Raw genomic sequence first — 57,085 nt, forward strand, 5'->3', positions numbered from 1 at the left:
CCGAGTTCCTCGGCTACATCGCGCAGCACCATCGGCTTGAGCGCGATTTCACCGTACTGGAAGAAGGCTCGTTGATGCGCGACGATGCACTCGGCCACGCGTTGAATCGTATCGAAGCGCTGCTGCGCATTGCGGATCAGCCAGCGCGCTTCCTGCAATTGCTGCGCGAGCGGCGAGCGGCTGGCACCGGCCGACTGCGCGAACAGCTCGGCATACATGCGATGGATGCGGGCGCGCGGCTGCACGGCCGGGTTGATCGTCACCGCCCATTTGTTGCGCACCTGACGCACGATCACGTCCGGCACCACGTAGTTGTCTTCGGTACGGCCGTAGTTGTTGCCCGGCTTCGGATCGAGCTTGCGCACCAGCGCGCAGGCCACCCGCAGTTCCTCGGCGCTGCAGCCGATCTGCTTTTGCAGTTCAGCCTGTTCGCGACGCGCGAGGCGCTCCAGGTGATGGTCGACGATTTGCCGCGCCACATCGCGTCCCGGCGTGTCAGCGGGCAACGCGTTGACCTGCAGCGACAGACATTCGGATAACGAGCGGGCGCCAAGACCGGGACGATCGAGCGATTGCACGAGGCGCAGCGCCACCAGCAATTCTTCTTCAGTCAGTTCGGGTTCGAGGTCGACGCTGTCGGCGAGCTCGGAGAGTTCCTGACGCAGATAGCCGTCGTCATCGAGCGCCTCGATGATAAAACGGGCCACCGCGCGGTCACGGTCGTCGAGTCGATAGAGACGCAGCGAGTCGTGCAACTGCTCGCGCAAGGTCGGTTGGGAACGCGCCCATTCAGCGGGATCGCTACTGTCGGAGTCGCCGTTCTGGCGCGTCGAACTACGGGTGCTGTAGTCGCCCGAAAAGTCGCCGGGTACGTCGTCCTGCCCTGCGCTTTCCATTGTGTCGCCAGCGCTGTTGTCGACCGGTGACGATTCAGGTTCGGCCGCGGCGACCGTGTCCGTGGCGGGCGTCCCACCGACGTCATCGCCTGGCGTTGCAGTGGCGAGCGCGACGTCTTCCGTGTCGGTCGAGTCGTACTCGAGGAACGGATTGGTGTCGAGCGCGGTGCGCAACTCCTGCTGGAACTCGAGAGACGACAACTGCAACAGACGCACCGATTGCTGCAGACGCGGCGTGAGTGCGAGGGACTGCCTTGCGCGTAGTTCGATTGACGGCATTGTAGTGAGGTCCCGTTAATAGCTTGGAAAAGGTATCTGGCCTCAGTAGAGCAACTGTCATACCAGCTCGCCCAACACACTGTTTTTTCTAAGTTTTGCCTTTTCAGGCCCGCCAATTGCGCAGTGGGCGCGCGCCCTTTTTACAAGGACCCGGCAATTTCCGGTCGCCGGCCTTACGGACCGTCGAACAGCCCGCCGCACGTGGCCGCCCCTCTATTCCTCAGCCTAAACGCATGTGCAGCACCGGCTTGTCCCGGCATCGGGCATTCGTGCGGTGTACCGGGCACACAGCTTGCGAATCAACACGGTGTGGACGGACGTGGGTCTTTGCACGCGAGTCGATCGCGAGGTAGCGCAAGCAGCAACGTAGCCACGCAAACGAAACACATGCATAGACCGTCGTCCGGTGTCGATAACGGGCCCTGACGGAACCGTAGCGGCAACGACCCCACGCGAGTCATCAACGGTTTCGGCCGCGATCGACCGCAGGTAACAAGACCGCATTTTTTATCAACACCCGAAGGAGAAACCATGAAGACCATCCAACTTCTGAAGACCGCAGGCAGCATCGCTTGTGTCGCATTCGCTCTGAACGCTACGGCGCAAACCAGCGGCTCGGCCCCGTCGGCAGCATCCGAAACTATCGGTCAGCACGTCGACGACGGCACCATCACCACCAAGGCCAAGGCCGAACTGCTCAGCGCGAAGAACGTCAAATCGACTCACATCCACGTGAAGACCCGCAAGGGCGTGGTGTGGCTCACGGGTTCAGTGCCTTCGTCTGACGACAAGGCCGCAGCAGGGGAAGTCGTGAAGGGCGTAGATGGCGTCTCGAGCGTGAGGAACCATCTGAAGGTCGTAGCGGAATAACTGCGCGGAACAACAGCAGCGTCTTCGCTGCTGTTGTTGTCCAGCTTCAAAAAACCGGCGTTCTTGTGAGCGCCGGTTTCCTTTTCTACCTGCAGTTTTCTATCTGCAATTACGGCCTGGCCGCAGCGTACTGATCGCGTAAGTCACGCACGCGATCATGGTTTTGCAGTACGCCCTGGTACTGACGCTCAACCAGCGCCCGGACGTCCAGCGGCAACTCCTTTTCAAGCGCGTCGTGATAGCGCTTTTTCGCAACGTCTTCGCCCTTTTCGCATTCGGCGAGGATCTCGTGATCACTGCGATCCGACACAGCCGACTTCACGTCGACCCAGCCGCGATGCAGCGCACCGCTCATACTGCCGCCTGTTTCGGGCTTGCCGCCCAGCGCCTGAACCGCATCCTGCAATTCACGCGCACCACGCGTGCAGTCTTCGGCGCGCGACAGAAACAGCGATTTCAGCTGCGCGTCATGCGCGTCTTCTGCCGCCTTGCGAAAGCCCTTCTCGCCATCCTTCGACGTTTCGACCAGATCGTTCAGCACGGAGACAACGTTCGTAGCCATTCAATACCTCCAGGGGTTTCGTTAATCGAGGAATCCGCCGCTACGCACTTCCATGTAGCCGCGGGGTTCGCATGTCTATGCGCATGAGGCGTGCCCGGCTCGCGAATACCCCGGCATGAATGCAAAACGGCCCGACATTTGCCGGGCCGTTCTGTGGGTTGCAGCGTCTCCACTCAAGCGAAAGCGATCGCCTTACTCATTGCCTCATTTATTGCCTCATTTATTGCTTCACTCAGGCATGCCGTTCGCTGAATTCGCCGAACTCGTTGAGTGGTTCGGGCGTTTTGAGCGGATCGAAGTCGGCCCAGCGCCCTTGCTGCCAGCGCCCGCTCGCGCGTTCGATCGCGAGGCCCCCTGCTTCGCGCAATACCTTAGCCGCGTCGAACTGATTGTCGGGCGATACATGCACGGCAACCAGCACGCCGGAGTCGCGCAATTCCTGATGGAAGCGCAAATGGTGGTGGCCGGCCTCGCCGCCTTCGCGCGTGCGCGCCATCGCCCCGGCGAGGGAGCCTATGTATGCGCCGACGCCGGCCGCGATCAGCGAGACGAGAATCGGCGCCGAAAACGCCGCGAAGATCCCGACGCCGACCACAGCGCCCACTACCGCGCCGATCGTCACGCCCATGCCGGCGCCCTTCGGGGCTTCTCTCGCGCCCGGATCGGTGCCGGTATCGCCGCCGATCGGATAGCGCGCGTGCTGGCCACGCGGATTGACAAAAAACAGCGTGACGTCTTCTTCGACGAAACCTGCGTTGAAGAGCTTTTGCGCCGCATCTTCGGCGGCGGGGAAAGTCGTAAACCGTGCTGCGACGATGAGTGACATAAGGCCTCCTTACATCGTTGAAACGCGTTTTGCGGACCCTGCCGCCACACGGCATCGCGCTGCGCTGCAAAAATCCACGCGGGAGGCAGGCGTGTGCCCGGACTACGCGGCGGTGCCGCGATCGGGCTCCATGCCTTCCACTCTGAACAGTCCACTATGCAACACTACGCCTTCACCGGCGTTCTGGTCGAGTGCTTCTGCGCAAACCGAGCGGATGCGATTGCGCCCCTTGTCAAAAGCAGCCATCAGGGCGGATTCGAGCGCGGAATCGGCGCCGAAATGATCTTCCAGCGCCTCGGCCGTAATCGCGCACACAACCGCTTCGCCGTCGACGCGCGCCATGAAGCGCACAGTCAGATTCGCTCCGTCGAAGAGCGGCTTGTCGTCGGGAAAAGTGATCTGCATAAGGGAGTCCTCATAGGCCGGCCGGGGCAGGATCGCGTTCATGACGAACCCTTCATTGAACCGGCCAGTTGCTGCGCCATCGCGAGGTGATGTTTGATCGTCGGCAGCGCGTGCGCGGCGGCCGCCTTCAGTTGTGAGTCGGTGCCGCTCTGGCTCTCCTGCTGGAACAGGTCGACCGCTCGCTGATGCGCTTCCACACCGATCTGCTCGACGTAGGCCTGATCGAATTCGTTGCCCTTGAGCGTCTGCAGTTTTCCGACCAGCGCCGAATCGGCGGACGGCGTCGTGGCAAGCCCCTTCTTCGCGACGATTGCGGCCATGCCGTGCGAGAGTTTCGTATGGTCGGCGATCATTTGCTGCGCGAATTTCTTGACGTGCGGATCGCTCGAATTCTTGAGTGCGATTCTGCTTGCCGCGATTTCGGTGGCGTCGGCCTGTGAGGCATCCTGCACGAACTGCTGGTCTGCAGGCGAGAGCTTTGTGCCGCTCACCGGCGCAGCGCTAGCGGGGGCGTCACTGGCTTGTGCGTATGCAGGCCCGATCGACGCTGCGCCAAGCCCCAGCGCAACAGCCATCACTTGTACGGAATATCGGAATTTCATACGTTTTCTCCCTGGTCGATCTGTCTTCCGAAGCGGGCTGAGCTATGAGCTCGCGGTATTTCAGAACCGCTTCTGCGTCCCTTGTCTCTGTCCGTTCGTTACGTCCCTAGTCAGCAAAAGACGTGCCCATGCCTGACCGCCGCCTTCAGCACCGGTAGCAAGGTGCGTAAGGACTGTTCCGTCCAAGCGCGCCACCATGCGCAAAGCGCGCTGCGGGCATCGCTTTTGCTCGCGGCCAGTCATCGGCGCATTCGCGCTTCATGCTTGAAACTTCTACCTGCAACCATGGCTGCCACGACCCAACCGATGCAACGCCGCACGGAGCGCGCTGGACGCGCGGACGAAACCGCCGCGCAACGAGCCACTCCTGCCGACCTGCCGCCGGGCCTGCGCCATGCCGACGACAGCAAGCCCGGCTACACACGCAAGCGTGAAAAAGACGGCTTCATCTACATCGACCTGAGCGGCAAGCGCATCGACGACGAAGAGGAAATCAAACGCATCAATGCCCTCGCCATTCCGCCCGCTTACGAAGACGTCTGGATCTGCCCCGACGCGCGCGGCCATATCCAGGCGACGGGCCGAGACGCACGCGGCCGCAAGCAATACCGGTATCACCCACGCTGGCGCGAGACACGCGACGCCGACAAGTACGAACGCATGGCCGAGTTCGGCCGCGCGTTACCGAAAATCCGCGCACGCGTCGCTCGCGACCTGAAGCTGCCGGGCATGCCGTGCGACAAAGTCTTCGCGGCGATCGTGCAGTTGCTCGACACGACGCTGATCCGCATCGGCAGTGTGGAATACGCGCGCGAGAACCAGTCGTACGGTTTGACGACGCTGCGCAAGAAGCATGTGAAGATCGAAGCGGGCCAATTGCGCTTCAAATTTCGCGGCAAAAGCGGCATCGAGCATGACGTGACGGTGGACAATCCGCGCATCAAACGCATCGTGCGCCGCTGCGCCGAACTGCCGGGCCACGACCTGTTTCAGTACCTCGACGAAGACGGCACGCGCCGCACGATAGGGTCGGCCGACATCAACGACTACCTGCGCCGCGCGAGCGATGCCGACTTCACCGCGAAGGACTATCGAACGTGGGCCGGCAGCGTCTATGCCTTGGCCGCGCTACGGCGGCTGGTGTGCAGCAGCGCTACGGAGGCGCGCCGCCATATCGTTGCGACGGTCAAGGATGTGGCGGCGCTATTGCGCAATACGCCCGCGGTTTGCCGGCGCTGCTACATCCATCCGGCGGTAATCAGTGCGTTCGAGGCGGCCGAGTTGCAGAGCTTGCCACCTGGCCAGGCACGCCGTGGATTGAGAGCGGACGAAGTGGCATTTGCCACGCTGCTTGCCCATGCGGAGAAACGTGCGGCAAAGCTGGCACGCACGGCCGGCGCCAAGGGCCGCAAGATGCGGGAGACGGCGGTGACGGACAGCATCAACGGCTCCTTGACCACTCTGTTGAAAAAATCTCGCGTGGTGGCGCGCAAAAACGCTGCGGCGAAGACCGGCACGCAAACCGCACGGCGGTCGGCCGCGTCGCGCGAGGTCACGGCATCGCGTGACGCCAAGCAGGCGGCTCGCTGAGCAAAACTGAGGTTCGGATCTCCGACCAACCTCTTATTGACTGGCGCCGGAGGCCGCTGAGGCTGCGCCAGACCTACTCGCCGCTTCGGTTGCGGCAGCCGCCGCCGCGCCGCTGCTCGTATCTGCAGTACTGCCGGTGGCCGCGTTGCCGTTCATCACGCCGCTGCTGGCCAGCGCGGAACTGGCGGCAGTAGACGTATCCGCGCTGCCGTTATCGGACCGTTTGCAGCCTGCGGCCGCGGTCAATAACACCACCGCTGCCACGATCAGCACCTGCATGCCCGCGCATTGTCTGGATAGCTGTTTCATCTTTCTCCTCCGTCATCGGTCAGGTGAATCCGCAACTGCATGACGCGAGCGCGGATTCGCCTGCCATCATTGATGTTCATCGCCTGCGTTATTGGCCGTTCGTGCCGCTGCCCGCGTCCGCACCCGGTGTACTGGTCGAATCGCTCATCGGCTTCTTGGTCTTCGCCTTCGACTTCGACATGTGATGCGTTTTCGAGCCGCTGGCACTCATTGCCCCCGAAGTCGACCCTGCGGATGCCGCATCATGTGCGGCGTTGTTGCTCGAGCCAGCGGATCCGCCTCCGCCCGCGCCGCCGTTACCGTTGCCGCCCGCTTGCGCGAAAGCGACGCTCGACATCGCGACCAATGCCGACACCAGCAATGCTTTTGAATAGTTCATCGAAGTCTCCCTAAGTGAATGGACGGCGTTTGCCGCTTGCAGCGCGAGCTTGTCCAATCCGTGCTTCTGCCGCTCGAGCTGGGCACTGGCACTCATGCTGTTGGCCAAAGCCGCAGCAAGGGCTATGCCGCGCTGCTGCGAATCGAAGGAACGCCGATTGCTCAGTTCTCTCCACACATCGAACCGGTAAGGAGAAACATCATGCTCAACCAGACACAGACCCAAGGCGGCACGCGGCAGGGCCAAGGCGCACGTATCGTCGGCAAAGGCAGCGCGACTGCAGACGGTCCCGGCCCGGAAGTCATGGCCGCGGCCACCCTGGATGGCAACAAGGTGATTAGCAGCGATGGCGAAGACATCGGCAAGGTCAAGGACATCATGCTCGACGTCGGCTCGGGTCGTATCGCCTATGCAGTGCTATCAAGCGGCGGCTTTCTCGGCATCGGCGACAAACTGCTGGCGATTCCCTGGCGTGCCCTCACGCTCGATACACAAGAGAAGTGCTTCGTCCTCGACATGACCGCCGAGCGCGTGAAAAACGCACCGGGGTTCGACAAGGACCACTGGCCGGCCATGGCGGACCAGACATGGGCCACGTCGGTACATCAGTACTACGGCAGCGAGCCCTACTGGGGACGCGACCCGTATGACCGGCGCGACGATCTGGGTGCCGGGGACATTCCGGCGGGGTCGTCTGATGCACCGGAGGCCGGCGGGTTGAAGCTGTAGATCCCGTTGTAAATCCTGTCGTTCGCACACAGGTTGCGGGCAGGTGCGGCTCGTTGCTTCGAGCCGCACCTGCCTTGATGTGCCGGCCGCGCATGCGTCACCTGCATGCCGGCCCCAACCGGATCCTCATGCACGAAACACTGTGGTTTCTCATCGTCGGCGCCGTGCTCGTGTTTATGGGCGTGGCAGCGACGACGCTGCGGCGCCTGCCCGTTAGCGCCGCCATGTTCTACCTCGCGATCGGCTACGCCCTCGGGCCGTCCGGCATCGACCTGTTGCGCCTCGATATCGTCGCCGATGCACATTTGCTACGAGCCGTCACCGAAGTCGCGCTGCTGGTGTCGCTGTTCGCCATCGGGCTGCGTTTGCGGCTCGGCGTATTCGAGAAGCTCTGGACCATACCGCTGCGCCTCGGCTTCCTCGCCATGCTGGCGACTATTCCTCTACTCACGCTGTTCGGCGTCTACGTATTGCATCTTGGCTGGGGCCCGTCCCTGCTGCTCGCGGCGATCCTCGCCCCGACCGATCCGGTACTCGCTCATGACGTCCAGGTGCACAATCCCGGCGACCACGACCTGCTGCGCTTCGCGCTCTCCGGCGAAGGTGGCCTGAACGACGGCGTCGCGCTCCCCTTCGTCATGCTCGGCCTCGCGATATGCGCGGCGCCTGCCACTCCAGTCACCGACGTGCTGAGTTTCCGGCTCGCCGGCAGCATCGTATGGGGCGTGGCCGGCGCAATCGCGATCGGCGGCCTGCTCGGCTGGGTGACAACACATGCGGTCACCTGGCTGCGTACGCGCCATGCGCAGGCCCTCGGTCTCGAGGGCTTCTTCGCGTTGGGCCTGATCGAACTCTCGTTTGGCGCCGCGCAACTCGCGCATACGTATGGCTTTCTGGCGGTGTTTGCCGCGGGCGTCGCGATGCGCCGCGCCGAGCATCGCGCGAGCGGCGGCGCTTCACCTCGCGAGGCGATCGGTACGGTCGATTCCGAAGACGTCGAAGCAACCGCGGCAAATCCGAGCAAAGCCCATGCGTATATGACGGAGTCGGTGATGGGCTTCACGATCGAACTAGAACGCATCGCGGAGGTGGCGGTGATGGCGATGGTGGGCAATGTGCTCGCCACGCTGCAAGCACCGCTTCTCACCTGGCAGACGGTCGCGCTCACGGTTGCTCTGTTCGTGCTCGTACGGCCGGCGTCGGTGGAATTGTCGCTGCTGGGGTCGAGCGCGACGCTAGCGCAGCGGCGTTTGATGAGCTGGTTCGGCATCCGCGGAATCGGTTCGTTTTACTACCTGGCGTATGCACTCGAACACAGCGTGGCATCCGACGTCGTGCCCCTGGTGCCGCTCACGCTGGCGGTCGTTGCGGCTTCGGTCGTGATTCACGGCGTCTCGGCTACGCCTCTGATGAGCTGGTACCACAGCCTGCGCAGCAGCGAAAACCACGATGTCCGCCGTGGACCTCGCTAGAATACGAGTCCCTCGTGCTGCAACAAGCTCCTCCCCATTCGATGACCGCTCCCGACGAATCAAGACGTGAAGCGCGGACGAACGCCGCCAATTCGCTGTTCGCTTTTCTCAAGGCGCTGCCGCTGGGCGACCGGCTGGCCGAAGGCAGTGTGATGGCCGCGCAGGCGGTGGCCGGCGGCAGCCTCGCCTTCGTAATCGGCCGTTGGCTGCACACAGAGCAAGCCTTCTGGGCCGCGATTACGGCGATTGCGGTCAGCCAGCACAGTTATATCGACACGCGCAATCTGTCGCGCGATCAGTTCATCGGCGCGATGGTCGGGGCCGTCTGCGGGCTCATCGGCGCAACCCTCGGCGGTGGCTATCTCGCCGCTTACGCGGCCACCGTTGGCGCGGCGATTCTGATTTGCTGGGTCGTGAACGTGGGCAGCGCCGCGCGTCTGGGTGGCATTACGGCGACGATCATGCTGCTGGTGCCGGGCGTCGGTTCGCCGTGGGACAGGGCCTTGCTGCGCCTCGGCGAGGTCACGTTAGGCACCGTCTGCGCACTGCTCGTGACCTTGATCATGTCAAGGATAGAGAAGCACTGGTTCGGCCGACCCGACAAAGCCTAGCCGGACTTCTGATCGTTCTCTTGCGGCTGACGCCGGTAACGTCCCGGCGTCGCGCCGACGCTCTGCTGAAACGCCTTGCCGAAGGCGGCTTCCGATTGATACCCCACGGCCTCACCGATCTCCGCGGCGCTGCGCTGCGTGCGCAGCAGCAGATCGCACGCGATCGTCATACGAATCTGCGTGAGGAAATCCATCACCGTCATACCCGCACGCTCGTTGAAATGGCGTGCGTAAGTCGCGCGGGACATCGCCGCGCGTTCGCCCAGTTCGGCAATCGTCCAGGCCCGTTCGGGGGCGCTCAACATGCTCTGTACGGACGCGCCCAGACGCGCATCGGCCAACAGTGCCAACACGCCTGCAGTCGATGCATTCTGTTCGCCGTGCACGCGCAAGGCCATTGCGAATAGCGCGTGGCTCAATGCGGTGACGATCGCGAGCGCGCCGGGCTGACGTTGCTCCGCTTCGGTTCGCATCAATGCAATCACCGTCTGCAACGCGCCGAGCGTTTGCACGCTGCCGAGCGACACATGAAATGGGTCGGGCAACGCGTTGAGCAGCAACGCCGAGGAACCGGGCGCGTAGACGAACCGGCCGCATAGCAGATCGAGATCGGCGCCGCCCTCGTGCTCGTCATTGCGGCGCAACGGCAGCATGCCGTCATGACTCAACGTCAGCGGCGCGGTGGCAACTGTCCGCCCGATATCACGCACCCGATGCGCGGCGCCACGCGGGAACAGCATGAAATCGCCCGCCTGCAGCACAACCTGCGCGCCACCCGCAGTCTCGACGACGCATTCGCCGTCCAGCACCAGATGAAACGGTGCAATGCCCGCCTCCATTGGCGTGTGATCGATGTCGAAGCCCCCCGTGAGCAGGCAACGCAGATCGAGGCTGGCTTGCGGCCGGGCGAGGTCGATCAGTCGGCTGAGCGTATCCATGAGACGGTCGCGCTAAAAGTTGAGCGAATCGAGTATTCAGGATATCGCGGCACAGCGCAATACTTTGCCTAACGACACCGGCACCCGCCGGAGCCTGGCAAACAAAGGAGCACTGTCATGTTGAACTGGATCGATTACCGCAAGGAACTGTTCGGCCGCATCGGCGAGATCGCCAAACTGTCGCCGGATACGGTGAAGGCCTATCAAACGATGTCGAGCGCGGGCCAGAAGGCCGATCTTCTCGGCGCGAAGACGCGCGAGCTGATTTCGCTCGCGGTGGCCGTGAGCTTGCGATGCGACGGCTGTATCACCGTGCATACCGCCGAAGCGCTGAAACACGGCGCGACACGTGAAGAGATCGCCGAAGCGCTCGGCGTGGCGGTCGCGATGAACGCGGGCGCCACCATGGTGTACTCGGCACGCACGATGGACGCCGTCGCCGCTTATCAGGCGGATAGCAAGCCGGCAGCGTGAGGCAGGCGGTGTAGCGACGTGATGGCACGCCGCTGCACCGCTCACCCACGACCTATCCGCCGTGCAACGCGAGCCGCGCACGCCGCGGCTTGCAGCTGGCGCTACGCCGGATGACGCGCCTCTTCAAGCTGCTTGCGGCGCACCTCGCCCTGGCGTTCCAGCATCCAGCCCGGGTACTCAGCGGGCAGCGTGCTGACCTTATCGAGTTTCGCAAGGTCATCGGCGGTCAGCGTGACCCCCGTGGCAGCGATGTTGTCGTCGAGTTGCTCGATTTTCTTCGCGCCGACGATCACCGAGCTCACCACGCGTTGATGCAGCAGCCACGCAAGCGCGATCTGCGCCACCGACACTTTCTTCGTCTCCGCGATATCGCGCATCACGTCGATACAGTCATAAGCGCGCTCGCGATTGACCGGCGGGAAATCGAATGTCGTGCGACGGCTGCCCGCCTCGCCCTGCTGTTCGCGCCCATATTTGCCGCTCAGCAAGCCGCCCGCGAGTGGACTCCACACCATCAGTCCAAGCCCTTCGCTGTGCAGCATCGGCACGAGTTCGCGTTCGAGGTCGCGGCCCGCCAGCGTGTAATACGCCTGTAGCGATTCAAAGCGCGCGAGGCCGAGGCGCTCCGCGATGCCCAGCGCCTTCACGATCTGCCATGCGGCCCAATTCGACACCCCGACATAGCGCACATGGCCATGCTGAACCAGCGTATCGAGCGCGCGCACGGTTTCTTCGATCGGCGTGGCCGGATCGAAACCGTGGATCTGATACAGGTCGACGTGATCGAGTTGCAGGCGTTTCAGGCTCGCCTTGATCCCGTCGATGATGTGATAACGAGAGGCGCCACGCGCGTTCGGAAACTCTGCCGTCTGACCGAAGACTTTGGTTGCGACCACAACCTTGTCGCGCGGCACTTTCAGGTTCTTCAACGCCTGACCGGTGATCTCTTCGGATAGGCCATCAGCATAAACGTCGGCCGTGTCGATGAAATTGATGCCCGCATCGAGCGCCCGGCCGACCAGCCGCTCCGCGTCCCCCTGCTGCAGATCGCCGATCTGCTTCCAGATGCCCCCGCCACCGCCGAAGGTCATCGTGCCCAGGCACAGCTCCGAAACAAACACACCGGTACGGCCTAACTGGTTGTATCGCATCGTCGAGACTCCATCGTGGATTCGTGGATCGGTGAGCCGTACAGGGTACTGCACCCGGCAAATTTCGGCAGGACCCGGCGCGCGTCCTGATCCGCCGCCCGACGAACGAATGTTTCAAACCACTTACGGTTCCCGCAGGAGTTACCGCAGCGCTTTTTCGGTCCGGAAAAAATGCCTTCTCCTGCGAAGAGCGAGGCGCCATGCGGGTCTCGGTCAAGCGTCGGCGATTCGCAACATATTCGTAATGTTATGTCGGGGACGTTTGGAAAGTTTTGGTAAGGCGTGTATAAGTCGGACCATTCCGCTCGTATGGTGCAGTGCCTTTAACAAGGACCGTGCGTATGAAGAAGAAGAAAACGTTTGGAATCGGCCTCGGCAGCGTCGTGCTGCTCACAAAGGCATTCACCCCCTCAGCCATGGCCGCGTGCAGCAATACCGCGCCGCCGAGCAATACGACAGTCACCTGCACGGGCAGCGGCATCGCCGCCGTGATTGCGCAAACCGGCAGCACCGGTGTGACGATCAATGCCGATAGCACCGCCTCGGGCAGCTTCGTGCGCAGCGCCAATCCGGTTATCTTCAGCGTCGACACCAACAGCACGATCAACAGCAGCGGCAACTTCACACTGACGGGAGGCGGCGGCACGGGCACCGTGCGCGGCGCGGTATTGCTCGGCGTGGGCAATGGCAATCAGATTACCAACGCGAGCGGCGCCGTCATCACCACGACCGGCGCCTTCAACGACGGCATGGCCGCCAACGGCAGCGGCAACACGCTGACCAATCGCGGATCGATCACCACCAGCGGTCCCAACGCTTACGGCATGACGGCCGCGTGGGGACAAACGAACGTCGGCCAGTTGAACAACACGTTGATCAACAGCGGCAGCGTGACGACCTCGGGCAGCAACGCGCGCGCGGCATCGATTCTGGGCGGCAGCGGCACCATCAACAACAGCGGCACGTTGACTACCACGGGCTCGGCCAGTCCAACCGCTTATCTGCAAGGCAATAACGACCAGTTGATCAACAGCGGCACGATCAGCGCGAGCGGCAGCGGTTCGGATGCGGTGTTTTCCAACACCGCGGGATCGAGCTTCGTGGCGACGATCCAGAACCTCGCGGGCGGCAGCATCATCAGCCAGAACGGCTCCGGCATCCGCACGCTCAACGGCAACAGCACCATCATCAATGCGGGGCTTGTGCAAAGCGGTATCGGCACGGCCATCACGATGGGCAACGGCAACGATTCGCTGATTCTGCAAACCGGATCGGTGATCAACGGCGCAGCCGATGGTGGCGCAGGATCGAATACGGTGACCTTGCAAGGCTCGGGCACGGCGTCGAATGCGTTCACCAACTTTCAGACCTTGCTGATGCAAGGCACGCTGTGGAACTGGACCGGTAGCGGGACCTTCACGCTCGCACATGTGCAAACCGGCACGCTGAATCTCACCGGCACGTTAGGCGCGAGCGCAACGGCGCTCGTCGATAGCGGCGCGACCTTGCAGGCGACTGCGCAGAACCTGCCCTCCACCGTGACCGACGATGGACTCGTGCGGTTTGCCCAGGATAGCGCGGGCACCTACACGGGATCGATCAGCGGCACCGGCGCAGTGGATAAAACCGGTGCCGGCGTGTTGACGCTTGCACCGGCTGCGGCGAGCGGCAACACCTATTCGGGCGGCACGACGATCGATCAAGGCACGATTGCCGTCGGCGCGGACAACGCGCTCGGCGCGAACACTGGCGGCCTCACGTTCAACAGCGGCACGCTGCAATTGACTACAAGTTTCGACCTCGCCGCCACACGTGCCATCACGTTGGCCGCGGGCGGCGGCACGATCGATACGCAATCCTTCGATAGCACGCTCTCCCAGGCGGTGAGCGGAACCGGCGCGTTGACGAAAGCCGGCAGTGGCAGCTTGCTGATGACCGGCGTGAGCACCTATAGCGGCGCAACCACGGTCGCAGCGGGCACCCTCGCGATCGGCGACGCCACCCATGCCAGCGCCGCGCTGACGGGCGGCGGCGCCATCACGGTGGCCGCAGGTGCGACGCTCGGCGGCTATGGCAGCGTGACGGGCGCGGTCACGAACAACGGCACGCTCGCGGTGGCGAATGCAGTGCCGTCGTTTGCCAGCGAAGGCAATGGCGCGTTCTCGATCAACGGTTCGCTGGTGAATGCCGGACTCGTGCAGATCGGCGGCCCTGCCGCCGGCGGTGTGGGCAACCGCTTGAATGTGGCGGGCAACTACACCGGACAGGACGGCACCATCGGCCTGAACACCGTCGTCGCCGGCGACGGCGCGGCGTCCGATCGCCTCGTGCTCAGCGGCGGAACGGCCACTGGTTCGACGCACTTGCAAGTCACGAACGTCGGCGGCCAGGGCGCACAAACAGTAGCGGACGGCATTCAGGTGATTCAGGCGACCAATGGCGCCACCACCGCCTCGAGCGCCTTTACGCTGGCTGCACCGGTGAAGGCCGGCGCGTATTCCTACTATCTGGCCAAAGGCGGTGTGAGCAGCGGCACGACGGACAACTGGTATCTGCGCAATACGGTTGCGCCGCTGCCGACCGCAACGGTACCCGGCCAGCCGCCGGTCACGACGCCGGGCGCCCCTGGCGAACCACCCGTTGTCGCGTCGGGCGTGCCGATTGCGGCCGAGGGCACGCCGCCCTTGCCGCCCGCGCCCCCCGCTGGCTCGGCCGCCATACCGCTGTATCGCGTCGAAGTGCCGGTCTACGCCGCAGCGCCCGGCGTCGCGCGTGAGCTCGGCCTGATGCAGATCGATACGTTTCATGACCGGCAAGGCGATCAGGCCTTGTTGAGCGAAAGCGGAAAATTGCCTGCCGCGTGGGGTCGCGTGTGGGGCGGCCATAGCGTGCTGAGCCAGAACGGCACGGCAAGTCCGCAATTCGACGGCTCCGTGTATGGCATCCAGGCCGGGCAGGATCTTTACGCGGATCGCAGCGCGAGCGGCCAGCGCAATCACTACGGTTTGTTTGTCGGTTTCGCGCGGGCCACCGGCGACGTCGACGGCTTCGCGCTCGGCATGCCCAATCTCGCGGTAGGCCACCTTGCGATCAACGCGTACAGCCTCGGCGGCTACTGGACGCATATCGGCCCAAGCGGCTGGTACACGGACGCCGTGCTGATGGGAAGTTCGTTGACCGTCGATCCGGATTCGCGCGACGGCCTCAATACGACGACTCACGGCAACGCAGTGACCGGCTCGCTCGAAGGCGGTCTGCCGATTCCGCTCGGCGCGGGGCTCACGCTCGAACCGCAAGCGCAACTCGTGTGGCAGCACCTGTCGTTGTCCGATTTCAACGATGGCGTATCGAGCGTCGGCTTCAACAGCGGTAATACTTTCGTCGGACGAATCGGCGCGCGCCTGCAAGCTCAGTTCGATGCCTTCGCAATCGCCTGGCGGCCCTATCTGCGTGTCAGCTTCCTACGCGAATTCGGCTCCGACGACAAAGTCACCTTCGGCGGCGGGACCGTGATTCCGGGCACTGTCGGGCAAACCGCGGCGCAACTCGGCGCGGGCGTGGTCGGCAAATTCAGCACGTCGGGCAGCGTGTTCGCGACGCTCGGCTGGGTGACGAATCTGGGTGGCGCACACCAGAGAACGGTGACGGGCGACGCAGGCGTACGCTGGGTCTGGTAGTTTTGCGCCGGACTGTGCTGCAGGTGCGGTGCGGTCCGCACCTGCGGTTTTTGCCGCCTTATTCAGCGCGATTGCCGCCACCCAGGCATCGGCAAAGCCGCCGAAAACCTGCCAGACTGATTGTTGATCCTCGAAACAGGCCGGCGCTTGCCGCCCTCTGGATATGGCACATCGCGTCCCCATCTATGCCAGCATGACTTCGGCCTCGACATCCACCGCCGCGTTGGACGAGCGCTCTGATTCTTCGGGCGTCGATCCGGTAGTGCAGCCAACTTCAAACGCTGCTTCGGGCCCTTTCACGCCTCGCGCGCTGGATGATTTCCATCCGGCAGTCGCCAGCTGGTTCCTGAAGACCTTCCCCGCCCCCACCGATGCCCAGGCCGCCGCCTGGCCGCAGATTCGCAGCGGACGCTCGACGCTGGTGGCCGCGCCGACCGGTTCGGGCAAAACTCTCACCGCCTTCCTGTCCGCGCTCGACGAACTCGTCCAGCAAGGCCTCGCCAACGGCGGCGCGTTGCCCGACGAAACCCTCGTGGTCTACGTCTCGCCGTTAAAAGCGCTCTCCAACGACATCCGCATCAACCTGGAGGTGCCTTTGCAAGGCATCGCAGCGGAACTCGAGGCGCGCGGCCTGCCGCCGCTCGACATCCGTACCGCAGTACGCACAGGCGACACCACGCAACAGGAGCGCAACGCGCTGAAAAAACGCGCGCCGCATATTCTCGTAACCACGCCGGAATCGCTCTACGTCCTGCTCGGCTCAGATTCCGGCCGGCGCATGCTGTCGACGGTGCGCACGGTGATCGTCGATGAAATTCATGCGCTTGCCGGCAGCAAGCGCGGCAGTCATCTGGCGCTCAGTCTCGAACGTCTCGACGCGTTGTGTCAACGACGCCTGCCGCGGATCGGTCTGTCGGCAACGCAAAAACCGGTGAGCGCCGTCGCGCGCTTTCTGGTGGGCGGCGCCAGCATCGAAAGCGATATTCCGGCGGACTGCGCGATCATCGACGTAGGTCACATTCGCGAGCGCGATCTCGCGCTGGAGATTCCGCCCGTGCCGCTCGAAGCGGTGATGCCGAACGAAGTGTGGGAGCGCATCTATGACCGCCTCGCCGAACTGATCGCGATGCATCGCACCACGCTGATTTTCGTGAACACCCGCCGCATGGCCGAACGCGCCGCGCGTCATCTGACCGAGCGGCTCGGCAAGGACGCAGTCGCCGCGCACCACGGCAGTCTCGCCAAGGAGCATCGCTTCGACGCCGAGCAGCGCCTGAAACGCGGCGAGTTGCGGGTGCTGATCGCGACCGCTTCACTGGAGTTGGGCATCGATATCGGCGACGTCGATCTGGTCTGCCAGATGGGTTCGCCGCGCGCGATCGCGCCGTTCCTGCAACGTGTGGGACGCTCGGGCCACCATGTGGGCGGCATGCCGAAGGGCCGGCTCTTTCCCGCTTCGCGCGACGATCTGATCGAATGTGCCGCCCTGCTCGATTGCGTGCGGCGTGGTGAACTCGACGCGTTGCGGATTCCGCGCGCGCCGCTCGATGTGCTGGCACAACAGATCGTCGCCGAAGTATCGAGCGCCGAATGGAGCGAAGACGCACTGTTCGAGATGCTGCGGCGCGCGGCCCCCTACGCGGACCTCGAACGCGAGCAATACGACGCCGTGCTGCGCATGCTGGCCGAAGGCTATACCAGCCGTCACGGCCCGCGCGGCGCCTATATCCATCGCGACGCGGTGAGCGGCACCTTGCGCGGCCGGCGCGGCGGCAAACTGGTCGCCGTGACCTCAGGTGGCACGATTCCCGAGAACGCCGACTATGCGGTGGTGCTCGAACCGCAGGCGATCAATATCGGCACCGTCAACGAGGATTTCGCCGTCGAGAGTCTGGCAGGCGACGTGTTTCAACTCGGCAATGCGTCGTACCGGATTCTGCGGATCGAGAGCGGCCGCGTGCGGGTCGAGGACGCACAGGGACAGCCGCCGAATATCCCGTTCTGGCTAGGCGAGGCGCCGGGGCGCAGCGATGAACTGTCGTTCGGCGTCGCACGCCTGCGTGAGCAGATTGGGCGCCTGCTCGATGGGGAAGAGCTCATGACGGCGCGCATCCAACGCGCAATCGACTGGCTCGTCGACGCCCTCGGTCTCGACGAAGCCGCCGCGCGGCAAATCGTCGACTATCTCGCCCGCGCACGCGCCGCGCTCGGCGTGCTGCCGACGCAAAACACGCTCGTGATGGAGCGCTTCTTCGACGAATCCGGCGGCACGCAACTCGTGATCCATGCACCCTTCGGCAGTCGCGTGAACCGCGCGTGGGGTCTCGCATTGCGCAAGCGTTTTTGCCGGACCTTCAACTTCGAACTGCAAGCCGCCGCCACCGAAGACGCGATCATCCTCTCGCTGACCGGCAGCCATTCCTTCGTACTCGACGAAGTATGGCGATACCTCCATTCGAACAGCGCCGAGCATCTGCTGATCCAGGCGCTGCTCGACGCGCCGCTCTTCGGCGTGCGCTGGCGCTGGAACGCGACCACCTCGCTCGGCCTGCCGCGTTATACCGGCGGGCGCAAGACCCCGCCGCAATTGCAGCGCATGCGTAGCGAAGATCTGCTGGCGAGCGTGTTTCCCGAACAGGCCGCATGCCTGGAGAACATCGTCGGCGAGCGCGAACTGCCGCATCATCCCTTAGTGGACCAAACCGTCGACGACTGCCTGCACGACGCGATGGACAGCGAAAGCTGGATCGCCTTGCTGCGTCGTATTGAACGGGGCGACGTGCAACTGATCGCCCGCGATCTGCCGGCGCCCTCGCCGCTTGCCGCCGAAATCCTCACGGCCAAGCCCTACGCCTATCTCGACGATGCGCCGATCGAAGAGCGCCGCACGCAAGCCGTGCAGAACCGCCGCTGGACCGATCCGTCCAGCGCCGACGACCTCGGCGCACTCGATGCTGACGCGATCGACAGTGTGCGCGACGAGGCATGGCCGCAGGCGCGCACCGCCGACGAGATGCACGAAGCGCTAACAGGTCTCGCCTGCATCACGCAGGCTGAAGCGCGCAATATCGAAGCGTGGCCGGCATGGCTCACCTCGCTTGCCGAATCCGGCCGCGCGACCCGCCTGCGGATCGCGGCTGAGGACGCGCTGTGGCTGCCCGCCGAGCGCCTGACCTGTTTCCAGGCGCTCTACCCAGATGCCCGGTTTGAGCCCGCGCTCACCGCACCGAAGGGCTATACCGATAGCTGGAGCGCCGACGACGCCCTGCTCGACGTGCTGCGCGCCCGGCTCACCGGCTTCGGCCCACTGCCGGTGCGTGCAATCGCGCAGGCACTGAACTTGCCCACGGCGTCGGTCGAACACACGCTGACGCGCCTCGAAGCTGAAGGCTACGTGATGCGCGGCCGCTTCTCGCCGGGCGCAACCGAAGAAGAATGGTGCGAACGCCATCTGCTTGCGCGGATCCACCGTTACACGGTCAAACGCTTGCGACGCGAAATCGAGCCCGTGGAACGGCACGACTTCATGCGTTTTCTGTTCGAGTGGCAGCATTTGACGCCGGACACCCGCAGCGAGGGACGCGACGCGTTAGCCGCCGTTCTCGACCAGATGGAGGGTTTTCAGGCCGCGGCGGGCGCATGGGAGGAAGATATTCTGCCGGCGCGCGTAAAGGCGTACGCGAACATTTCGCTCGACGAACTATGCCGTGCCGGCAAGATCGTCTGGACCCGTCTGACCGAGCGGGCACGCGGTACGGCGGGACCGGTGCGCAGCACGCCGATCGTGCTGTTGCCGCGCGCGCAGGTACGCGTCTGGCGCGCGCTGATCGATCCGTCGAAACAACCGGAGCTATCGGCGCGCGCGCAGAGCGTCCATGACACGTTATCGCAGCATGGCGCGATGTTTTTCGACGAATTGCTGGCCGAGGTACACGGCTTGCGTATGGAACTGGAGAACGCACTGGGCGAGCTGGTTGCCGCGGGCCTCGTGAATTCCGATAGTTTCGCCGGCTTGCGGGCGTTATTGAAACCCGTCGCCAAACGCAGTGCTTATTCCAGTAGCCGGCGTGTCAGGTCGAGTGCATTGATCGGAGGAATGGACGACGCGGGACGCTGGGCCCTCGTCAGCCGGCAGCCCGTTGTTGTGACATCCGAAGCATCGCCGGCGCGCCGTCAGCAATTCGCCCCCGAAGTACTCGAGCATGTCGCCATGACATTGCTGCGCCGCTATGGCGTGGTGTTCTGGCGTTTGCTCGAACGCGAGGCCGAGTGGCTGCCGCCGTGGCGGGACCTGTTACGCGTGTTTCAACGGCTCGAAGCGCGCGGTGTCATTCGTGGCGGGCGGTTTGTGAATGGCCTCGCCGGCGAACAGTTTGCTTTACCGGAAGCGATTCCAATCTTGCGTGAAGTTCGACGGCATGCGAACGATGGTGCTTTTGTGTGTGTCGCCGGAACCGATCCTTTGAATCTTGCCGGTACGCTGCTGGTGGGCGAACGCGTGCCTGCCGTTGCCGGGAATCGGGTTTTGTATCGCGATGGAATCGTTATCGCGACGCTGGTTGCGGGGACTTTCTGGTTTGACCCCGCGGTGGAAACGATTCCCACAGAGCGGGAACACGCCCGAAGCGCGTTGGCCAGGCGGTTTTGAGGCAGTCCTGAGCTAATTCCGCGGCGGTTTAATGCGGTTTTAATGCGATTTCGACGCTTCAGGCCAATGCGCACGCCAAAACAAAAGTCTTAAGACGAAGGCCATCACGACCGTTAATGTTTATAGGCCCGAAGGCCAGCCGCTTCGCTACAATGGGGTCAGTCTTTAAGTATGATGAAGACTGTTTGCCGCCACCCCACCTTTATGGTTGGCTCATCGGCACACCGCCCGGGGATCTCATGAACGACGACCAACACGATCAGGTGCTGTTTGCCCAGTTCGGCACAAGCAGCCCTTGCTGGCGTCTGTCGAACGACAGCAACGCGCTGGAACTCACGCCCGTCACCGGTGACGTGCCGGCTAATGTCGCCATTCCGCTGAATCCCCAACAGGCCTCGCAAATCCGCTGCCTCACCGGCATCACCTCGCACCTCGTCCTCGACGTACGGCTGTTCGGCGAACCACTGCGCCTGCACCTCGTCGGTAAAAAACTCGCCAGCAATACGTGGGCAGGCACCGCCTCGGCCTACGACGATACGGAGTCCGTTGCACGCGACCTCGTCCATGGTCTCTCTTTCGCGGAACAGGTCGTGTCCGAAGTCAATTCGGTCGTGGTGATCGTCGACAGACACGGTCGAATACAGCGCTTCAACCGTCTCGCCGAGGAACTCACCGGCGTCAAGGAAGAAGACATCGTCGGCCGCAATGTGTGGGCGCTGTTCATGTCCACTGAGTCCGGCGCGGCGTCGAGCCAGAACATCACGGGTTTCTTCAATCGCGGTGTCTCGTACGAAGTCGAGCGGCGCGTGAAAACCCTTCGCGGCGAACGGCTATTCCTGTTTCGCAACAAGTTCGTTCACAGCGGCAGCGGCGTCGAAGAACAGTTTCTGATCTGCTCGGGCACCGACATCACGGAAGAACGGCTCGCGCAGGAACGGCTCACCGAACTGGCGAACACCGATTCGCTCACCGGCCTCGCCAATCGCAACGCGATCCAGGACAAGATCAGCGCTGCGATCGAAGCGGCTGCCCCAGGTGAATCGGTCGGCGTGCTGTTCCTCGATCTGGACAACTTCAAGAAGGTCAACGACCACTACGGCCATGTCTTCGGCGACCGGTTGATCCGCGATGTGTCGTCGGCGATCAGCACCTGCCTGAACGAAGGCGACGTACTCGCGCGCCTCGGCGGCGATGAGTTCATCGTGCTCGCCGCCCAAGGCACCGCCCACGATCTCGAAGCCACCGCGCAGCGCATTCTCGAACGTCTGCGCACGCCGTTCAGCCTGGGGCTCGTCGAGGTCTACACGGGCTGCTCGATCGGCATCGCGCGCTATCCGGAACACGGCAACGACCTCGAATCGCTGATCCGTTCGGCGGACACGGCCATGTACGTTGCCAAAGACGAAGGCAAGCGCACCTATCGCGTGTTCTCACCCGACATGAACCGCAAGGTCGCCGAGTACATGTGGCTCGACACCAACCTGCGCCGCGGTCTCGAAGAGGGTCAGTTGACGCTGCACTACCAACCCAAGCTCGTACTCGCCACCGGTGCGGTGCAAGGCGTGGAGGCGCTGGTGCGCTGGAACTCGCCGGAGCGCGGGCAGATCATGCCGGTGGAATTCATTCGCTATGCGGAAGAATCCGGGCTCATCGGCGTGCTCGGCCGCTGGGTCATGGAAACGGCCGCGAAGCAGGCGGCCAAATGGAAGGCAGACGGCTACAACCTGCGCATTGCGATCAATGTGTCGGCACGGCAACTCGTGGATACGGCGGTGGTGCGGCATTTCAGCGAAGCGCTGCAGCGCGCGAATCTCGATCCGTGTCTGATCGACCTGGAACTCACCGAGAGCTGCCTGATCGAGGACGAAGCGGCGGCAATCGATCTGATCAAGCAGTTCCGCCAGCTCGGCGCGCAGGTTCACCTGGACGACTTCGGCACCGGCTATTCGTCGCTCTCGCAGTTGGGCCGCATTCCGCTCGACGTCATCAAGCTCGACCGCAGTTTTGTCCGCTCGATCAACGCCGACACCAAGGCGCAAGCACTCGTGCGCTCCATGGTGGTGGTCGCGCAGGAGTTGAATTTCAAGGTGGTCGCCGAAGGCATCGAAACCGAATCGGAAGAGGTGTTCATGAGGGGGCTGGGCGTCGATTACGTACAGGGCTTCCTGTACGGCCAGGCCATGCCGGTCGCGGAGTTCGAACGCTGGTTGCAGGACAGGCAGAAGCTCAGACTGATTGCCTGAGCTTCCACTCGCCCGAAAAACACGTCCCCTGGGGATTGAGGAACTCGCCCACTGCCGCTCGATAGGGTCGAGACCCGGAGCGATTCAGGCGAAATTGGCCGCGCTGGAGGCCGTCTGGCGCAGGTTCGAAGTACGGCGGTTCTGCAGCATCACCAGCCGCTCCATAAAGACGAGGTCCTTCTCCTCGATCGTGAACGCGGCATCCACCCAGTCCTCGGTAATTTCCATCAGCTCGGCGCGCGAGAGTTGCAGCACCCGTTGGCGTGCCCGCAGCATCGCGCGGATCCCGTTCATCTTCGGCCGGAGCGTATCGATGAAGGTGCGCGTCGCCATATAAGCGTCGCCCGGCTCGAACAGCTGATCGACCAGTCCCTTGCCGTGGTGCCACTCAGCCGTGTGCGACTCGCCCATGCCGATCAGTTCCTCGGCCAGACGCATCCCCACCTTGCGCGCGACCAGCGAATAGCCGCCCATGCCCGGGAACAGATTGAACGCGATCTCCGGAAAGCCCATGCGCGCGTCGTTCTGCGCCAGCAGGAAATGATGCGCGAGCGCCGCCTCGAACCCGCCACCAAGCGCAGTGCCCTCCACCATCGCGATCGAAATTGCCCCCGTATCAAAACCGCGCGCGGCAGCATGCACGCAATCGACGCAGGCGCGCGCGTACGCCATCAGCGCCTGGCGCTTGCCGGAGCGGATCGTGTCAGCGAAGAAATCGAGGTCGCCCCCGACGTTGAACATGGTCGGAATCAACGAGCCGGTCACCCAGAAATCGATCGGCAAACCGGATTCTCGTGCTGCCTGCGCGAGACCCAGAATGTCATGCACCAGATCGAGATTAAAACAGGGACGCGGCTGCGCCCGCAGCATCATCCACATGATGTTGCGGCCTTCTTCATAGTAGGCGGAGACTTGCGACAAATTGCCGGCTTCAAGGAACGGACGGCAGGCGTGGTGGTTATGCAGATTCATTTTGAACGGTCCTTTTAAGGTTAAACACTGGCATTGCAATGCGAGCCTAAAGCAGACCGGAATCGGATGGGAGCGGGGTAACCAACAGATGAATGCAACACGCGCGTGAAGCCCCGCCAGACGGCGCTCTGCGGGGAGGCGAACGGATGGGTAAAAGATCCTGCGGACGCAAACGCTTGCGCACCGGGGAAGGGCGAAATTAGCCCGCAAATGAGCATCCGGCTGCAATAAATTAGCGAACGAACAAAGCTTGAATTTTTTGCCGGATTTGGAAGAGAAAGAAATAGTCTTCGATTAGGTAATGCAATCGAAAATATAGCTTGTAGAGGTTTGTTTTTTATTTGTGGGCTAACAGACGGACTATTCAATTCGCATATTTAAACGCGGACGCCCCGGGGCGCCCGCTAATTCGCCTGCTGCGTCATTGCAGCGAAACGCTCATCAAGGCGCGGCCGCGATCACCTGAGCAACGGCTGCCGTGAGCTTCTTGCCATACGGCACGTGCAGGAACTCGTTCGGTCCGTGTGCGTTCGATTTCGGCCCGAGCACGCCGCACACCATGAACTGCGACTTCGGGAAGCCCGACTTCAATACGTTCATCAACGGGATCGTGCCGCCCTGCCCCATGTAGGCAACGTCCGCGCCGTAGTGGGTGCGCGACGCGTCGTTAAGCGCGGTGGCGAGCCACGGTGCGAGATCGGGCGCGCTCCAGCCGCTCGCCGCGCCGGCGTCCGGTTTGAAGGTGACCTTGGCGTTGTATGGCGGATCGAATTCGAGCAGCGCCTTCAGTTCGGCGACCGCCTTTTCCGCTTCGATCAGCGGCGGCAGGCGCAGCGACAGCTTGAATGCCGTGCGCGGACGCAGCACGTTGCCGGCGTCGGCAAGCGCGGGCAAGCCAGCCGCACCGGTGACCGACAACGACGGACGCCATGTCGAGTTGAGCAAGGCTTCCTGCGGATCGGTGGTGGTGGGCAGCACCTGACGGCCGTCCTGGCCGCAGGCCCACGGCAGTTTCTTCCAGACGTCGTCGCCAAGAATCTGCGCGGTCGCTTCCGTTTCGCGCAGACGGTCCGCCGGAATCTGAACGTGGAAACCCTTCGGCAGCAACGTGCCGTTGGCGGAGTCTTCGAGGCGGTCGAACAGTTGCCGCATGATGCGGAAGCTCGACGGTGCGATGCCGCCGTATCCGCCCGAGTGAATGCCTTCGTCGAGCACCTGCACTTCGAGGTCGCCGGCAACCAGACCGCGCAACGACGTAGTGAGCCACAGTTGATCGTAGTTGCCCGCACCCGAGTCGAGACACACCACAAGTCCGACTTTGCCGAGCCGTTCACGCAATGCGTCGACGTACGGCAGCAGATCGTAGCTGCCCGACTCCTCGCAGGTTTCGATCAGGCCGACGCAGCGCGGACGCTCGATGCCTTGCGCGTCCAGCGCGGCCAGCGCCGTGATGCTCGCGTAGATCGCATAGCCGTCGTCGGCACCGCCGCGGCCGTACAGCTTGTCGTTTTCGAGCTTCGGCGTCCAGGGGCCGAGGTCGTTGCGCCAGCCGTCGAATTCAGGCTGCTTGTCGAGGTGGCCGTAGAGCACGATGGTTTCTTCGCTGCCCGATCGGGTCGCGGCCGTTTCGAAGAAAATCACCGGCGTGCGGCCCGGCAAGCGGATCACTTCGAGTTTCAGGCCGCGCACGGGTTGCTGTTCGGCCCATTGCGCCGCGTCGGTAATCACGCGCTCAAGGTAGCCGTGCTTGACCCACTCGGGATCGAACGCCGGACTCTTGGCCGGCACGGCGATGTAGTCCGTGAGCGCAGGAACAATCTCGTCATTCCATTTACGGTCTACGAATTCGCGTAGCGTGTCCTGGTTGATGCGCTGGGTCTGCTGGGTCGTATCGTCGGAGATCATGGTGGCGGTCCGTGGCGGTTCTGTTCAGTCGAAACGTCCATGATAGTCCTGATGGGCGACGCGCTGAACCCCCTCGCCTTGCATGCAGGTTTCGGAACAACCCAGCGCAAAGAAAACAATCGCGCGACAATCGGGGGATACATCGCGTCCTGAGGAGCCAGGCTATGGGTGGCAACGTCGTGGTACAGGCCATCGCCGCGGTGCTCGCGCTGGCGCTGTATTTTCTGCCGAGCATTCTCGCGGACCGGCGCAAGCGTCATGACGTGCTGACGCTGGCGCTCTTCAACGCATGCCTCGGTTGGACCGGCTTTGGCTGGCTCCTCGCCCTCTACTGGTCGCTACAGCCCAACCCGCCGAAGAACGTGGCCGGCGAAGTGGTAGAGACGCGCAAGATCGTGCGGATGCGCGCGTTTTCATCGGCGCTTCTGGTGCGCGTGCAAAGGCGGTCCGCGGCGCGTGAGCGTCCGGAAAACAAGCAGCCTTGATTCAATAACAATTGTGCGCAGCAACCGCAGGCAGCCGGCTAGCGGTGCATTTGCTGCCGCGCGTCATAGCGCTCACGCGCAGCGTCGAGTTCGGCCGCGTTTTCCTCGGCCCAATGATCGAGCGTCACCAGCGCGTCACTGAGCGTTCGCCCCAGTTCGCTGAGCCGGTACTCCACGTGCGCCACCGCGCCCGGCTGCTCCTCACGAATCACCAGCCCGTTGCGCTCGAGTTCCTTGAGCGTCTGCGTCAGCACCTTCTGTGAAATGCCACCGATCTTGCGCAGCAAGGCGTTATTGCGCATCGGGCCGGGCAGCAGCGCCGGCATGATGAGCAGCGTCCACTTTCCCGCGATCAGTTCGAGCGCGAGCCGCGACGAACAGGCGGCGTCGAAAACGTCACCGCGGTAGGGCTGTTCGGTCGAGGCGAGGGGCGCGTTGGTGGACTCGGGCAATGCCATGGTTACCAGTGGGTAAGTAATGGTGAGCGCATCACTATAGCCCTAAGCTGGCCGCTCATTCACCACTCACCGATGGGGCTCACGATGGCATGGCTCATTCTGCTCGCCGCAAGCGCGGTCGAAATCCTGATGGCGTTGGCGTTGAAATATGCAAATGGATGGACGCGCTTGTGGCCGAGCATCGGCGGCGTTGCAGCCGCGCTCGGCAGCGTGTTTTTACTGACGCTGGCGATGAAGCATTTGCCGGCCGGTACGGCCTACGTGGTATGGACAGGGATCGGATCGTTTGGCATCACGGTGCTGGGCGTGATGCTGTTCAACGACCCGGTTTCGGCACCCCGCGTGATCTGCATGACCTTGATCGTGCTGTCAGTGGCGGGGTTGAAACTGATCGATGGATAAACCGGTTCGCGGGGCGAATACGTACGCTGGGCCGCTTCTCTCAGGCAGCCCGGCCCATTCTGCCCCACATCACCGAGCCGGCGGGAATCGAGCGCGGCTCAGCCCGCACGCTCTCGTGCGCGAACATTTCGCGGCGCAGCTCGCCATGTTCGTCGAACCACTCGCAAATCAGCCAGTCGCCCGGATTGAGCGCCACCGGTCCCGCATACGTCACCGTCATGCGCGGACCGCCTTCCTTCAGCGTGACGACATCGCCGACATTGAAGCGTGCGGCTGGCGGTGTTTCGAATACGTCAATGGTAGCGGTCAGCATATTCAATCCCCTGCGGAACCCGTTGAGCGGAATAAAGTCATCGCACCGTGCTTTGCAACATAGAACCCTGCCGAATGAAAACTCTAAAAAGTTGGCCAAGATTAACAATCGAAATTAACTACGGCAAGCGCTTTTTATTGATACCGTTTTCATTGGGACTGGAATAGGTTTCCCATCCCGGCAGTCGACGGGTAAAACCGGGGAAAACCCTTTATAACGGCGCCAGGCCACCACCCGTGCGGCATTGCACGATCGCAAAACTTACGGCGGCAAACCCGGTGCGCAAGTAGAAAATGCGCACTGGATTTGTCATATCTAAACTACCACCGACAAACCCGATTCGGGTTTATTCCGATCGCTCACACGCGGAATTACCTATGAACGGGAAACTCATCGGTAAATGCACCCACTCCAAAACCAGTTTTGTTTAAAGTGCATAATAGTTTTTAGCGACCCCCGTTGAAAACGATCTCCGGTCCGCTATTTTCAAACCGGCTGTGCAGCGCGACGCAATGCGAGCTGTTGATGCCGCACCAGCAGCACGCTCAAACCGATACACACGAACATCAGACACGCGTTGATCGCGAGGCTGTACTGGAACGCGTGAGCATAGGCAGCTGGCGTTTCACGGCCGCTGATCACACCGAAAAACGCGCCGCTGATGGCCGCCGTGCCGAACGCCGAGCCGATCTGCAAGGTCGACGACACCACGCCCGAAGCAAGCCCTGCCTTCTCCGGCGCGACTTCCAGCAGCACGATGCGCATGATCGACGGCAGGAGCAGGCCGTGACCGACACCCGCGCACACCAGTCCGCAATAGAACAGCAGATCAGGCGTAGCGGCATGGGTCGCGGACCAGCCGGTGACCGTGAAACCGATGGTCATCATCGAAAAGCCGAGCGCCAGCACATGACCGCCGATGCGCTTGACCACCGTGGGCGACGTCAACGGCCCGATCACGAAACCGATCGCGAACGGCATGATGGCCATGCCCGAGGCGAGCGGCGTCCAGTGCAAACCGGTTTGCAGGAAGATCCCGTAGGTCAGGAAAAACGCACTGTTGCAATAGAACAGAAACGCGAGCACCAGGCCCAGTGCGAAGGCCGGGTTGCGGAACAATTGCAGATCCACCAGAGGATGGCCACCGCCGCGCTCCACGCGCCGCTCGGTCGCCACGAATAGCGCGAAGACGGGGACGGCCAGTGCGAACATCACGAAGGTCCACGCGGGCCAGCCGGCTTCACGGCCGTGCGTCATCGGATAGATGACCAGCAGCAGGACCATCGAGAGCAGCGCGACGCCCTTCAGGTCGATGCCGGTGTTGGTGGCCGGCTGATTTTCCGGCACGAACTTCCATGTGCCGATGAAGGCCACGATGCCGATCGGAATGTTGATCAGAAAAATGATGCGCCAGTCGAGCCCGAACGGGTGATACGTGATCAGCGCGCCGCCGCCCAGTTGGCCCACGATCGACGACAGCCCGAAGACGAAACCATAAAGGCTCATGACCTTGGTCTGCCGATGCAACGGCACGACCGCGCGGATGGTGGCCAGCACTTGCGGCGCCATGACCGCGGCGGCGATGCCCTGCACGATCCGCGAGATCACCAGCATGTGGCCGCTGGTGGCGAAGCCACACAGCGCGGAGGCGACCACGAAGGCCGCCATGCCCGTCATGAACATGCGACGCCGGCCGAACAGGTCGCCGAGACGCCCTCCCGTGATCAGCAACACGGCATAAGCGGATGCGTAGGCGGACACCACGAGTTGCAATTGCGCGTCGGTAGCGTTCAGGCCGGTGTGAATCGACGGCAGCGCGAGGTTGACGATGAAATAGTCGAGCGGCGCGAGGAAGGCGCCGACGAACAGCACAGCAAGCGCGAGCCCCTGGCGCTCGAAGCCGGACGCGGCCTTTGCAGCGTGGGTGGCCTTCGTAGCAGTGGCAATCCCGCTAGCGGCAACCGCACCCACGCCTGGACAAACGGCGGCGGCTCCGCCTGCCGGCCCAACAAATGCCGCCGGAGCGGGCTTGATCGGGTCTCTATTCATGACCGTTCGTTCAAAAATTAGGTAAAAAAATTAGACGAGCGCACGCATGGCGACGTCCACGATTCCGATTAGCGCATCTTCCTTGTGGGCGACTCGCCCCAATACGCGCAGCCCTTGCATCACGCACAGGAGGAAATCGCCAACGGCTTTTTCGTCGAGCGTGGAATTGAAGGCACCGCTCGCCTGGCCGCGAATCACCGAGGCTGCCAGCAGCGTCGCCATGCGGCGTTGAATCGCCGCGACGCGGGTGCGCAGTTCTTCGTCCCCGGGTTGCATCTCCAGCGTGGTGTTGGTGATGAAGCAACTGCGCTCGCCGGTCAGCGCGCATGCGACCCGGGCGTAATGCAGCAAAGCGTTGCGCAGTGCCTCTTCTGCCGGCACCGGCGCGTTCAGCCGCTCGGCGAGCCGCGCGACCGAACCCTCCGCGTAATGATCGAGCGCGGCGAGCATGATGCCGTGCTTGTCGCCGAATACCCCGTACAGACTGCCCCGCAACAGGCCGGTGGCCTTACAGAGGTCGTCGATCGAGGTGGCGTGATAGCCGTGATTCCAGAAAACCTGGCTTGCGCTGGTTAAGACGGTGTCCGTGTCGAACTCGCGCGGCCGCCCCCGAGGGCAGGCCTCACCGTCTTTTTTCGCGAATTGCTTCGAATTGCCAGATTGCTTCATGTGACGGATATTATGACTAACCGTTCAAGAAAGCAAGGCGAGATTCGAAACGGGTGCGGCCGTCTATTTGCCCCACTTCTGCGCGGCGCTCGTGAAGAGCTGGTTGATCTCATTGCCGCTGGCGGCTTCTTTCGTGTAGTTGAAAGTGCCGTGATCTCGCATCTCGTGCGCGGCGCGGAGAAATGCACCCAACGCCGCGCGCGCCAACGAGCCGCCCACACTGACACGCCGCACACCCAGCGCCTGCAGGTCCTCGAAACTGAGCAGCACGCCTTGCAAGCCCATCAGCACATTGACCGGCCGGTCGAGCGAACTGACCACGGCGGCGATCTCTTCGCGCGTCTTCAGGCCGGGCGCGTAAAGCACGTCGGCCCCAGCCTCCTGGTAAGCCTGCAGACGCCGGATCGTATCGTCGAGATGGGGCCGACCCACCAGATAATTCTCGGCACGCGCCGTCAGCGTGAACGGAAACGGCAGAGCACGCGCCGCGACGACTGCCGCGCGCACGCGCTCCACGGCCGCCTCGAACGGGTAAATCGGTTCGTCCGCGCGACCGGTTGCATCCTCGATCGAGCCGCCGACCACGCCCGCAGCCGCGGCCTGCATGATCGTTTCGGCGCAGTCTTCAGGGCTGTCGCCAAAACCGTTTTCCAGATCGGCGCTGACCGGCAAATCGGTCGCACCCGCGATTTCGGCGAGGTGCACCATCATCTGCGCGCGGCCGATGGCGTTATCCGGCAGGCCACGCGAAAACGCATAGCCGGCGCTACTGGTGGCGAGCGCCTTGAAACCGGCCAGCGCGAGCAGACGCGCGGTGCCGATGTCCCAGGGATTCGGGATGATGAAGCCCTCGCCCGCTGCGTGATAAGACTGGAATTGCCGTGCTTTTTCGGTTTGCGTTGTCATCGACGGTCCCATTGAAAACGACGACCGGCGTTTTGCGCCCACGCGCTGCCGGATCGTCGTCGTGTGTTCGTTAAATAAGCAGCAAACAGCAAGAACGGAGAGTGGCAGCCGGCGGTCTGGCTACCGCCGCCAGCCTGCCCTTCATCTGTCCGCAATAGACGAACCGCACGCTCAGGTTTCGAGCTTCGCGTCCATCGTGATGGTGGCCTTCAGTACCTTGGAAACCGGGCAGCCCGCCTTGGCGTCCGCGGTCGCCTTCTCGAACGCGGCTTTATCGCCACCGGGGATTTTCACGGCTACATCCAGATGCACCGCGGTAATCGAAAAGCCGCCGCCGTCCTTGTCGAGCGTGACGGTGGCCGCTGTGGCGATACGTTCAGGGGTGATGCCGGCCTTGCTCAGTTCGGCCGATAGCGCCATCGAGAAACAACCCGCGTGCGCAGCCGCAATCAGCTCTTCCGGATTCGTGCCGATGCCGTCCGCGAAGCGCGTTGCAAACGAGTATTGGGTGTCCTTGAGGACGCCGCTGTCGGTGGAAATCGAGCCCTTGCCGTCTTGCAGGCCGCCTTGCCAGACTGCTGATGCCTTGCGCTTCATTGCTCTCTCCTGTTTGCCCTGCTTCGCACCGCTCCTCAACCCTACGTGATGCCGCCCACAACGGTCCAGCCCGGGTATTCGTAGTATCGGCATCGGTCGTGAGTGCCCCAAGGGAACTTCCTTCGGGGCGTGCCGCGCGGCGCAAGAGGTGCGGGCGTGGACCGAACTTCATCATAGGCGCTTCCGTGTGCCAGTGTCGTGACGACGCCGGCACACGGTTCGCCGATGCACGTCACGGTCCGTGCCGCAATCCGTGTAGCAGACTCAGGGCGCAGTCGCTACTCGGCGAACGGCAGGCTCTCCTGCCCCACTGCGCGCATGTCGAACACGTTCAGTGTCATCGCCACCAGGGCGTAGTAGCCGAGCAAGCCCACCAGGTTGATCACCACCTCGTGGCCGAAGCGCTCGACCGCCTTTCTATAGGTGACATCCGACACCCTTTTGGTGCCGTACAGTTCGCTCGCGAAGTCATGGATCAAGGCGTCGTCAGCATCCGCGAAAGATGGGCGATGACCCTGGCGGATCGCCTCGGCATCCGCCTCGGCCACCCCGGCATCCAGGGCGATTGGATAGTGGATATACCACTCGGCCTGCGCCTGCCAGCGCGCCGCGGTCACCAGAATCGCCAGCTCCGACAGGCGCAGCGGCAAGCCGGTGCGATAGCGGCAGAACGCGCCAAGCCGCTGCGCCTGCTGCGCCAGCTCCGGACTATGAATCCAGCCCAGAAACGGCCCGTTCAGATTGCCGCGTGGACCGGACAGAATCTCGTCGAGTACGGCCTTCTGTTCGGCTGTGGCATCGGATAGTTCGAAGTGAGGCAAACGGTCGGTCATCGTAAAATTCGCAGAGATGGAAAGGGTGTCAGATGGCAGTCAACGCGCCTTCGATCGCATCGGTCAAACGGCCGACGATCTCGTCGATGTTGCGCGCGGTGCAGATAAACGGAGGCGCCAGCAGCACATGATCGCCGATCTTGCCGTCGACCGTGCCGCCCATCGGATACACCATCAAGCCACGCGCGAACGCTTCGCGCCGGATCGCAGCGTGCAGTTTCAGCTTCGCGTCGAACGGCGTTTTAGTGACGCGGTCCTGTACGAGTTCGACGCCGACAAAGAGCCCTCGTCCGCGCACGTCGCCGATATGCGGATGCTGCGCATAGTGTTCACGCAGCCGGCCACGCAACTGTTCGCCGCGCGCCTGCACGTTCGCCAGAAGGTTGTCATCGGCAATCACGCGTTGCACTTCGAGCGCCGCGGCGCAGGCCGTGGCGTGCCCGATATAGGTATGCCCGTGCTGAAAGAAACCCGAGCCGCCGACGATCGTCTGGTAGATCCGGTCGCTGACCAGCGTCGCGCCGATCGGCTGATAGCCGGCACCGAGCCCCTTGGCGATCGTGAGGATGTCCGGCGCGATCCCGTCTTCTTCACAGGCATACAGGTAGCCTGTGCGGCCCATGCCCGACATGATCTCGTCGAGAATCAGCAGCACGCCGTAGCGATCGCACACCGCGCGGATCTTGCGGAAGTATTCGCGCACTGGCGGCACGGCGCCGGCCGTTGCGCCCACCACTGTTTCCGCAACGAATGCGGCCACCGTGTCAGCGCCGAGTTCGAGAATCTTCTGTTCGAGTTCATCCGCGAGACGCTGTGCGAACTGCTCTTCGGTTTCGTCGATGTGCTGCTCGCGATACGCGTAGCACGGACTCACGTGATGCGCTTCGATCAGGATCGGCAGAAACGGCTCGCGCCGCCATGCATTGCCGCCAATCGCCAGCGCCCCCAGCGTATTGCCGTGATAGCTCTGGCGACGCGCGACGAAATGACGGCGCTGCAACTCGCCCTTCTCCACAAAATACTGCCGCGCCAGTTTCAGCGCCGCCTCGATCGCTTCCGAGCCGCCCGACACGAAGTACGCATGTTCGAGCCCTTGCGGTGCGCTCGCCACCAGGCGGTCGGCGAGTTCCTCGGCGACCTGGGTGGTGAAGAACGATGTGTGCGCATACGGCAATTGCTGCGATTGCCGCTTGATCGCGTCGATCACACGCTGGTTGCTGTGGCCGAGGCATGAGACGGCTGCGCCGCCCGAGGCATCGATATAGCGTCTGCCGGTGGAATCGATGATCTCGATGCCGTCGCCGGCGATAGCCACCGGCAGTGACTGCTTCGGCGAACGATGGAATACGGTGGACATGGTTTTCCCTTTCCCTTCTACTGGCGACGGTTGATCAGACGCGGGGCTGCGTGGGCGGCACGCATGCGATGACTGTGTCGAACGCGCATCCCCCCCCCCCCCCCCCCCCCCCCCCCCCCCCCCCCCCCCCCCCCCCCCCCCCCCCCCCCCCCCCCCCCCGTGTTTTCGTCGTCGGGATCGAGCGGGTCGTCGCGGTAGATCGGCAGGCCTGCAGGCGCGCGATCCTGCAACACATCGAGCAAGGCGGCGGGGTTAATTGGACTGGCGAGCCTGGGCAGCAAATGTTCGACGCGCGTCTGCCTGTCATGCGAAGAATCGGTGACGATTTGCGCCTCGGCTTCGCAGCCAGGATGGATCAGATGGTTCGCATGGCTGGAGATAGCGTGCCAGCGTCGAACCGCCTGCCACGCGCTGCTTTGCTCCATGTATTCGGAGAACACCGGTCTGGCGATTTCACCCAGCCGGTAGCCGATGTCATACGGCTCACCACTTACCTGAAAGAGACTCAAATCCTGCTTCGACGCCACGGCCCGCACCCATTCAACAATCGGTACGCATTTATACTGTCAAACAACATTTGTTGTCAAACGATGCGATGGTGAAGCAAACGGAGTGTCTGCGCTCCGTGACATGCTGCTGCGTGTTTCAGAGGAAAAACTTCAGGGTACGTACGCGCCCTTTTCGTGGAGCGACTGCTCGGCGATGCCGAGTTGCTCGACGGCCCCCGCTCCTTCCAGCGCGAGCAGATGCGCGACCAGCGATTCGGCAATCGCCGTGGCCGCCACCAGTGATGGAAAGAACGACGGGCTTTCGTGCGAAAAAATCAGCACCTTGTCGGCGTTCAGCGCGATCGGCGAAACCGCGCTATCCGTGATAGCAATCAGCTTGCTGCCTTTTTCCAACGCGGCTTCGGCCACGCGCGCCGCCTCGACTGAATAGGGCGCGAAACTGATGACGATGGTGGCGCTGTCACGCGCCACCGTGCGCAGCTGCATCTCGAGCGTACCGGCTTCACCGTTGAGCAGCGACACCGACGAGCGAAACAGCCGGTAGCCGTAGACAAGCCCGAACGCCACCGCATAGCAGGAGCGAAAGCCTGCTACATGCACATGCGGCGCGCGCCGCAACAGACGCGCCGCTTCCACGATCACGCGGCCGTTATGCGCGGCGGTGACCTCGAGGTTGTGTTGTTGCGCGACCAGCAGGTCGCTGGCCAGCGCATCTTTCGATTTGACGAGAGAACGGGCCCGGCTCGTGAGCGGCTCGGGCCGCGTGCGCACGCGCGCGACGAACAGGTTGCGCAACTCGTTCCAGCCGGGAAAACCCAGTTGCTGCGACAGACGTACGAGCGAGGCCGGTTGCACCTGCGCCCGCTCGGCCACTTTGCGCATGGACGAGACCGCGACTTCGTCGGGATGATCGAGCAGGAACCCTGCCCCCATCTGAAACTGCGGACTCAGTTCGGAGAAGCGCGCCCGGATCAGGGCGGCGAGCTGGTCAAAACTGTCTGGCATGCGATATACCGGGCGAACGGTCGATAAGGATGACAACAAATGTTACCACCCGGTGTATCGCACCCAACAGAACTTCCAGTTTGAGCCGTACGCGAAATACGCGAATTCGCACTCGGACCTTCTTTGCAACCGGAGACTTGGCGCCAATTCACGCCCCACCCTTATACGTCGCAACAAAGCTCGCAAGGTCGCCCCAGTTCGGCGAAGACAGCAACTCCGGATGGTCTTGCTGGACCTTAAGCGCGACGCTACGAAAGGCTTGCGCGCATGCCGAGAAGCCAGTCGGTGGCGCAACGGGAGCCGGTGCAAGTAACTTGCTCGCTATGGGGACATTTAGCTTCGGTGCAGAGCCCGGCGTTCTGGTTTCAGAAAGAGCAGAGCTGAGCTTCGAAAGCTGAGTGCGTGCGCTGACCGGGGCAGAGTACGTACCACCAGCGTTGAATTTATCCGCGAGAAGCTGAAGTATCGACGTATGGTCCAGGTCGCCGGAGAAGACGCCCCCCGGCGCGACATAGGGTGAGACCAGGAACGCGGGTACACGCAGGCCAGTAGTTTGAAACTGATAACCGGCGACGTCGGTCGAAATCTCAAGCGGGCTTACATGGTCGAAGAACCCCCCGTGCTCGTCATACGTGACAATCATCAGCGTCTCATCCCATCGCTTGGACGCAGAAATCGTTTGATAAATGTCCGCAAGGAACGCTTGCCCTGGGGCGACGCCAGTAGGCGAATGGTCGTCATTTGGTACCCTGTGCGGCCCATCCGTGTATTCCGGCTCGATGAAAATGACTTGAGGCAAATTGCTACTGTTCGTCCAGTCTTCCTTGAAACGCGAATAACGCCTGAACCTCCCTCCATTGCCATCTAGCGGCAAGGCAAGCGAAGTGACTATCTCAGGCAACCACTTGGGCATCAAGCTGAAGAACGGGAAGAAGCCTCCCGACTGGTAGACACACCAACTTGCGCCGTGTGCGGTCAGCCAGTCGTAAACCAGGGATTGCTCGGGAAGAAAACCAGAAACGTTGTCGCTAATCGCACTCTCTCCCGCCATTGCCATCAAGCGATTTGCCTGGGTTCCGGTCGGAAGTGGCGCGAACCAGCTATCGCAGATCGTGAAATTCTTTGCGAAAAAATCATAAACAGGCAGCGCACCGGCCGTGTAGTAGCCCATCACCATCGACAGGTCGGCTGGCGGAGGGTTTCTTGTCGCATAGCTCGCGACGAATCCACCCAGTTCGGGACAGTCTCCATTCGCGCACGGCGTTTTTATTTGCGTCGAAATCGGCGTGCGGTCATGCGGTGGGTCGGGGATAAGTTGGGTCGACGGCGAAAGCGCATGTATGGGATACGTTTTTCCGCCGTAGAGGTTCGTGAAATTCTCTAGCCAGGTGGGGTCGGCCGAGAGGCCGTTGACATCCTTCCCGTCGAGGCTCAGGTAGCCAAGAACGTGGTCGAAAGACCTATTCTCCATCATGACTACGATGATGGTCTTAATGTTGTCAACGGGCATGCTCTCTCCGATATAAGGGCATCAGGGCGACGAAGTCACCTACAAACGTCCCAGCCCGAAGGAATCACCAGGCGCGCGGCACGGGAGGTCTCGCGACACGAACCTGTTTCCTGCTCAGGTCCTGCAGCGCTTGCCGGAACCGGATAGGTCAAACGTTCGCCACAGGCGGTTCACACCTCCGACGAGGCTCGATGCCAAAAGGCTCGCTTCCGCGCCAGACGTTAAGGCTAGTTCACGTTACATGACTGTTCAAGTTCACTTGCGCGGTAGCGTTACCCTCTTCACTTGCCACACGGCTCAGCTGCAGGTTGCGAAGGCGTATCGCCCACGCGCTACGCCTTCAGCAGTAACCGCACGTTACGAATCTCGCACCGCCGTTTCACATGTGTCCGACATCGCTCCTTACACTCCGAACCGTAGTCACTGACATTGCACTCAATGTGTGAGGAGTAGCGAAGATGAACAAGAAAATTCTCGGCGCAGCGCTCGGTCTGGCGGTACTCGCAGCATCAACGGCAGCATCGGCACACGTCGACGTCGCCATTGGATTGGGCATTCCCGGGGCTGTGTATGCGCCTGCAGAACCGGTGTACGCACCGCCACCTCCCGTCGTGTACGCTCCCGCACCGGTCGCCGTCGCGTACGGCGGTGACGGCGACTGGCGAGCCCGCGAATGGCGCGAGCATCGCGAGTGGCGTGAACGTGAATGGCGCCGCCGGGAATGGCGTGAGCACGAGTGGCGCGAGCGTCACGATTGGCGCGGGTATTGAAACGACACCGGACGGCGCCACGTCCGAAAAATTCAACCTCTGAGTATTTTCAAATGAACGCAAGCTTGATAAGAACCGCCCTGATTGCAACGGCGCTGGCCTTCGCAACAGCCGGCACGGCAAATGCCGCGGGCTGCCTCAAGGGCGCAGCGGTAGGCGGGGTTGCTGGGCATTATGCGGGGCACCACGCAGTCATCGGTGCGGTCGGAGGTTGCATGGTCGGTAGGCACCTTGCAAAGCAGCACGCTCAAGAGCAGGCTCAACAGCAAGCCGCCCTGCGTCAAGCAGCACAGGCGCAATAAAGCGTCGTCGGCGTGGTGTACCCGGTGGAACCAGAGAATTGCTGGTCCACCGGGTATCTGACCACTACGTTCAGGTCGTTAGCTCGGCGCCGGACTCGACTGTGGCCAACGGAGCGAGCACGGCCACCGCACCAGCCTGAATTGCTTCCAAAGTCGCTTCAACGCCGGTTGTAGCCTTAGTAGCCGGTAGTCAGACTCACAACGCCCGTGCCGACAGACGGTACGTAATGGTCCGCGGCATTCCTGCTTTGAAGACCGTTCCGGAGCGGTCGGCGAGCGGATGATTGGCAGGCGGAATCGCCACCCGGCCGAGGTCAAAGAAACTGTTGGCCGGCTCCACCCCTACAGCGAAGTGTCGCCCTGACCAGGGTTCGTGCGTACGCCCGCCGTTGCTAATCCAAAGCAATGCATCGGGAAGCTCTTCTGCATTCCAGTCGAGAAACACATCGGCGTGTTGCTCCGGGTACCGCAACACAAACGGTGGCTTACATTCCGAGATTTGCAATAACTCTTCGGTGGTTTCGGACAACGGCAGGCGGGTCGCATCCATAAACCCTCGTGTGGTCGGAATTTCCTTCAGGGTCGAGATGGTGCGGTTCGGGAGAATTCGCGAGACGCCGGGCTCCGGTTGAACGGGGTAGCTGTAAATAGCCTGATGCGCGCAAGCGAGGATTTCAACGCCTCCTACTGGAACAGCAAAAGTTGGATGAAGAGCGAACGGCAAATTCACGTCACGACGGGCATGGACGGTAAGTGAAACGAGCAGCGCTGGCGCGTCAGGCTCAACTTCAATCGTGCGCTCAAGCCTCTCGATCTCGCTCTCAAAGGGGTAGGCGATTTGAAGCGCAAGCATGCGGTCGCCTTGCCCCATCAGTTGCCACATGTGATTCGCGCCATACCCATGAACCCAGTCATCATCGGCGTCACGAGTCCGAAAATCAGGCGGCAGACCCGCTGGCGCAGCGACCATCCCGAACGGAACACAAGGCCATTCCCCGCGCAACGCGCGCATAAGACCAGGTCGGCGCAGATCATCCCCCCATGGAGCAACGTGCAGCGGCGAGACAGAACGTCCGGCTCCAATGTCAAATCGCACCGGCGCAAGCATTCCACCAAGCGCTTGAACCTCCGCCTCGCCGTGTGCCCATTTCAACGTCCAACGCTTGATTGATTCCATCGTGAAGTTTTATCCATGTTCAACCGGAAACCCATTGATACTCGAGGAGACCAACGCATAATGCATCGCCTCGTGGAGTGCCAGAATCCCCCAATGTGCCTTACGATGGCCAATGGAATTGAACATCGGCACGCTCTCTAGTTAAATCAATCGAGGTCGCGTTCACTTCGTCAGTTTTCTGAACCCACTGTTCTGCTGCAGCCTGGTCCCGGCCGAAACCAATATGCCGGCTAACAAGACGCTGCCGTCGCAGATCCGAGTCGACGTTGACATACCAAACTTCGTCGAGCAACGGTCGGGCAGCTTTCCAATGGCCATGCTCTAGAAGGAGGTAATTCCCTTCAGTAATTACAAGCGGTATATCAGGCGCCACAGGGATTGCGCCCGCGATGGGTTCTTCAATTTCCCGGCGAAATGTGGGAGCGTAGATTGTTTCGTCGTGACGCTGCTCACGCAGGCGCCTCAGAAGTGCAACATACCCCGCACTGTCGAACGTATCTTCCGCACCTTTGCGGGATGCGCGACCGAGCCGTGCAAGTTCGACATTCGCAAGATGAAACCCGTCCATCGGCACAACCGCCGCCTTTCCGGGAAAAGCATCAAGGATTGCTTGCGCCAGTGTCGATTTGCCTGCACCGGGCGCACCAACCAAACCAAGGATTTGGCGCCGCCCGTCAGAAATTAACTGGTGGAGGCGCCCCAGGTAGCGGTCTTCAATCGTCGACATAATCCGAGGTATTCCAAAAAATGGCGGTCGGCGAGCACTATTCTTATCCTCACCGAGGCCCGATTGTCGAACCGCTCGCGTCAACATTTCTCAACGCTTTGTGGTGTCGCGACACTTACTTCACCCGGTGGGCGTCTAGTGATGCGATTTTGCTCGCGCGGCGGCGTTGATGCCACCCGCCATAAACTCCCGCGCATGTTTCGCCAGGTCCATACTGTCATCCCACAAGTTACGCCAGATTGCCAACGCATTGGACAACTGCTCGTTGACGACCGTCGACGAAAAGCTCTCAAAAGTCACGACTCCCTTGTAGTCAATCATGGCGAGTGCATGGAAGAACTGAGAGAAGTCGATAGTCCCCGACCCGAGGTACCCGCGATTGCTTTCCCCAATATGAACATAGCCAAGACGCTTGCCACATTGCAGAACCGGCTGCATGAAATCGGACTCCTCAATGTTCATGTGATACGTATCGAGATGAACGACAACATTCGGCGCATCGACTTCGTCAATCATGGCAAGCGCCTGCGATGCAGTGTTCAGTAAATTGCTCTCGTAGCGATTCACCACTTCAAGCCCAAGCGTCACGTTCTTCTTCAACGCGAAATCAGCAATGCGCTTGAGCGAATCAATCGCGTTGCGGCGGCCTTGTTTGGTAACCGGCGCGTTGTATTTTCCCATCGCGCCGTAAAGAATTCCGCCGAAGTAGCCTCCACCCAGCTCTGCCGTGACACTTATGCCCTCCTCCAGCATCGAAACTCCGCGTGCGACCGTAGCAGAATCCTCGCTGGACACGTCCGCATCAAAGGTGAGACCGCGCGAGCAACCGATATCCAGCTCATGCTCTTGCAGCAAATCGCGCGTGAGCGCCAGGTCCATGACCTTCGGACCATGCAAGGACAGTTCAGCCAGGTCGAACCCGGCGGCTTTGGTCTGGCTCAAAACCTTGCGAGTCGATTCGGGGGTGAGGTCGCCAGCCCATACCAGTGCGTGTACGCCAAGCTTATTCATTGTGTAACTCCTTCAGATGCGGTCACGCGCCTGCGGACCAAAGTTTTCGAAATGCCGTTCGCCCATGCCCAACGGAAGAGCATCACGGCAAGCAGGAAGACACCCCACAACGCAGTCGCCAGGTGTTGGTTGGCACCGAGCAAATTGAGACCTGAAGCGATAACCTGCAGAATTACAAGTGCAATCACGACCGGGACCACGCGGCCAAAGCCGCCGAATGGATCGACGCGGCCCAGGAAGCACGCAAGCACGGAGATGAGCAGAAAGGCCTCTCCATGACCAACGCGAACCGAGTTGAACTGGGCCGCCATCACCACGCCAGCGACGCCGCACATCAGCCCCGACAGCATGTAGATTCGGGTGACGGCGCGTGTCGTCGCGATGCCGGAATATCGCGTTGCTTCCAGATTTGAACCAATCATGCGTGTGGCGAAACCTAGCCGCGACCGTGTCATGACAACGTGCCAAAGTAATGCGCAGCCGAGAAAAATCAGAAGGGGAATCGGTACGCCGAGGAAGACGCCGTTGCCCATTTCGCGCACAAACGGCGGAAACCCGGAGATGTCGCCCCCACGTGTGAGGAACTCCCCTAATCCGCGCAAGAAAATCATCATCGATAGAGACACGAGGATTGGGCTTGCGCCGGTGCGCGCAATAACGGCACCCATCACCCAACCGGCCGCGGAGCCGGTGGCCAATGCGGCAGCTATGCCGAGGATGATGGCTGCGGCGCCGGCGTCCGCTCCGCCATACGTATGAAGTACCCACGCCATCGCCAACCCCGATATGTTCGCGGTGAAAGTCACCGCGAGATTGAAGCCACCGGAAATCAAGGGCATCAACATGGCCAGCGTAAAGAAGCCGAGTTCCGGCAACTGGAACGCTATCGACACGAATGTGCTCGCTGAGAAAAAACGGTCAGATGCAAAGCTCAGGACCGCGATGACCAGGAGCAGAAACCCAAGCAACCCGGCGACGTCTGCCGGTACGAGCGGCGCGGCCGCGCGTTGAGATGAGGAGATTTTCATGACGGGGCCTTTACGCTTTGTGACGTGAATCGCGTTCCGACGAGTTTGGCGAAACCACCGCTCGACAACGTAATGGCGATAAGAATGATGGCTCCGATAATCATCTTGAACGCATACGGCGAGATACCGAGCAAGTTCAGGCCGTTGGCGGTGATAGCGGTCAGGAGGATGCCAAGAATGGCGCCGAGGATTGTGCCGCGCCCACCGCCTAACCTTGCACCACCGAGCACCACAGCAGCGAGCACATCCAGTTCACGGCCATAAAATGCGTTCGGAACGACTTCCTGCACGTAGTGGGCTTGCATGAGTCCGGCAATCCCCGCCATCATGCCGAGCCAGCCAAAAGCGATGTAATGCATCGCACCTATGTTGACCCCCACGCGTCGCGCTGCCTCGGGGTTGTCGCCCATGGCGTAGAGCTGTCGGCCGGTTGTCGTGCGCCGTAGCAGAAACCATGTTGCTATGACCATGACGACCATCACGGCCACAGGCAGTGCGAGATTTGCATTACCACCCGCGGTGTTGAAATTGACAATAGAAACTCTGTTAGTCCACCAGTCCGGCAGATCGTAGATGGACACCCCGCCCGTGAGAAACATCAATCCACCGAAAAACACGTTGAACGTGGCAATTGTCACGACAATCGAGACGATGCGAAATCTGTAGATAATCGTGGCGTTGATGGATCCAAGCACGAAGCCGAAGCAGGCAGAGACAATGAAGCCGAGCGCCCAGTTACCACCGCCGAGTCGCAACACTGTCAACGCAGTGAGGTACTGGACCACCGATGCGCCGACGGCGAATGAGATATCAATGCCACCAGCAATCAGCACGACCAGTAGCCCGACTGCGAAAATGATGTTGACGGAACTCTGATTAAGCAGGTCGAACAGGTTTGGAAGCGTAAGGAATGTCGAGGTTGAAAGGCTGAGGCCAATCACCATGACGGCGATAACGAGAATCAGCAGAGCCTCAATCGAACCGATTCCGAGTTTGCGAAAATCAGGCATGGACGTCTCGCTCGATTTGTTCCATCGTTGTCGTTCCCGGCACGTACTCTTTGACGATGCGACCTTCGCGCATATGCAGAATTCGGTCGGAATTGAAGTAGACCTCCGGAATTTCGTCCGATATCAGCAAGATGGCCATACCCTCAGCAGCGAGCTTGTGGATGATGGCAAAGATGCCAGCACGGGCGCCGACGTCGACGCCGACGGTGGGAGAATCCAGAATCAGAAGCTTCGGGTTTGTTGCCAACCACTTGGCGAGCACAATGCGCTGCTGATTCCCGCCGGACAGCGTTGAGACCGCGTCGTCCGGTTTCCCGATTTTCACGGCCAGTTGCTGAATCCAGTCTTGAATCAGCGCGTTTCGCTTTTTGGAAGCGATGAGATGGGTGCCGTCCAGAAGGTTGTCCAACACCGCCGCGACTGTGTTGTCTCCGATTGATTGCGGCTGCACAAGGCCGAGTTGAAGTCGGTCTTCGGATACGTAAGCTATCCCGGCCTGGATAGCGTCACGATTTGTTCGCAGCAAAATCTCTTTTCCGTCGAGCTGGATGGAACCCGCACCGGGGCGGGTCATTCCGAAAAGCGACAATGCGACTTCTGTTCTTCCTGCGCCAAGGCGTCCCGTGACGCCAAGAATCTCGCCTCGTCGCACTTTGAACGACACGTCATGGTATTGACGGGCTCGTGACAACCCCTGTACCTCCAGCACAACCGGCGCTTTCGTCAGGTCTGTCGTGCGTACTTCATAGTCGAAAGTGCGGCCCGTCATCAATTCCGTGAGGCGGGTTTGCGTCATCCCTTCGGTGGGAAAGGTGCCGACGTACTGTCCATCGCGGAAAACGGTCACGCGAGTGCAGACGTCCAGCACTTCAGCGAGGCGATGGCTGACGAACACCACGGCAATTCCGTCCGCAGAAAGTCGCCGGACAATTTTCAGCAGAGCTTCGGTCTCAGCATGACTGAGCGAGGCAGTCGGCTCGTCCATGAAGACAAGACGTGCGTCGCGAACAAGCGCTCTGGCGATTGCCACGACCTGGCGCTGGGCGATTGATAGCGAGCGAACAGAACGGTTGAGGTCGATGGAGACTCCGAGCCGCTCGAGAATCCGGCGTGCCGCCTCCTTCATCTTTCCATATCTGACGATACGCGGACGAGACCCCAGGTTCTGCTCGAAAGCAATGTTTTCCGCGACGGTCATTTCGGGGAAAAGCGCAAGGTCTTGCCAGATGACCTGAATGCCGAGGTCACGGGCCCTGGCCGGGTCGAGTCCTTCGATTGACTCACCGTCCATGAGCATCACCGCGCCAGGTTCCGGCTGATAGACCCCACTGATAATCTTGATGATGGTGCTCTTGCCGCAGCCATTCTCGCCCGCAAGGCAGAGAACTTCTCCGGGCATGATGTCGAACTTCACGGCCCGCAGCGCCTTAACACCGCCGAAGATTTTCGAAATGTTCTCGAGTTTAAGCAGAGGCATGCGGTCGGTGTCGAGCGCGCCCGCTGCCGTATGCGCATCACCTCGTTGAGAACGGTGGACGTTGATGGAAGCTGGTTGACTCATGGAAACGCTCCGATGGTACTTGCACATGACTGGCTGGCGACCAGATGTGTCGTACCGTTAACTTCCGGGTGAGCAGCGCTACACCGGCGCTCACCCGTTCGGCAAAAGGATTGCGGTCAGAGGCCCATCTTCGCGAGGTCGTCAACGGTTTTGGCGTTGAGGTCCACCAGTTGGTCGACAATCAGGTTATGACCGTCGGGATGAACAACACCCAGACCCGGGATATTCGTGCCGTCCTTAATCGGCTGCCCCTTTACGAGCATCGTGCCCAGCGTCACAAACACTTCACCGGCGACTTCCGGATTCCACATGTACCCGCCGCTCAACACGCCATCGTGGACGAGTTTTCGGCCCTGTCCAGGCGAGAACGGCCCAAGAACCAGGACCTTTCCTTTCGCCTGCTGCTCCGCGACAGCGCGAGCTGCCCCAATCGGGCCCTGACTGCCGAACGCAAGGATGCCCTTCAAGTTAGGATGAGCGCGCATCAGGTCAAGCGCAGTTTTGCGCGACGCGTCCACGTCTTCAGCGACGCCGTAGCGGTCGCCGACGAGGGTCATCCCGGGAAAGTTGGCCTTGATGTAGGCGATTGCCGCATCCGCCCAGGCGTTATGGAGCGGCACTGTCAGCGAGCCGACGAAAACGGCGTATTCGCCCTTCCCGCCCAGCGCCTCACCAAGGCGTTTTCCGTAGGCTTCGCCGAAACCTTTGGACGAGGCCAGCTCAAAGTCCCAGTCCACGTTCTGCTGCTTCGGGGACTCGTGGGTGATGACCTTGATACCGGCGGCTCTGGCGCGCTGAAGAACGGGTTCCAAAACCTGTGCGTCGTTCGGCACGACGCCAATGACGTCTACGTGCTGCGCAATCAGGTCCTCGATTGCTCGTACCTGCAGCGCAGGGTCTGCGCTCGTTGGTCCGACCATGAATGCCTTGACGCCGAGCTGGTCAGCGCGCTTCTTGATTCCCGCTTCCATGGCGTTGAACCATGGAATGCCGCCAATCTTCACAACAACACCGATTACCGGCTTGTCAGGCGAGGCCGAGGCAAAACTCGTCGTCAAAGCGAGCGCGACTGCGCCGGCACCCAAAGTGCGGATGATGTTCTTGAACATGTCTCCTCCGGTAGACGCCTGGGCACGCAGACGCCCTAAATGAGTGATGAAAGGCCCGACTTCGTATTCTGCTAAAGTTGCTAAATCCATTTAGCAATTCGGGTGGGTGTATGCTGAATCTATTTAGCAGTTCGGTCGAGCCGTAAAAACCCTGGTGTTGGGTACTGTCGCGAAACGGCTACCTTTTCGGGACACAACGGCGCAATGCCCTCGGAGCAACTTGATGGCAAGCAGCAATCCAGGACGCAAGTCCACGATTTATGACGTCGCAAAGGCGACAGGCTCCTCGACGGCTACGGTCAGCATGGTGTTGAACGGCAGTTGGGTCCGCTATCGAATCAAGGAGGAAACTGCGAACCGCATACTCGAAAGCGCCCGCCAGCTTGGGTATAACGTCAACATGAAAGCTCGAGGACTCAGGCTATCGCGCTCGGGTCTAGTGGGTATGGTTCTTCCCCATTATCGGAACCGTTTTTTTGCGGGACTCGCCGAGACCTTCGAAGAGCAGGCGCGTAGTCGTGGCCTTTGTCCGATCGTTGTCGGCACCCAACGCGACCCTGCAGTCGAGGTGAGCGTTACTGAAACACTTCTATCGCAGCGGGTTGAGCTGCTATTTATCGCCGGCGTGCGCAACCCGACACCGCTGAACACGCTCTGTTCGGCTGCAGGCGTCCCTTCCATCAACTTGGACCTGCCAGGAGACGGTGCGCCGTCGGTCGTTTCCGATAACCGCAAAGGCGCTCAAACTATTACGGATGTGCTGATTGAAAAGCTGCTAGCACGGGGCGCGGCACCAGACGAGTTGGTCTTGCTAGGAGGTGTAGCGGATGAATATGCAACTGAAATGCGTATCGCAGGATTCAGAGATGCTTTCGAAGCTCGTCACATGACGCCTGCTGCAGATGCAATCGAGTGTTGTGGATATAACGCCGCTGCTGCCAAGCGCGTACTCTCAATTCGCTATGAAAAACTTGGGCGACTTCCAGCCGGTTTGCTGATGAATTCGATTACCGCGTTTGAAGGGGTGGTTCAGTTCACGTCAACGTTGTCGCCCGACGCGTGGAAGACTGCGGTTGTTGGCTGCTTCGACTGGGACCCATTCGCGGCAAACCTACCTTTCGACGTGACCATGTTGAGGCAGGACGTGCAAGCAATCATCTCTGAAGCGTTCAAGTTGGCCGAAAACTATGACCCGACAGACCAGTCTCTGATTCTCGTGCCAACAGTTCTGGGCAAGAAGTTTGAAGAAGCTGAGCAAACGAAGGAGTTTGACCGATAACTACGGTCTAGAAATGGTTGCGGTCACAATCATCAGTCGTAGTTTCCGAAGCGAGACAAGATGCAGACCAACTCCACGCCGCGCGCCAGCACGCTTAGCCAAATCCCACGTGGCATCTGGATGCTCGGCTTTGTCAGCATGTTCATGGACATTTCTTCGGAAATCATTCACAGCCTTTTGCCGATGTTCCTGGTGACGAGTCTGGGCGCGAGCGCGATGATGGTGGGCTTGATTGAAGGCGTCGCGGAAGCGACTGCACCCATCGTGAAAATGTTCTCCGGCGCGCTCAGCGACTACCTTGGCAACCGGAAATGGCTCGCGGTCATCGGATACGGCATGGGTGCGTTGAGCAAACCGTTGTTTGCGCTCGCGCCAACAGCGGGCATCGTTCTGACGGCGCGCGTCGCGGACAGAATCGGGAAAGGTGTGCGGGGTGCGCCGCGCGACGCGCTCGTAGCTGATATCACGCCCGCTCACCTGCGTGGCGCCGCCTATGGTTTGCGACAGTCGCTCGACACGGTCGGCGCGTTTCTCGGGCCGTTGCTCGCCGTCGTGTTGATGTTGCTGTGGGCAGACAACTTTCGTCTCGTATTCTGGGTGGCTGTGATTCCAGGGCTCGTTGCGGTGTCGTTGCTGGTGTTCGGCATCAAGGAGCCAGCGCACCGTTCGGACGCGAAACGCGTCAACCCGATGAAGTTCGAAAGCCTGAAGAAGCTGAGCCGGCCGTACTGGTGGGTTGTATTCATTGGCGCGGTGTTCACGCTCGCACGATTCAGCGAGGCATTCCTGGTTTTGCGCGCAATGCAGGGTGGCGTGCCGGTGGCGCTGGTGCCACTCGTCATGGTTGCGATGAACCTGGTGTATTCGACGTCTGCTTATCCATCTGGCAAGCTGGCGGATTCAATGAGCCACACGAAACTTCTGGCCATCGGGCTGGTGGTACTCATTGCATCGGATGTCGTACTTGCGCATGGCAACCACTGGCCGGTCGTACTGCTGGGTGTCGCGTTGTGGGGCCTGCATATGGGGCTCACCCAGGGCTTGCTGGCGACCATGGTCGCCCATACAGCACCACCGGACCTGAAAGGCACCGCGTTCGGTTTGTTCAATTTGATGAGCGGTCTGGCGATGCTTGTGGCGAGCGTCGTCGCAGGCGAATTGTGGGACCGTCTGGGGGCCGGCGCGACATTCTATGCGGGAGCGGGGTTCTGTTTGCTGACCCTGTGCGCTCTGGCTATCGGTGGAGGACTGCGCCGATAGCGCGCCTTCCAGGCTGAATACGATACCGAGGAAGTCGTCACAACCTTGATGGAAACAAGAAAACAGTCCCCGCCCCTTGCCGAAATTTTGTAAGGCAACCCAATACCGATTGAGTGCAAATCTGTAAATCCCGCACTCTATAAAGGGCCGCCCAATGGGCGGTCCTTTTTTGCGTCGCCATATAAAACCGGTGGCCTCGCACTCACCGCCTTGCACCAAAATCCGCGGACATCGTCTGTCCGTTAATGATTTCGCCACAACGCAGGACAACATTGATTGTGACTGCATCTATAGCAGCGCGACCACCCGCACATCGCCCTGCTCGGCCGCCGACGCGACCACCTTGTCGCCGATCCGCCGGAACGTGATCGACACCGACGAATCGCCTACCCTTAGATCGCCAACTTCGAGCCAGTCGATGCCCTCGGGCAGCATGGGCTGCTCGATGACGACTTCGCGCCGCTCCGCATCGATCGTGATACCCAGACAGGCTTCGAGCATCATGAACGGTGAGCCCGCCGCCCAGGCTTGCGGCAGGCAGGCGACCGGATAGGCGGTAGGCGGCTCGCCCCGCCGCCGCGGGAAACCGCAGAACAGCTCGGGCAGACGCATGTCGAAATTGACCGCTGCCTGGAACAGTGCCTGCAACAGCCGCACGGCCGCCGCCTTGCCGCCGTAACGTGACAGGCCGCGTGCGCAGAGCGCGTTGTCATGCGGCCACACCGAACCGTTGTGGTACGCCATCGGATTGAAGCGCGCCTGGCTTGCGGCCAGCGTACGCACGCCCCAGCCGGTATGAAACAGCGTGGAGTCGAGCGCGTGCACCACCGCTTCGCCCCGCTCGCGCGAAGGCAGACCGAAGGCCAGCAAGTGACCCGCATTCGACGCCATTACGCGGCACAGTTCGCCGTGGCCATCAAGCGCGATGCCGTAGAAGCCGGACTCTTCCATCCAGTACTTTTCTTCGACGCACTGACGGATTTTCTTCGCGCGCTCGCTGTATTGCTTGGCCTGATCGTGCAGTCCGCGCAGCTTGGCGAAGTGAGCCATCGTATCGAAGGCGGCGCTCGCATACGCCTGCACTTCGACGAGTGCAATGGGACCATCGGGGAAACGGCCATCCGCGTGGAAGACCGAATCGTGACTGTCCTTCCAGCCTTGATTAGCGAGGCCGCCGTCGGACTCGCGCTGATAGTCCAGCAGACCGTAACGGTTCTTGTCGCAGACGCCCGCGACCCACTGCGCCGCGCGCTCCAGCGCCGGCCACAACTCGTCGACCAGTGCGAGATCACCCGTGCGTGCCGCATAGGCGCCGGCCAGCACGATGAAGAGCGGCGTGCTGTCGACGCCGCCATAGTACAGCGCGAACGGCACTTCGCCGGTGGCGGCCATTTCGCCCTTGCGCATCTCGTGCATGATCTTGCCGGGCGCTGCGTCACGAAACGGCGAATTTTCGCGCGCCTGATGTTCGGCGAGAAAACGCAGCACGCCCGCGGCCAGATTCGGTTGCAGCCACAGCGTCTGCAACGACGTGATGATCGCGTCGCGGCCGAACGGAGTTGAAAACCACGGGATGCCGGCGTAGGGATACGGACCGGTGGCGAGATCGGTCGTCAGCAAGCCGAGGTCGGCAAGCGAACGGTCGATCCACGCGTTGAAGAGCGGATTGCTCGAACGCACGCGAGCGGTGACGCGGCGGCGCTCGCGCATCACCAGGTGGGCGTCGACCAGTGCGGCGCGCACAGCAGCGCGGCCGACGCGCGGGCGCTCCGCATCGATTTGCGACAGATGGGCTTCGCTCACCGCGTGCGAGGGTTGCGCGACGCCCGCGGCCGGCTTGTCGGCTTGCGCGACCACTTGCACCGAGACGGACAGATAGATCGACACGCACGCTTGGGCCGGCAGCTTGACGGTGTAGTCCGCGCGATCGGCGAAGAGCTTGTCCGGTTCCGGCGAGAAGGCGATCTGCACATTGCGCGCCACGTCGTCGAGACCGACATAACCGAGCAGCACTTCGCGGTTCTCGACGCGCGCCGGTTCGACACGACCCTGTTTGTCGCGCCTGAGGCCGCGCACTTCGAACATGTCGCGAAAGTCGCTGGCGAAGGAGATGGACAGCGGCACGACTGCATCGCTCGTGCCGTAGTTGGTGAGTTCGATTGCTTCGTTGAGCACGGTGCCCGAGAGCACGCGCACGCGTTCGACGTGGATCACGCCTTCCGGGGTGCTGTCGCCGCCGAGCGGCGGCAGGGGGCGGTTGGTCAGGTGTGCCGTGAACGAGGTGTTGTCGCTGCTGACGCTGCCTGACAGCAACGAGGGCGCGCGGCCACCGAAGGTGAGGCGCAGGTTTGACAGGACGCGGGTGTCGTTGACGAACAGGCCGTCGTCGTGGCCGGTGATATCACCGAGGGGATCGTTGACGATAAAGGTGTCGCCAGACTTGAGCACATGCTGGGTGGCGCTTGCGACGTTGAGGTTTTCCGTCGGGATGAATGCGCCGTCCGGCTCGGGTTCGCGGTGGTCGATTCCGCCCGAGTGGGACAGGCCGCCGAGGGCTTCTGGCTGCTGCATCAGGGTCGCTCCTATAGTGTTCGCTTTCGGGTTAATTTCCAATTTCGGATGCCGGTGGGGGCTGGCTGGTCGATTCCGATTGTAGAGGGTCTGTCCGCGTCAGACGAACTTATCACAGGGGAGTTTCTTGTTTTTGGTTTTTGGTTTTTGGTTTGGCACGGGATGTGCAGGGGTTTTGCACCAAGTGCAAGGGGTTGCCTGCGCGGCGCTTGTTTGTCTGTGTTCTTAGGGCTTTGGCCTTTCCTTGAATTGTTAGTGGTCTATTAGTGTTGCCCCTGTGCGGGGCGGCACCTACTTCTCTTTGCCGGCTGCAAAGAGAAGTAGGCAAGAGAAAGCAGCTCAAACCGCTAATGCTAAGTGGGCACCGTGGTTTGCTACGGGTAGTGGTGCGACTGGAATCCGTGCTCTCGCACATTCGGCGTTAGTGACAAAGGAGTCATCAGCTCCCACTCCGCACTGCGTGCGTCGCGGACGGGTTTGCATGGGAAACCACGGGCTTCGATTGAGGTTTGTGGGGGCCGTCGGCTTCGCCTCGGCGACGCGCCGAGGCACTCACCAGCCTCCCACTTCAAATGATTTGTCGGCGTGCTGTAGTCACGATCATCGTTGCGATCGCAGTTCCAATCGCAATCGCAATCGCGGAGACGGAGACGGAGACGGAGACGGAGACGGAGACGGAGCAATGATGGGCCAAGGCCCGGTGGGAAACACGGGCACAAGACGTAGTGGGAGGTTTTATGAAGTGCTCTTCGGCGCGCGCAGCGCCGCCGGAAGTATGACGCCCTTGTCACAAACATGTGCAGTGGCACGAACACAGATTCCAGATGCACCACTACCCGTAGCAGACCACGGTGCCCACTTAGCATTAGCGGTTTGAGCTGCTTTCTCTTGCCTACTTCTCTTTGCAGCCGGCAAAGAGAAGTAGGTGCCGCCCCGCACAGGGGCAACGCTAATAGACCACTAGCAAATCAAGGAAAGGCCAAAACCCTAAGAGCACTGACAAAAAAAGCGCCGCAAAGGCAAAAAAAACCCAAACCTTTACCGCTTGGAAAGCGCCCGAGCCTCCCGCTGAGTCTCCCCAACAAACAATTGCCGCGGCCGCCCAATCTTCTGCTCCGGATCAGCAATCATCTCATTCCACTGCGCAATCCACCCAACAGTCCGCGCCATCGCGAAGATACAAGTAAACATCGCCGTAGGAATCCCCAGTGCACGCTGCACAATCCCCGAATAAAAATCGACATTCGGATAAAGCTTCCGCGAAACGAAGTATTCATCCTCAAGCGCAATCTTCTCAAGCGCCATTGCGAGCTTGAACAACGGGTCATCATGCAGACCCAGCTCTTCGAGCACTTCGTGACAGGTCTCACGCATCAGCTTCGCGCGCGGATCGTAGTTCTTGTAGACGCGATGACCAAACCCCATCAGCTTCACGCCGGAGTTCTTGTCCTTCACCTTCGCAATGAACTCAGGAATGTTGTCGACCGAACCAATCTCTTCCAGCATGTTCAATGCGGCTTCATTCGCGCCACCGTGCGCCGGACCCCACAGGCATGCAATACCCGCTGCGATACACGCGAACGGATTGGCGCCCGACGAACCCGCGAGACGCACCGTCGATGTCGACGCATTCTGCTCGTGATCCGCATGCAGAATCAGAATGCGATCCAGCGCCCGCACCAGCACGTCGTTGACCTCGTACTCTTCCGCCGGATTGGCGAACATCATCCGCATGAAATTCGCGCTGTACGACAAGTCGTTCTTCGGATAAACGAAAGGCTGGCCCACGGTGTACTTGTACGCCATCGCAACCAGCGTCGGCAGCTTCGCGATCATGCGGATCGCCGATACGTCCCGGTGCTGCTGATTATTGATGTCGAGCGAGTCGTGATAGAACGCCGACAGTGCGCCCACTGCCGCGACCAGAATCGCCATCGGGTGCGCGTCGCGGCGGAAACCGCGGAAAAAGAAATGCATCTGCTCGTGCACCATCGTGTGCAGCGTGACAGTGTTGACGAACTCTTCCTTCTGCTCCGCATTCGGCAGTTCGCCCTTGAGCAGCAGGTAGCAGGTTTCGAGGAAGTCGGCATTCTGCGCCAGATTGTCGATCGGATAACCGCGGTACAGCAGCTCGCCTTTGTCACCGTCGATATACGTGATTTCGGAATTGCATGCCGCCGTGGACATGAAACCCGGGTCGTATGTGAACTTGCCAGTCTGGCCATACAGCTTGCGAATGTCGATGACATCCGGCCCGAGCGTGCCCTGATAGATCGGCAAATCAATCGTCTGATCGCTGTCGGAAAAGCTCAGCGTTGCGTGTGTCTTCGAGTTCATCTACACGTTCCTTTTACTTTCACATCGCACACATGCCGGCATGCTCGATCGTCGGATCGCCGCGTGGCATGCTCAGGCTCCGCTTCGCATTCTACGGTCCGAAGGTGCTTTGATTGCGGCGATTGGCAGCAACAATCCATCTCGGCTAGCGCAACATTCGTTGTCTGAAAGATGGGCGTAATCGCCGGAAACACGTAGAAATAAGCAGAAGTACGCAGCACGAAAACGCGTCGGGGCCGCCGGGCGGCGTTGCCAGCCAAATGAAAGTTAGTACGCTTGCTGCAACAATGTTTTGCGGCCGCCAGGCTGCACAAGCGACGCTGCTCTGCGATACTGAATCCGTGTTTTGCTTCCCCTGCGAACACATCGCTGTCTTTGGCCCGCCGTTCTACGGCGGGCCTTTTTAATCAGCCAGAAGAACAAGGAAGGACCAGATGAACGCATCACTCGAAACACTGTTTCCGGATCACGTCCATACCGAAGACAACATCGTCACCGCGCTGAATCATCAGGATATCGTCGTGGCGTTGTCAGCAGCATTGACGACGCAAGACGTGGCGGTGCTGCATATGCTCTACCCGCGTACCGACGCGCGCACCCATCGCAGCCTCGATACGCTGGTGAATGTGCTGCATGGCCATGGCCTGCATGAAGTCGCGGATCTGATCGCGCAGGAAGCGCACTATCTGCTCTTCAAAGACCCCGTGAAAGCATGGAAAGCCTTCCACGAAATTCGCAACGACTCGCTCGCAATCGGCGTGCATCTGTACTACCACGGCCTCGTCGGCGAAGCCGCGGAACGCGCGCTCGATAAAGACGCGCATCGCAAGGCCTGAACTACACCGGCATTTCAAACGTCCTCTGAGCGAATGAACTCGTCGACGTAACGATTGAACGCTGCCGGATGCGCGAGATTCATCCCGTGCGAGGCGCCGCGCACCGTTTCGCGGCGTGCGTCCGGCAGCCATGTTTGCAGCGCCGTCGCCGTGCGGCGGAACATGTCGGGACTCTTTTCGCCGTCGATCAATAGCACCGGGCAACGCACCTCAGCCGCATGTTCGGGTACGTAAGCCGGCAACGGGTCGCGGAATTGGCGCGCGAGCGTATGCGCGTTGTCGGTCGCCATCTTGCGAAAACCCGGTGTGCTCATCGCCCAGAAACCAGGGCGGCTCACCGAATCGACGAACAGCTGCAAGCCCGCCTCCACCTCACCTGTTTCGATCAGCTGCGCGGCTTTTGCGCGCAATGCGTTCACGGTCTCCGGCAAAGTTGCGGGCGGTCGCCCGGCAATCTGCAACGGGCCGCCCGGGTCGGCGAGCGTCAGCGTACGCACGTACTGCGGATGGCGCCGCGCGAAATGGAACGCCACGCAGCCGCCGCGCGAATGACCCACCACGTGCGCCGGCCCGGCGCCAAAACGATCGATGAATTCGGCCACGTCATCCGCATGCTCGCTCCAGCTAAACGGCTGGTCGGGCTCGGTATCCGTCACCGGCCAGTAATGCGTAAGACTCACCGTGACACAGCGGTATCGCTTCGACAGACCCGCGAGTTGCGGTTGCCAATAGCGGTAATCGCACAGCGAGCCATGCACGAACAGCAGCAGTTCGCCTTCCCCGGTTTCCACATAGGGCATGCGCAAGCCGCTATGCAATTCGATAAAGGACGGGGACGCGGGAGAGGACGAAGCGGAAACGGATTGATTCACAGGTGGTTCACGGACCGCGCGGCAACGGCTGAAACGATCGGCTGCGCCGGCTAGAAATGGATTCGAAGAAGAAAGCGTATTCGCGTCCCTAAAATTGGGACGAGGGACGTATTGTCACACAGCCATTCAATATCCGCCGGGCCTCATGCGGTCGGCCTGAGTCGCGGTCACCTGCAACGCGGGACGTCCCGCGTCAAATCATTCGTAGGCGGTGTCGTCGAGCAAACCCGCAGCCGCTGCCGCGCCCGCGCCACGCACCGCGCAAGTGAGCGGTTCATCGGCGACGCGGACCTCGAGCCCGAGCTCATTGGTCAGGCGCCGACCCAGATTACCGAGCAGCGCACCGCCGCCGGTCAGCACAATGCCGCTGTGCGCAATATCGGTCACCAGCTCGGCAGGCGCCGTTTCAAGCGCACGTTTCACCGCGCCGATTACCTGGCGCAGCGGACCCTCGATCGCGTCGGCGATATCGTGATTGCTCAGCTGAACCGTGCGCGGCAAACCATCGTCGACGCTGCGCCCGGTCGCGTTCATATGTTCGACCGGCACTTCGCGCAAGGCCGAACCGATGCCCTTCTTGACGTGTTCGGCGGTTTGTTCGCCGAGCAGCACGCCATACAGGTTGCGCACGTAACTGACGATCGCCATGTCGAAACTGTCGCCGCCCACGCGAATCGAGCCGCTATACGCGAGGCCGCCGAGCGAGATCACGCCGACTTCGGTCGTGCCGCCGCCGATGTCGACCACCATCGAGCCAGTCGCCTCCGAAACCGGCAGGCCCGCGCCGACCGCCGATGCCAGCGATTCGCCGATCAGACTGACCTTCCACGCGCCGGCCGCCACCGCGGCTTCCTTGATCGCGCGGCGTTCGACCTGGGTCGCGCCCGCCGGTACACACAAAGTGAACGCGGCACGCCGGCTGAACAGCGGCCGCGGCCGAGCCATGTCGACGAATTGCCGGATCATCTGCTCGGCGGCGGAAAAGTTAGCGATCACGCCGTGCCGCATCGGCCGTATGGCTTCGACGTTGCCCGGCGCGCGGCCGAGCAACTGGCGCGCTTCGGTGCCCACGGCCGTCACGCGTTTTTGCCCGGCGGCGGACTCTTTCTGGAACGCCACGACGGACGGCTCGTTCAGCACGATGCCGCCATTGTCGGTGTAGATAAGGGTATTGGCCGTGCCGAGGTCCACCGCCACGGAATGACGGAACAGTCGATCGAAAAGCGGGTAATGCGGCGTCGGTCTGGCCATAGGAAGGCTCTGATGTGTCGTTATCCGCCCTTGCAGGGCAATATGGAAAATGCGCCCCCGGTCACCCGAACCGCTTGGCACGCCCAGATGGGCGTTGCGCGATCCGCGCGGCGGGAGTGATTTTCATGCTAATGAGCAGTTAACGGCAAGCAGATCAGAATCTTTAGGGCCACTTTTCAATTGGGACCGTGTCAGTCGCGCGACACAGTGCCGAGCGCATGCTCCAGCGCCTGTTTGCCGAGTTCGACGCCGTCCGCGTTGATCGTGTGGCCGATGCCGGGCAAGGCGTAGGCATCGACCGTGTAGCCGGTGTTGCTGAAAGCATCCGCGGCGTATTCCAGTTCCTCAACCGGGATCACTTCGTCGTCTTCGCCGTGCACGAGCGTGAGCGGCGTACCGTTCTGCGCGACGATCACCGAGGCGAGCCGCCCCGAATACGCGACGACGGCAGCAGCGCCTTCCGCACTGGTCGCCACGTGATGCATCGCCATGATCGAGCCTTGCGAGAAACCGACCAATGCAAGGCGATCGAAAGAAAGCTGCCAGTTCGCCAGTTCCGCCTCGAGCATGTGCCGCAATGCCGGATAGGCGGCGGCCACACGCGCCTCGCGATTGCCCTCGTTGACATCGCGCAGGCTGAACCATTGGCGCCCGCCAAAGCCGCCGTCGAAAGCGTCAGTACCGTCGAGCGAGACAAACGCCACATCCGGCAGGCTCTCGCTCCAGATGTCCGCGAGCGGCATCAGATCGCGCGCATTGCTGCCTACGCCGTGCATCAGCACCACGAGGGCCTTGGCCGGCGTTATCGCCGGCGCGCGCCGCCAGCCGTGTTCGAATTGCTCCCAAGCCATATTCAATTCCTCTCTCTGTTCCCGCTGTACTTTAGATTTCACCGCGCGTGGTGTCGCTCCATGCGGCCTCAGGCGGGAGCATACGCTGCCGGATTCGGTTCTGTCGCCCGATCTGCATGGCTCGACGACGCCCAAACGCGAATACAGGTATGCTTTTTTGCGAGCATTCGATGGACCGCCCGGCTCATTGCCGGGTGGTGAATAGAACGCCGTGCAGAACGTCCGTCGCATCGTCATCCGGAGAATCGTTTGAGCCAGCCCTCTTCCCCGCCCGCCGCTGCCCCGCCTGCACCACCTGCACCGCCGCCTCTGCAAGGCGGCAAACTGGTTCTGGCGACCATCGCCGTTGCGCTCGCAACCTTCATGAACGTGCTCGACACGTCCATTGCGAACGTCGCGATTCCCACCATTTCGGGCAACCTCGGTGTATCGGTCGATGAAGGCACATGGGTCATCACGGTGTTCGCCGCGGCCAATGCGGTCTCGATTCCGCTAACCGGCT

50 protein-coding genes and 1 pseudogene (2 of these 51 cut by a window edge) are annotated in these 57,085 nt (G+C 61.5%); 17 read left to right on the forward strand and 34 right to left on the reverse strand.

Annotated elements, in window-relative coordinates:
• Nucleotides 1–1,175, reverse strand: partial view of an RNA polymerase factor sigma-54 gene (locus M0D66_RS11865; RefSeq protein ID WP_200653021.1) — the 5' portion only. 307 nt of this gene lie to the left of the window's left edge; the window shows 1,175 of its 1,482 coding nt (coding positions 1–1,175); its start codon is at nt 1,173–1,175; its stop codon lies off the left edge, out of view.
• Nucleotides 1,176–1,706: 531 nt separating this feature from the next.
• Between M0D66_RS11865 and M0D66_RS11870 the strand changes: the two genes are divergently transcribed.
• Nucleotides 1,707–2,045, forward strand: a complete 339-nt coding sequence (locus M0D66_RS11870) for a BON domain-containing protein (protein ID WP_054035360.1) — start codon at nt 1,707–1,709, stop codon at nt 2,043–2,045.
• A gap of 109 nt (nt 2,046–2,154) precedes the next feature.
• Here M0D66_RS11870 and M0D66_RS11875 read toward each other — a convergent pair whose 3' ends face one another.
• From M0D66_RS11875 to M0D66_RS11890, 4 genes are all read right to left on the reverse strand, one after another.
• Nucleotides 2,155–2,607, reverse strand: a complete 453-nt coding sequence (locus M0D66_RS11875) for a PA2169 family four-helix-bundle protein (protein ID WP_200620541.1) — start codon at nt 2,605–2,607, stop codon at nt 2,155–2,157.
• A gap of 232 nt (nt 2,608–2,839) precedes the next feature.
• On the reverse strand, nt 2,840–3,433 hold the full coding sequence (locus M0D66_RS11880) for a hypothetical protein (protein WP_211706703.1): 594 nt from the start codon (nt 3,431–3,433) through the stop codon (nt 2,840–2,842).
• A 102-nt stretch (nt 3,434–3,535) separates the two neighbouring features.
• The gene (locus M0D66_RS11885) at nt 3,536–3,880 is read right to left on the reverse strand and encodes a DUF1488 domain-containing protein (RefSeq protein WP_093635847.1); all 345 of its coding nucleotides are present in this window, start codon (nt 3,878–3,880) and stop codon (nt 3,536–3,538) included.
• A complete protein-coding gene (locus M0D66_RS11890) occupies nt 3,877–4,440 on the reverse strand; it encodes a DUF4142 domain-containing protein (RefSeq protein ID WP_200620540.1) in 564 nt (187 codons plus the stop codon). The genes M0D66_RS11885 and M0D66_RS11890 overlap by 4 nt, the downstream gene beginning before the upstream one ends.
• Before the next feature lie 285 nt (nt 4,441–4,725).
• Here M0D66_RS11890 and M0D66_RS11895 point away from each other — a divergent pair, with 285 nt between their 5' ends.
• A complete protein-coding gene (locus M0D66_RS11895; protein ID WP_211706704.1) occupies nt 4,726–6,030 on the forward strand; it encodes a DNA topoisomerase IB in 1,305 nt (434 codons plus the stop codon).
• Between the two features lie 33 nt (nt 6,031–6,063).
• Here the strand turns inward: M0D66_RS11895 and M0D66_RS11900 are convergent, their stop codons facing one another.
• Nucleotides 6,064–6,339 (reverse strand): hypothetical protein, encoded by a 276-nt coding sequence (locus M0D66_RS11900; RefSeq protein ID WP_211706705.1) that lies wholly within the window; start codon nt 6,337–6,339, stop codon nt 6,064–6,066.
• A gap of 88 nt (nt 6,340–6,427) precedes the next feature.
• Nucleotides 6,428–6,718, reverse strand: a complete 291-nt coding sequence (locus tag M0D66_RS11905) for a hypothetical protein (RefSeq protein WP_211706706.1) — start codon at nt 6,716–6,718, stop codon at nt 6,428–6,430.
• Nucleotides 6,719–6,919: 201 nt separating this feature from the next.
• Here M0D66_RS11905 and M0D66_RS11910 point away from each other — a divergent pair, with 201 nt between their 5' ends.
• The 3 genes from M0D66_RS11910 (at nt 6,920) to M0D66_RS11920 (ending at nt 9,530) form a co-directional block, all read left to right on the forward strand.
• A complete protein-coding gene (locus M0D66_RS11910) occupies nt 6,920–7,447 on the forward strand; it encodes a PRC-barrel domain-containing protein (RefSeq protein ID WP_200620537.1) in 528 nt (175 codons plus the stop codon).
• Between the two features lie 128 nt (nt 7,448–7,575).
• On the forward strand, nt 7,576–8,919 hold the full coding sequence (locus tag M0D66_RS11915) for a sodium:proton antiporter (protein WP_211706707.1): 1,344 nt from the start codon (nt 7,576–7,578) through the stop codon (nt 8,917–8,919).
• A gap of 41 nt (nt 8,920–8,960) precedes the next feature.
• Nucleotides 8,961–9,530 (forward strand): aromatic acid exporter family protein, encoded by a 570-nt coding sequence (locus M0D66_RS11920; RefSeq protein WP_093635857.1) that lies wholly within the window; start codon nt 8,961–8,963, stop codon nt 9,528–9,530.
• Here the strand turns inward: M0D66_RS11920 and M0D66_RS11925 are convergent.
• Nucleotides 9,527–10,468 carry an AraC family transcriptional regulator gene (locus tag M0D66_RS11925; protein ID WP_211706708.1) on the reverse strand — a complete coding sequence of 314 codons (942 nt, stop codon included), beginning with the start codon at nt 10,466–10,468 and terminating at the stop codon, nt 9,527–9,529. The genes M0D66_RS11920 and M0D66_RS11925 overlap by 4 nt on opposite strands.
• Before the next feature lie 117 nt (nt 10,469–10,585).
• Here M0D66_RS11925 and M0D66_RS11930 point away from each other — a divergent pair, with 117 nt between their 5' ends.
• The gene (locus M0D66_RS11930; protein WP_175051551.1) at nt 10,586–10,942 is read left to right on the forward strand and encodes a carboxymuconolactone decarboxylase family protein; all 357 of its coding nucleotides are present in this window, start codon (nt 10,586–10,588) and stop codon (nt 10,940–10,942) included.
• 101 nt (nt 10,943–11,043) lie between these two features.
• Here the strand turns inward: M0D66_RS11930 and M0D66_RS11935 are convergent, their stop codons facing one another.
• The gene (locus tag M0D66_RS11935; protein WP_211706709.1) at nt 11,044–12,093 is read right to left on the reverse strand and encodes an aldo/keto reductase; all 1,050 of its coding nucleotides are present in this window, start codon (nt 12,091–12,093) and stop codon (nt 11,044–11,046) included.
• Nucleotides 12,094–12,434: 341 nt separating this feature from the next.
• On the opposite strand from M0D66_RS11935, the gene M0D66_RS11940 reads away from it, so the two are divergent.
• The 3 genes from M0D66_RS11940 (at nt 12,435) to pdeR (ending at nt 22,661) form a co-directional block, all read left to right on the forward strand.
• On the forward strand, nt 12,435–15,770 hold the full coding sequence (locus M0D66_RS11940; protein WP_266210781.1) for an autotransporter outer membrane beta-barrel domain-containing protein: 3,336 nt from the start codon (nt 12,435–12,437) through the stop codon (nt 15,768–15,770).
• Between the two features lie 163 nt (nt 15,771–15,933).
• Complete coding sequence (locus tag M0D66_RS11945) at nt 15,934–20,418, forward strand: DEAD/DEAH box helicase (protein WP_266210782.1); 4,485 nt, start codon at nt 15,934–15,936, stop codon at nt 20,416–20,418.
• A 239-nt stretch (nt 20,419–20,657) separates the two neighbouring features.
• Complete coding sequence (gene pdeR / locus M0D66_RS11950; RefSeq protein WP_093635873.1) at nt 20,658–22,661, forward strand: cyclic di-GMP phosphodiesterase; 2,004 nt, start codon at nt 20,658–20,660, stop codon at nt 22,659–22,661.
• A gap of 84 nt (nt 22,662–22,745) precedes the next feature.
• Here pdeR and M0D66_RS11955 read toward each other — a convergent pair whose 3' ends face one another.
• Nucleotides 22,746–23,633 carry a crotonase/enoyl-CoA hydratase family protein gene (locus M0D66_RS11955; RefSeq protein WP_093635875.1) on the reverse strand — a complete coding sequence of 296 codons (888 nt, stop codon included), beginning with the start codon at nt 23,631–23,633 and terminating at the stop codon, nt 22,746–22,748.
• 441 nt (nt 23,634–24,074) lie between these two features.
• Nucleotides 24,075–25,538, reverse strand: a complete 1,464-nt coding sequence (locus M0D66_RS11960) for a M20 family metallopeptidase (RefSeq protein WP_200620531.1) — start codon at nt 25,536–25,538, stop codon at nt 24,075–24,077.
• 164 nt (nt 25,539–25,702) lie between these two features.
• On the opposite strand from M0D66_RS11960, the gene M0D66_RS11965 reads away from it, so the two are divergent.
• On the forward strand, nt 25,703–26,023 hold the full coding sequence (locus M0D66_RS11965) for a superinfection immunity protein (RefSeq protein ID WP_093635880.1): 321 nt from the start codon (nt 25,703–25,705) through the stop codon (nt 26,021–26,023).
• Between the two features lie 38 nt (nt 26,024–26,061).
• Here the strand turns inward: M0D66_RS11965 and M0D66_RS11970 are convergent, their stop codons facing one another.
• Complete coding sequence (locus M0D66_RS11970) at nt 26,062–26,481, reverse strand: helix-turn-helix domain-containing protein (RefSeq protein ID WP_200620530.1); 420 nt, start codon at nt 26,479–26,481, stop codon at nt 26,062–26,064.
• Nucleotides 26,482–26,565: 84 nt separating this feature from the next.
• Here M0D66_RS11970 and M0D66_RS11975 point away from each other — a divergent pair, with 84 nt between their 5' ends.
• Entirely contained in the window at nt 26,566–26,883 is a 318-nt protein-coding gene (locus tag M0D66_RS11975; RefSeq protein WP_093635885.1) for a multidrug efflux SMR transporter, read from the forward strand.
• A 40-nt stretch (nt 26,884–26,923) separates the two neighbouring features.
• On the opposite strand, the gene M0D66_RS11980 is transcribed toward M0D66_RS11975, so the two are convergent.
• The 10 genes and pseudogenes from M0D66_RS11980 to M0D66_RS12025 all read right to left on the reverse strand — a co-directional run bounded on the left by M0D66_RS11980 (nt 26,924) and on the right by M0D66_RS12025 (nt 36,631).
• Complete coding sequence (locus M0D66_RS11980; RefSeq protein WP_093635887.1) at nt 26,924–27,196, reverse strand: YodC family protein; 273 nt, start codon at nt 27,194–27,196, stop codon at nt 26,924–26,926.
• A gap of 486 nt (nt 27,197–27,682) precedes the next feature.
• Nucleotides 27,683–29,245 carry an MFS transporter gene (locus M0D66_RS11985; RefSeq protein ID WP_211706712.1) on the reverse strand — a complete coding sequence of 521 codons (1,563 nt, stop codon included), beginning with the start codon at nt 29,243–29,245 and terminating at the stop codon, nt 27,683–27,685.
• Nucleotides 29,246–29,275: 30 nt separating this feature from the next.
• The gene (locus tag M0D66_RS11990; RefSeq protein WP_093635891.1) at nt 29,276–29,914 is read right to left on the reverse strand and encodes a TetR/AcrR family transcriptional regulator; all 639 of its coding nucleotides are present in this window, start codon (nt 29,912–29,914) and stop codon (nt 29,276–29,278) included.
• 63 nt (nt 29,915–29,977) lie between these two features.
• Nucleotides 29,978–30,820, reverse strand: a complete 843-nt coding sequence (locus M0D66_RS11995; protein WP_200653011.1) for an oxaloacetate decarboxylase — start codon at nt 30,818–30,820, stop codon at nt 29,978–29,980.
• Between the two features lie 171 nt (nt 30,821–30,991).
• On the reverse strand, nt 30,992–31,417 hold the full coding sequence (locus M0D66_RS12000; RefSeq protein WP_093635893.1) for an OsmC family protein: 426 nt from the start codon (nt 31,415–31,417) through the stop codon (nt 30,992–30,994).
• Nucleotides 31,418–31,695: 278 nt separating this feature from the next.
• Entirely contained in the window at nt 31,696–32,250 is a 555-nt protein-coding gene (locus tag M0D66_RS12005; protein WP_211706713.1) for a carboxymuconolactone decarboxylase family protein, read from the reverse strand.
• Nucleotides 32,251–32,278: 28 nt separating this feature from the next.
• Nucleotides 32,279–33,607, reverse strand: a complete 1,329-nt coding sequence (locus M0D66_RS12010; RefSeq protein WP_211706714.1) for an aspartate aminotransferase family protein — start codon at nt 33,605–33,607, stop codon at nt 32,279–32,281.
• 158 nt (nt 33,608–33,765) lie between these two features.
• Nucleotides 33,766–33,987 (reverse strand): annotated as a pseudogene (locus tag M0D66_RS12015) (carcinine hydrolase/isopenicillin-N N-acyltransferase family protein); the annotation flags it as partial.
• Nucleotides 33,988–34,266: 279 nt separating this feature from the next.
• Nucleotides 34,267–35,121 carry a MurR/RpiR family transcriptional regulator gene (locus M0D66_RS12020; RefSeq protein WP_093635902.1) on the reverse strand — a complete coding sequence of 285 codons (855 nt, stop codon included), beginning with the start codon at nt 35,119–35,121 and terminating at the stop codon, nt 34,267–34,269.
• A gap of 148 nt (nt 35,122–35,269) precedes the next feature.
• The gene (locus M0D66_RS12025; protein ID WP_211706716.1) at nt 35,270–36,631 is read right to left on the reverse strand and encodes an alkaline phosphatase family protein; all 1,362 of its coding nucleotides are present in this window, start codon (nt 36,629–36,631) and stop codon (nt 35,270–35,272) included.
• A 458-nt stretch (nt 36,632–37,089) separates the two neighbouring features.
• Between M0D66_RS12025 and M0D66_RS12030 the strand changes: the two genes are divergently transcribed.
• Both M0D66_RS12030 and M0D66_RS12035 read left to right on the forward strand, forming a co-directional pair.
• The gene (locus tag M0D66_RS12030) at nt 37,090–37,401 is read left to right on the forward strand and encodes a hypothetical protein (RefSeq protein WP_200620523.1); all 312 of its coding nucleotides are present in this window, start codon (nt 37,090–37,092) and stop codon (nt 37,399–37,401) included.
• 53 nt (nt 37,402–37,454) lie between these two features.
• On the forward strand, nt 37,455–37,703 hold the full coding sequence (locus tag M0D66_RS12035) for a hypothetical protein (RefSeq protein ID WP_234486888.1): 249 nt from the start codon (nt 37,455–37,457) through the stop codon (nt 37,701–37,703).
• A gap of 196 nt (nt 37,704–37,899) precedes the next feature.
• Here M0D66_RS12035 and M0D66_RS12040 read toward each other — a convergent pair whose 3' ends face one another.
• From M0D66_RS12040 to M0D66_RS12070, 7 genes are all read right to left on the reverse strand, one after another.
• Entirely contained in the window at nt 37,900–38,880 is a 981-nt protein-coding gene (locus tag M0D66_RS12040) for a hypothetical protein (RefSeq protein WP_200620522.1), read from the reverse strand.
• Between the two features lie 100 nt (nt 38,881–38,980).
• On the reverse strand, nt 38,981–39,607 hold the full coding sequence (locus M0D66_RS12045) for a nucleoside/nucleotide kinase family protein (protein ID WP_093635910.1): 627 nt from the start codon (nt 39,605–39,607) through the stop codon (nt 38,981–38,983).
• Nucleotides 39,608–39,742: 135 nt separating this feature from the next.
• Nucleotides 39,743–40,618: a sugar phosphate isomerase/epimerase gene (locus M0D66_RS12050; protein WP_093635912.1), complete on the reverse strand. Its 876-nt coding sequence runs from the start codon at nt 40,616–40,618 to the stop codon at nt 39,743–39,745.
• The gene (locus tag M0D66_RS12055; protein ID WP_244862820.1) at nt 40,615–41,511 is read right to left on the reverse strand and encodes an ABC transporter permease; all 897 of its coding nucleotides are present in this window, start codon (nt 41,509–41,511) and stop codon (nt 40,615–40,617) included. Before M0D66_RS12055 ends, M0D66_RS12050 begins: the two co-directional genes overlap by 4 nt.
• A gap of 131 nt (nt 41,512–41,642) precedes the next feature.
• The gene (locus tag M0D66_RS12060; RefSeq protein WP_266210783.1) at nt 41,643–42,656 is read right to left on the reverse strand and encodes an ABC transporter permease; all 1,014 of its coding nucleotides are present in this window, start codon (nt 42,654–42,656) and stop codon (nt 41,643–41,645) included.
• Nucleotides 42,649–44,133 carry a sugar ABC transporter ATP-binding protein gene (locus tag M0D66_RS12065; RefSeq protein WP_211706720.1) on the reverse strand — a complete coding sequence of 495 codons (1,485 nt, stop codon included), beginning with the start codon at nt 44,131–44,133 and terminating at the stop codon, nt 42,649–42,651. Before M0D66_RS12065 ends, M0D66_RS12060 begins: the two co-directional genes overlap by 8 nt.
• Nucleotides 44,134–44,333: 200 nt before the next feature.
• Nucleotides 44,334–45,326, reverse strand: a complete 993-nt coding sequence (locus tag M0D66_RS12070) for a substrate-binding domain-containing protein (RefSeq protein ID WP_093635921.1) — start codon at nt 45,324–45,326, stop codon at nt 44,334–44,336.
• 223 nt (nt 45,327–45,549) lie between these two features.
• On the opposite strand from M0D66_RS12070, the gene M0D66_RS12075 reads away from it, so the two are divergent.
• Entirely contained in the window at nt 45,550–46,605 is a 1,056-nt protein-coding gene (locus tag M0D66_RS12075; RefSeq protein ID WP_093635923.1) for a LacI family DNA-binding transcriptional regulator, read from the forward strand.
• 60 nt (nt 46,606–46,665) lie between these two features.
• Nucleotides 46,666–47,865, forward strand: coding sequence for an MFS transporter (locus M0D66_RS12080; protein WP_200620520.1), 1,200 nt, complete (start codon nt 46,666–46,668; stop codon nt 47,863–47,865).
• Between the two features lie 288 nt (nt 47,866–48,153).
• On the opposite strand, the gene M0D66_RS12085 is transcribed toward M0D66_RS12080, so the two are convergent.
• Together M0D66_RS12085 and gltA are read right to left on the reverse strand one after the other, a co-directional pair.
• Complete coding sequence (locus M0D66_RS12085; RefSeq protein ID WP_093635927.1) at nt 48,154–50,436, reverse strand: amylo-alpha-1,6-glucosidase; 2,283 nt, start codon at nt 50,434–50,436, stop codon at nt 48,154–48,156.
• Between the two features lie 1,038 nt (nt 50,437–51,474).
• Nucleotides 51,475–52,773 (reverse strand): citrate synthase, encoded by a 1,299-nt coding sequence (gene gltA / locus M0D66_RS12090; RefSeq protein ID WP_093635931.1) that lies wholly within the window; start codon nt 52,771–52,773, stop codon nt 51,475–51,477.
• A gap of 434 nt (nt 52,774–53,207) precedes the next feature.
• Here gltA and M0D66_RS12095 point away from each other — a divergent pair, with 434 nt between their 5' ends.
• Entirely contained in the window at nt 53,208–53,609 is a 402-nt protein-coding gene (locus M0D66_RS12095) for a hypothetical protein (RefSeq protein ID WP_200621629.1), read from the forward strand.
• Between the two features lie 14 nt (nt 53,610–53,623).
• Here M0D66_RS12095 and M0D66_RS12100 read toward each other — a convergent pair whose 3' ends face one another.
• The 3 genes from M0D66_RS12100 to M0D66_RS12110 form a co-directional block, all read right to left on the reverse strand.
• Nucleotides 53,624–54,409, reverse strand: coding sequence for an alpha/beta fold hydrolase (locus M0D66_RS12100; RefSeq protein ID WP_211706979.1), 786 nt, complete (start codon nt 54,407–54,409; stop codon nt 53,624–53,626).
• Between the two features lie 270 nt (nt 54,410–54,679).
• Nucleotides 54,680–55,732 carry a rod shape-determining protein gene (locus M0D66_RS12105; RefSeq protein ID WP_093635938.1) on the reverse strand — a complete coding sequence of 351 codons (1,053 nt, stop codon included), beginning with the start codon at nt 55,730–55,732 and terminating at the stop codon, nt 54,680–54,682.
• A 191-nt stretch (nt 55,733–55,923) separates the two neighbouring features.
• Nucleotides 55,924–56,583 (reverse strand): alpha/beta hydrolase, encoded by a 660-nt coding sequence (locus M0D66_RS12110; protein ID WP_211700741.1) that lies wholly within the window; start codon nt 56,581–56,583, stop codon nt 55,924–55,926.
• A gap of 249 nt (nt 56,584–56,832) precedes the next feature.
• On the opposite strand from M0D66_RS12110, the gene M0D66_RS12115 reads away from it, so the two are divergent.
• Nucleotides 56,833–57,085, forward strand: partial view of a DHA2 family efflux MFS transporter permease subunit gene (locus M0D66_RS12115; RefSeq protein WP_093635942.1) — the 5' end (the start) only. 1,331 nt of this gene lie beyond the right edge of the window; only the first 253 of its 1,584 coding nucleotides appear in the window; its start codon is at nt 56,833–56,835; its stop codon lies off the right edge, out of view.

Source organism: Paraburkholderia sp. SECH2, assembly GCF_030464795.1.
In the GTDB taxonomy this organism is placed as follows: Bacteria; Pseudomonadota; Gammaproteobacteria; order Burkholderiales; family Burkholderiaceae; genus Paraburkholderia; species Paraburkholderia aspalathi.

What these genes read in the sequence shown, in the direction of transcription:
- M0D66_RS11870 (WP_054035360.1), top strand. Translation starts at nt 1,707, where the DNA reads ATGAAGACCATCCAACTTCTGAAGACCGCAGGCAGCATCGCTTGTGTC.
- M0D66_RS11875 (WP_200620541.1), bottom strand. Translation starts at nt 2,607, where the DNA reads ATGGCTACGAACGTTGTCTCCGTGCTGAACGATCTGGTCGAAACGTCG.
- M0D66_RS11880 (WP_211706703.1), bottom strand. Translation starts at nt 3,433, where the DNA reads ATGTCACTCATCGTCGCAGCACGGTTTACGACTTTCCCCGCCGCCGAA.
- M0D66_RS11885 (WP_093635847.1), bottom strand. Translation starts at nt 3,880, where the DNA reads ATGAACGCGATCCTGCCCCGGCCGGCCTATGAGGACTCCCTTATGCAG.
- M0D66_RS11890 (WP_200620540.1), bottom strand. Translation starts at nt 4,440, where the DNA reads ATGAAATTCCGATATTCCGTACAAGTGATGGCTGTTGCGCTGGGGCTT.
- M0D66_RS11895 (WP_211706704.1), top strand. Translation starts at nt 4,726, where the DNA reads ATGGCTGCCACGACCCAACCGATGCAACGCCGCACGGAGCGCGCTGGA.
- M0D66_RS11900 (WP_211706705.1), bottom strand. Translation starts at nt 6,339, where the DNA reads ATGAAACAGCTATCCAGACAATGCGCGGGCATGCAGGTGCTGATCGTG.
- M0D66_RS11905 (WP_211706706.1), bottom strand. Translation starts at nt 6,718, where the DNA reads ATGAACTATTCAAAAGCATTGCTGGTGTCGGCATTGGTCGCGATGTCG.
- M0D66_RS11910 (WP_200620537.1), top strand. Translation starts at nt 6,920, where the DNA reads ATGCTCAACCAGACACAGACCCAAGGCGGCACGCGGCAGGGCCAAGGC.
- M0D66_RS11915 (WP_211706707.1), top strand. Translation starts at nt 7,576, where the DNA reads ATGCACGAAACACTGTGGTTTCTCATCGTCGGCGCCGTGCTCGTGTTT.
- M0D66_RS11920 (WP_093635857.1), top strand. Translation starts at nt 8,961, where the DNA reads ATGACCGCTCCCGACGAATCAAGACGTGAAGCGCGGACGAACGCCGCC.
- M0D66_RS11925 (WP_211706708.1), bottom strand. Translation starts at nt 10,468, where the DNA reads ATGGATACGCTCAGCCGACTGATCGACCTCGCCCGGCCGCAAGCCAGC.
- M0D66_RS11930 (WP_175051551.1), top strand. Translation starts at nt 10,586, where the DNA reads ATGTTGAACTGGATCGATTACCGCAAGGAACTGTTCGGCCGCATCGGC.
- M0D66_RS11935 (WP_211706709.1), bottom strand. Translation starts at nt 12,093, where the DNA reads ATGCGATACAACCAGTTAGGCCGTACCGGTGTGTTTGTTTCGGAGCTG.
- M0D66_RS11940 (WP_266210781.1), top strand. Translation starts at nt 12,435, where the DNA reads ATGAAGAAGAAGAAAACGTTTGGAATCGGCCTCGGCAGCGTCGTGCTG.
- M0D66_RS11945 (WP_266210782.1), top strand. Translation starts at nt 15,934, where the DNA reads ATGGCACATCGCGTCCCCATCTATGCCAGCATGACTTCGGCCTCGACA.
- pdeR (WP_093635873.1), top strand. Translation starts at nt 20,658, where the DNA reads ATGAACGACGACCAACACGATCAGGTGCTGTTTGCCCAGTTCGGCACA.
- M0D66_RS11955 (WP_093635875.1), bottom strand. Translation starts at nt 23,633, where the DNA reads ATGAATCTGCATAACCACCACGCCTGCCGTCCGTTCCTTGAAGCCGGC.
- M0D66_RS11960 (WP_200620531.1), bottom strand. Translation starts at nt 25,538, where the DNA reads ATGATCTCCGACGATACGACCCAGCAGACCCAGCGCATCAACCAGGAC.
- M0D66_RS11965 (WP_093635880.1), top strand. Translation starts at nt 25,703, where the DNA reads ATGGGTGGCAACGTCGTGGTACAGGCCATCGCCGCGGTGCTCGCGCTG.
- M0D66_RS11970 (WP_200620530.1), bottom strand. Translation starts at nt 26,481, where the DNA reads ATGGCATTGCCCGAGTCCACCAACGCGCCCCTCGCCTCGACCGAACAG.
- M0D66_RS11975 (WP_093635885.1), top strand. Translation starts at nt 26,566, where the DNA reads ATGGCATGGCTCATTCTGCTCGCCGCAAGCGCGGTCGAAATCCTGATG.
- M0D66_RS11980 (WP_093635887.1), bottom strand. Translation starts at nt 27,196, where the DNA reads ATGCTGACCGCTACCATTGACGTATTCGAAACACCGCCAGCCGCACGC.
- M0D66_RS11985 (WP_211706712.1), bottom strand. Translation starts at nt 29,245, where the DNA reads ATGAATAGAGACCCGATCAAGCCCGCTCCGGCGGCATTTGTTGGGCCG.
- M0D66_RS11990 (WP_093635891.1), bottom strand. Translation starts at nt 29,914, where the DNA reads ATGAAGCAATCTGGCAATTCGAAGCAATTCGCGAAAAAAGACGGTGAG.
- M0D66_RS11995 (WP_200653011.1), bottom strand. Translation starts at nt 30,820, where the DNA reads ATGACAACGCAAACCGAAAAAGCACGGCAATTCCAGTCTTATCACGCA.
- M0D66_RS12000 (WP_093635893.1), bottom strand. Translation starts at nt 31,417, where the DNA reads ATGAAGCGCAAGGCATCAGCAGTCTGGCAAGGCGGCCTGCAAGACGGC.
- M0D66_RS12005 (WP_211706713.1), bottom strand. Translation starts at nt 32,250, where the DNA reads ATGACCGACCGTTTGCCTCACTTCGAACTATCCGATGCCACAGCCGAA.
- M0D66_RS12010 (WP_211706714.1), bottom strand. Translation starts at nt 33,607, where the DNA reads ATGTCCACCGTATTCCATCGTTCGCCGAAGCAGTCACTGCCGGTGGCT.
- M0D66_RS12020 (WP_093635902.1), bottom strand. Translation starts at nt 35,121, where the DNA reads ATGCCAGACAGTTTTGACCAGCTCGCCGCCCTGATCCGGGCGCGCTTC.
- M0D66_RS12025 (WP_211706716.1), bottom strand. Translation starts at nt 36,631, where the DNA reads ATGCCCGTTGACAACATTAAGACCATCATCGTAGTCATGATGGAGAAT.
- M0D66_RS12030 (WP_200620523.1), top strand. Translation starts at nt 37,090, where the DNA reads ATGAACAAGAAAATTCTCGGCGCAGCGCTCGGTCTGGCGGTACTCGCA.
- M0D66_RS12035 (WP_234486888.1), top strand. Translation starts at nt 37,455, where the DNA reads ATGAACGCAAGCTTGATAAGAACCGCCCTGATTGCAACGGCGCTGGCC.
- M0D66_RS12040 (WP_200620522.1), bottom strand. Translation starts at nt 38,880, where the DNA reads ATGGAATCAATCAAGCGTTGGACGTTGAAATGGGCACACGGCGAGGCG.
- M0D66_RS12045 (WP_093635910.1), bottom strand. Translation starts at nt 39,607, where the DNA reads ATGTCGACGATTGAAGACCGCTACCTGGGGCGCCTCCACCAGTTAATT.
- M0D66_RS12050 (WP_093635912.1), bottom strand. Translation starts at nt 40,618, where the DNA reads ATGAATAAGCTTGGCGTACACGCACTGGTATGGGCTGGCGACCTCACC.
- M0D66_RS12060 (WP_266210783.1), bottom strand. Translation starts at nt 42,656, where the DNA reads ATGCCTGATTTTCGCAAACTCGGAATCGGTTCGATTGAGGCTCTGCTG.
- M0D66_RS12065 (WP_211706720.1), bottom strand. Translation starts at nt 44,133, where the DNA reads ATGCCTCTGCTTAAACTCGAGAACATTTCGAAAATCTTCGGCGGTGTT.
- M0D66_RS12070 (WP_093635921.1), bottom strand. Translation starts at nt 45,326, where the DNA reads ATGTTCAAGAACATCATCCGCACTTTGGGTGCCGGCGCAGTCGCGCTC.
- M0D66_RS12075 (WP_093635923.1), top strand. Translation starts at nt 45,550, where the DNA reads ATGGCAAGCAGCAATCCAGGACGCAAGTCCACGATTTATGACGTCGCA.
- M0D66_RS12080 (WP_200620520.1), top strand. Translation starts at nt 46,666, where the DNA reads ATGCAGACCAACTCCACGCCGCGCGCCAGCACGCTTAGCCAAATCCCA.
- M0D66_RS12085 (WP_093635927.1), bottom strand. Translation starts at nt 50,436, where the DNA reads ATGCAGCAGCCAGAAGCCCTCGGCGGCCTGTCCCACTCGGGCGGAATC.
- gltA (WP_093635931.1), bottom strand. Translation starts at nt 52,773, where the DNA reads ATGAACTCGAAGACACACGCAACGCTGAGCTTTTCCGACAGCGATCAG.
- M0D66_RS12095 (WP_200621629.1), top strand. Translation starts at nt 53,208, where the DNA reads ATGAACGCATCACTCGAAACACTGTTTCCGGATCACGTCCATACCGAA.
- M0D66_RS12100 (WP_211706979.1), bottom strand. Translation starts at nt 54,409, where the DNA reads ATGCCCTATGTGGAAACCGGGGAAGGCGAACTGCTGCTGTTCGTGCAT.
- M0D66_RS12105 (WP_093635938.1), bottom strand. Translation starts at nt 55,732, where the DNA reads ATGGCCAGACCGACGCCGCATTACCCGCTTTTCGATCGACTGTTCCGT.
- M0D66_RS12110 (WP_211700741.1), bottom strand. Translation starts at nt 56,583, where the DNA reads ATGGCTTGGGAGCAATTCGAACACGGCTGGCGGCGCGCGCCGGCGATA.